Source organism: Embleya sp. NPDC055664, from assembly GCF_053618075.1.
Window position 1 is genome coordinate 181,640 of record NZ_JBSHGZ010000011.1, and the last position, 55,820, is coordinate 237,459.

General features: G+C 72.2%; 55 protein-coding genes and 1 pseudogene (2 of these 56 running past the window's edge). 23 read left to right on the plus strand and 33 right to left on the minus strand.

Translation table 11 applies throughout. The annotated features are described in order from the left end of the window. A protein-coding gene (locus tag ACWGR4_RS20780; RefSeq protein ID WP_452128700.1) for a serine/threonine-protein kinase crosses the window boundary here: on the plus strand, window positions 1-742 show its end. The gene continues 1,352 nt to the left of window position 1, outside the view; the window shows 742 of its 2,094 coding nt (coding positions 1,353-2,094); its start codon lies beyond the left edge, outside the window; it ends in the stop codon at window positions 740-742. Between the two features lie 6 nt (window positions 743-748). On the opposite strand, the gene ACWGR4_RS20785 is transcribed toward ACWGR4_RS20780, so the two are convergent. Beyond that, entirely contained in the window at window positions 749-1,465 is a 717-nt protein-coding gene (locus ACWGR4_RS20785) for an NAD(P)-dependent oxidoreductase (protein ID WP_452128663.1), read from the minus strand. A gap of 180 nt (window positions 1,466-1,645) precedes the next feature. On the opposite strand from ACWGR4_RS20785, the gene ACWGR4_RS20790 reads away from it, so the two are divergent. Then, window positions 1,646-2,269 carry a TetR/AcrR family transcriptional regulator C-terminal domain-containing protein gene (locus tag ACWGR4_RS20790; protein WP_452128701.1) on the plus strand — a complete coding sequence of 208 codons (624 nt, stop codon included), beginning with the start codon at window positions 1,646-1,648 and terminating at the stop codon, window positions 2,267-2,269. On the opposite strand, the gene ACWGR4_RS20795 is transcribed toward ACWGR4_RS20790, so the two are convergent. Further along, window positions 2,222-2,827, minus strand: coding sequence for a TetR/AcrR family transcriptional regulator (locus tag ACWGR4_RS20795; protein ID WP_452128664.1), 606 nt, complete (start codon window positions 2,825-2,827; stop codon window positions 2,222-2,224). The two genes, ACWGR4_RS20790 and ACWGR4_RS20795, sit on opposite strands and share 48 nt — an antisense overlap. A 101-nt stretch (window positions 2,828-2,928) precedes the next feature. Here ACWGR4_RS20795 and ACWGR4_RS20800 point away from each other — a divergent pair, with 101 nt between their 5' ends. Next, window positions 2,929-4,431: an MDR family MFS transporter gene (locus ACWGR4_RS20800; RefSeq protein WP_452128665.1), complete on the plus strand. Its 1,503-nt coding sequence runs from the start codon at window positions 2,929-2,931 to the stop codon at window positions 4,429-4,431. Between the two features lie 59 nt (window positions 4,432-4,490). Here the strand turns inward: ACWGR4_RS20800 and ACWGR4_RS20805 are convergent, their stop codons facing one another. Continuing rightward, window positions 4,491-6,077, minus strand: a complete 1,587-nt coding sequence (locus tag ACWGR4_RS20805; RefSeq protein ID WP_452128666.1) for an FAD-dependent oxidoreductase — start codon at window positions 6,075-6,077, stop codon at window positions 4,491-4,493. A gap of 126 nt (window positions 6,078-6,203) precedes the next feature. On the opposite strand from ACWGR4_RS20805, the gene ACWGR4_RS20810 reads away from it, so the two are divergent. Further along, a complete protein-coding gene (locus ACWGR4_RS20810; RefSeq protein ID WP_452128667.1) occupies window positions 6,204-6,815 on the plus strand; it encodes a TetR/AcrR family transcriptional regulator in 612 nt (203 codons plus the stop codon). Between the two features lie 39 nt (window positions 6,816-6,854). Here the strand turns inward: ACWGR4_RS20810 and ACWGR4_RS20815 are convergent, their stop codons facing one another. Then, window positions 6,855-7,499: a class I SAM-dependent methyltransferase gene (locus tag ACWGR4_RS20815; protein ID WP_452128668.1), complete on the minus strand. Its 645-nt coding sequence runs from the start codon at window positions 7,497-7,499 to the stop codon at window positions 6,855-6,857. 158 nt (window positions 7,500-7,657) lie between these two features. Here ACWGR4_RS20815 and ACWGR4_RS20820 point away from each other — a divergent pair, with 158 nt between their 5' ends. The 3 genes from ACWGR4_RS20820 (at window position 7,658) to ACWGR4_RS20830 (ending at window position 10,892) form a co-directional block, all read left to right on the plus strand. Continuing rightward, window positions 7,658-8,581: a phosphotransferase family protein gene (locus ACWGR4_RS20820; RefSeq protein ID WP_452128669.1), complete on the plus strand. Its 924-nt coding sequence runs from the start codon at window positions 7,658-7,660 to the stop codon at window positions 8,579-8,581. 435 nt (window positions 8,582-9,016) lie between these two features. Next, window positions 9,017-9,997 (plus strand): polyprenyl synthetase family protein, encoded by a 981-nt coding sequence (locus tag ACWGR4_RS20825; protein WP_380004075.1) that lies wholly within the window; start codon window positions 9,017-9,019, stop codon window positions 9,995-9,997. A 205-nt stretch (window positions 9,998-10,202) separates the two neighbouring features. After that, window positions 10,203-10,892, plus strand: a complete 690-nt coding sequence (locus ACWGR4_RS20830; protein ID WP_452128670.1) for a response regulator transcription factor — start codon at window positions 10,203-10,205, stop codon at window positions 10,890-10,892. A gap of 81 nt (window positions 10,893-10,973) precedes the next feature. On the opposite strand, the gene ACWGR4_RS20835 is transcribed toward ACWGR4_RS20830, so the two are convergent. After that, a complete protein-coding gene (locus ACWGR4_RS20835; RefSeq protein WP_380004073.1) occupies window positions 10,974-11,486 on the minus strand; it encodes a methylglyoxal synthase in 513 nt (170 codons plus the stop codon). A 427-nt stretch (window positions 11,487-11,913) separates the two neighbouring features. Between ACWGR4_RS20835 and ACWGR4_RS20840 the strand changes: the two genes are divergently transcribed. After that, window positions 11,914-13,317 carry a lipase family alpha/beta hydrolase gene (locus ACWGR4_RS20840; protein ID WP_452128671.1) on the plus strand — a complete coding sequence of 468 codons (1,404 nt, stop codon included), beginning with the start codon at window positions 11,914-11,916 and terminating at the stop codon, window positions 13,315-13,317. Window positions 13,318-13,524: 207 nt separating this feature from the next. Here the strand turns inward: ACWGR4_RS20840 and ACWGR4_RS20845 are convergent. Then, window positions 13,525-15,048: pseudogene (locus ACWGR4_RS20845) on the minus strand (MFS transporter); the annotation flags it as partial. Between ACWGR4_RS20845 and ACWGR4_RS20850 the strand changes: the two are divergent. Continuing rightward, window positions 14,979-15,401: an ArsR family transcriptional regulator gene (locus ACWGR4_RS20850; protein ID WP_452128672.1), complete on the plus strand. Its 423-nt coding sequence runs from the start codon at window positions 14,979-14,981 to the stop codon at window positions 15,399-15,401. The pseudogene ACWGR4_RS20845 and the gene ACWGR4_RS20850 overlap by 70 nt on opposite strands. Window positions 15,402-15,468: 67 nt before the next feature. Here the strand turns inward: ACWGR4_RS20850 and ACWGR4_RS20855 are convergent, their stop codons facing one another. Further along, the gene (locus ACWGR4_RS20855; protein WP_452128702.1) at window positions 15,469-16,353 is read right to left on the minus strand and encodes a helix-turn-helix transcriptional regulator; all 885 of its coding nucleotides are present in this window, start codon (window positions 16,351-16,353) and stop codon (window positions 15,469-15,471) included. 36 nt (window positions 16,354-16,389) lie between these two features. Continuing rightward, entirely contained in the window at window positions 16,390-17,196 is an 807-nt protein-coding gene (locus tag ACWGR4_RS20860) for an SDR family oxidoreductase (RefSeq protein WP_380004069.1), read from the minus strand. Between the two features lie 247 nt (window positions 17,197-17,443). Between ACWGR4_RS20860 and ACWGR4_RS20865 the strand changes: the two genes are divergently transcribed. Together ACWGR4_RS20865 and ACWGR4_RS20870 are read left to right on the plus strand one after the other, a co-directional pair. After that, entirely contained in the window at window positions 17,444-18,478 is a 1,035-nt protein-coding gene (locus ACWGR4_RS20865; RefSeq protein WP_380004068.1) for a WD40/YVTN/BNR-like repeat-containing protein, read from the plus strand. Window positions 18,479-18,753: 275 nt separating this feature from the next. Continuing rightward, the gene (locus tag ACWGR4_RS20870; protein WP_380004067.1) at window positions 18,754-19,986 is read left to right on the plus strand and encodes a hypothetical protein; all 1,233 of its coding nucleotides are present in this window, start codon (window positions 18,754-18,756) and stop codon (window positions 19,984-19,986) included. Window positions 19,987-20,074: 88 nt separating this feature from the next. On the opposite strand, the gene ACWGR4_RS20875 is transcribed toward ACWGR4_RS20870, so the two are convergent. Next, window positions 20,075-20,677: a TetR/AcrR family transcriptional regulator gene (locus ACWGR4_RS20875; protein ID WP_380004065.1), complete on the minus strand. Its 603-nt coding sequence runs from the start codon at window positions 20,675-20,677 to the stop codon at window positions 20,075-20,077. Between the two features lie 106 nt (window positions 20,678-20,783). Between ACWGR4_RS20875 and ACWGR4_RS20880 the strand changes: the two genes are divergently transcribed. Next, a complete protein-coding gene (locus ACWGR4_RS20880; RefSeq protein ID WP_380004064.1) occupies window positions 20,784-21,623 on the plus strand; it encodes an alpha/beta fold hydrolase in 840 nt (279 codons plus the stop codon). Between the two features lie 29 nt (window positions 21,624-21,652). Here the strand turns inward: ACWGR4_RS20880 and ACWGR4_RS20885 are convergent, their stop codons facing one another. Beyond that, window positions 21,653-22,204 (minus strand): carboxymuconolactone decarboxylase family protein, encoded by a 552-nt coding sequence (locus ACWGR4_RS20885; RefSeq protein ID WP_452128673.1) that lies wholly within the window; start codon window positions 22,202-22,204, stop codon window positions 21,653-21,655. 141 nt (window positions 22,205-22,345) lie between these two features. Between ACWGR4_RS20885 and ACWGR4_RS20890 the strand changes: the two genes are divergently transcribed. Then, window positions 22,346-22,723 carry a winged helix-turn-helix transcriptional regulator gene (locus ACWGR4_RS20890; protein WP_452128674.1) on the plus strand — a complete coding sequence of 126 codons (378 nt, stop codon included), beginning with the start codon at window positions 22,346-22,348 and terminating at the stop codon, window positions 22,721-22,723. 6 nt (window positions 22,724-22,729) lie between these two features. On the opposite strand, the gene ACWGR4_RS20895 is transcribed toward ACWGR4_RS20890, so the two are convergent. The 7 genes from ACWGR4_RS20895 to ACWGR4_RS20925 all read right to left on the minus strand — a co-directional run bounded on the left by ACWGR4_RS20895 (window position 22,730) and on the right by ACWGR4_RS20925 (window position 28,955). Continuing rightward, window positions 22,730-23,626, minus strand: a complete 897-nt coding sequence (locus ACWGR4_RS20895) for a hypothetical protein (RefSeq protein WP_452128675.1) — start codon at window positions 23,624-23,626, stop codon at window positions 22,730-22,732. Window positions 23,627-23,745: 119 nt separating this feature from the next. Continuing rightward, window positions 23,746-24,393, minus strand: a complete 648-nt coding sequence (locus ACWGR4_RS20900) for a LuxR C-terminal-related transcriptional regulator (protein WP_452128703.1) — start codon at window positions 24,391-24,393, stop codon at window positions 23,746-23,748. 62 nt (window positions 24,394-24,455) lie between these two features. Further along, window positions 24,456-25,790 carry a sensor domain-containing protein gene (locus ACWGR4_RS20905; protein WP_452128676.1) on the minus strand — a complete coding sequence of 445 codons (1,335 nt, stop codon included), beginning with the start codon at window positions 25,788-25,790 and terminating at the stop codon, window positions 24,456-24,458. A gap of 63 nt (window positions 25,791-25,853) precedes the next feature. Continuing rightward, window positions 25,854-26,453, minus strand: coding sequence for an ATP-binding protein (locus ACWGR4_RS20910; protein ID WP_452128677.1), 600 nt, complete (start codon window positions 26,451-26,453; stop codon window positions 25,854-25,856). Between the two features lie 123 nt (window positions 26,454-26,576). Then, window positions 26,577-27,815, minus strand: coding sequence for a helix-turn-helix domain-containing protein (locus tag ACWGR4_RS20915; RefSeq protein WP_452128678.1), 1,239 nt, complete (start codon window positions 27,813-27,815; stop codon window positions 26,577-26,579). 73 nt (window positions 27,816-27,888) lie between these two features. Continuing rightward, window positions 27,889-28,383 carry a metallophosphoesterase family protein gene (locus tag ACWGR4_RS20920; RefSeq protein WP_452128679.1) on the minus strand — a complete coding sequence of 165 codons (495 nt, stop codon included), beginning with the start codon at window positions 28,381-28,383 and terminating at the stop codon, window positions 27,889-27,891. 56 nt (window positions 28,384-28,439) lie between these two features. Further along, window positions 28,440-28,955, minus strand: coding sequence for a winged helix-turn-helix transcriptional regulator (locus ACWGR4_RS20925; RefSeq protein ID WP_452128680.1), 516 nt, complete (start codon window positions 28,953-28,955; stop codon window positions 28,440-28,442). A gap of 158 nt (window positions 28,956-29,113) precedes the next feature. On the opposite strand from ACWGR4_RS20925, the gene ACWGR4_RS20930 reads away from it, so the two are divergent. After that, window positions 29,114-30,526 carry an MFS transporter gene (locus ACWGR4_RS20930; RefSeq protein WP_452128681.1) on the plus strand — a complete coding sequence of 471 codons (1,413 nt, stop codon included), beginning with the start codon at window positions 29,114-29,116 and terminating at the stop codon, window positions 30,524-30,526. 14 nt (window positions 30,527-30,540) lie between these two features. Next, the gene (locus ACWGR4_RS20935; RefSeq protein ID WP_452128682.1) at window positions 30,541-31,158 is read left to right on the plus strand and encodes an N-acetyltransferase family protein; all 618 of its coding nucleotides are present in this window, start codon (window positions 30,541-30,543) and stop codon (window positions 31,156-31,158) included. On the opposite strand, the gene ACWGR4_RS20940 is transcribed toward ACWGR4_RS20935, so the two are convergent. From ACWGR4_RS20940 to ACWGR4_RS20985, 10 genes are all read right to left on the minus strand, one after another. Further along, a complete protein-coding gene (locus ACWGR4_RS20940) occupies window positions 31,128-31,412 on the minus strand; it encodes a hypothetical protein (RefSeq protein WP_452128683.1) in 285 nt (94 codons plus the stop codon). The genes ACWGR4_RS20935 and ACWGR4_RS20940 overlap by 31 nt on opposite strands. Window positions 31,413-31,628: 216 nt before the next feature. Beyond that, window positions 31,629-32,687 carry an SIS domain-containing protein gene (locus ACWGR4_RS20945; RefSeq protein WP_452128684.1) on the minus strand — a complete coding sequence of 353 codons (1,059 nt, stop codon included), beginning with the start codon at window positions 32,685-32,687 and terminating at the stop codon, window positions 31,629-31,631. 125 nt (window positions 32,688-32,812) lie between these two features. Continuing rightward, entirely contained in the window at window positions 32,813-33,766 is a 954-nt protein-coding gene (locus tag ACWGR4_RS20950; RefSeq protein WP_452128685.1) for an ROK family protein, read from the minus strand. Continuing rightward, window positions 33,763-34,971: an alanine racemase gene (locus ACWGR4_RS20955; protein WP_380004048.1), complete on the minus strand. Its 1,209-nt coding sequence runs from the start codon at window positions 34,969-34,971 to the stop codon at window positions 33,763-33,765. The genes ACWGR4_RS20950 and ACWGR4_RS20955 overlap by 4 nt, the downstream gene beginning before the upstream one ends. Window positions 34,972-35,030: 59 nt before the next feature. Beyond that, window positions 35,031-36,566, minus strand: coding sequence for an APC family permease (locus tag ACWGR4_RS20960; RefSeq protein WP_452128686.1), 1,536 nt, complete (start codon window positions 36,564-36,566; stop codon window positions 35,031-35,033). Between the two features lie 90 nt (window positions 36,567-36,656). Next, window positions 36,657-37,880 carry an ROK family transcriptional regulator gene (locus ACWGR4_RS20965; RefSeq protein ID WP_452128704.1) on the minus strand — a complete coding sequence of 408 codons (1,224 nt, stop codon included), beginning with the start codon at window positions 37,878-37,880 and terminating at the stop codon, window positions 36,657-36,659. 154 nt (window positions 37,881-38,034) lie between these two features. Next, complete coding sequence (locus ACWGR4_RS20970; RefSeq protein WP_452128687.1) at window positions 38,035-38,334, minus strand: hypothetical protein; 300 nt, start codon at window positions 38,332-38,334, stop codon at window positions 38,035-38,037. Between the two features lie 50 nt (window positions 38,335-38,384). Further along, window positions 38,385-39,434 (minus strand): hypothetical protein, encoded by a 1,050-nt coding sequence (locus tag ACWGR4_RS20975; RefSeq protein ID WP_452128688.1) that lies wholly within the window; start codon window positions 39,432-39,434, stop codon window positions 38,385-38,387. Window positions 39,435-40,264: 830 nt separating this feature from the next. Beyond that, entirely contained in the window at window positions 40,265-40,789 is a 525-nt protein-coding gene (locus ACWGR4_RS20980; protein WP_452128689.1) for an SRPBCC family protein, read from the minus strand. A 422-nt stretch (window positions 40,790-41,211) separates the two neighbouring features. Next, on the minus strand, window positions 41,212-41,709 hold the full coding sequence (locus tag ACWGR4_RS20985; RefSeq protein WP_380004043.1) for a MarR family winged helix-turn-helix transcriptional regulator: 498 nt from the start codon (window positions 41,707-41,709) through the stop codon (window positions 41,212-41,214). Between the two features lie 125 nt (window positions 41,710-41,834). On the opposite strand from ACWGR4_RS20985, the gene ACWGR4_RS20990 reads away from it, so the two are divergent. Next, window positions 41,835-42,476: an NAD(P)-dependent oxidoreductase gene (locus ACWGR4_RS20990; RefSeq protein ID WP_452128690.1), complete on the plus strand. Its 642-nt coding sequence runs from the start codon at window positions 41,835-41,837 to the stop codon at window positions 42,474-42,476. A 118-nt stretch (window positions 42,477-42,594) separates the two neighbouring features. Here ACWGR4_RS20990 and ACWGR4_RS20995 read toward each other — a convergent pair whose 3' ends face one another. The 3 genes from ACWGR4_RS20995 to ACWGR4_RS21005 form a co-directional block, all read right to left on the minus strand. Further along, window positions 42,595-43,188, minus strand: a complete 594-nt coding sequence (locus ACWGR4_RS20995) for a cysteine hydrolase family protein (protein ID WP_452128705.1) — start codon at window positions 43,186-43,188, stop codon at window positions 42,595-42,597. 2 nt (window positions 43,189-43,190) lie between these two features. After that, window positions 43,191-44,540, minus strand: coding sequence for an MFS transporter (locus ACWGR4_RS21000; RefSeq protein WP_452128706.1), 1,350 nt, complete (start codon window positions 44,538-44,540; stop codon window positions 43,191-43,193). A 201-nt stretch (window positions 44,541-44,741) separates the two neighbouring features. Further along, the gene (locus tag ACWGR4_RS21005; RefSeq protein WP_452128691.1) at window positions 44,742-44,978 is read right to left on the minus strand and encodes a zinc-binding dehydrogenase; all 237 of its coding nucleotides are present in this window, start codon (window positions 44,976-44,978) and stop codon (window positions 44,742-44,744) included. A 442-nt stretch (window positions 44,979-45,420) separates the two neighbouring features. On the opposite strand from ACWGR4_RS21005, the gene ACWGR4_RS21010 reads away from it, so the two are divergent. The 3 genes from ACWGR4_RS21010 to ACWGR4_RS21020 all read left to right on the plus strand — a co-directional run bounded on the left by ACWGR4_RS21010 (window position 45,421) and on the right by ACWGR4_RS21020 (window position 48,454). Further along, window positions 45,421-46,584, plus strand: coding sequence for an acyl-CoA dehydrogenase family protein (locus ACWGR4_RS21010; RefSeq protein WP_380004039.1), 1,164 nt, complete (start codon window positions 45,421-45,423; stop codon window positions 46,582-46,584). 117 nt (window positions 46,585-46,701) lie between these two features. Continuing rightward, on the plus strand, window positions 46,702-47,391 hold the full coding sequence (locus ACWGR4_RS21015) for a haloacid dehalogenase-like hydrolase (protein ID WP_452128692.1): 690 nt from the start codon (window positions 46,702-46,704) through the stop codon (window positions 47,389-47,391). A gap of 85 nt (window positions 47,392-47,476) precedes the next feature. After that, the gene (locus tag ACWGR4_RS21020; RefSeq protein WP_380004037.1) at window positions 47,477-48,454 is read left to right on the plus strand and encodes an ADP-ribosylglycohydrolase family protein; all 978 of its coding nucleotides are present in this window, start codon (window positions 47,477-47,479) and stop codon (window positions 48,452-48,454) included. 34 nt (window positions 48,455-48,488) lie between these two features. Here the strand turns inward: ACWGR4_RS21020 and ACWGR4_RS21025 are convergent, their stop codons facing one another. Further along, window positions 48,489-49,148 carry an ABATE domain-containing protein gene (locus ACWGR4_RS21025; protein WP_452128693.1) on the minus strand — a complete coding sequence of 220 codons (660 nt, stop codon included), beginning with the start codon at window positions 49,146-49,148 and terminating at the stop codon, window positions 48,489-48,491. Window positions 49,149-49,234: 86 nt separating this feature from the next. On the opposite strand from ACWGR4_RS21025, the gene ACWGR4_RS21030 reads away from it, so the two are divergent. Then, complete coding sequence (locus ACWGR4_RS21030; RefSeq protein ID WP_380004035.1) at window positions 49,235-50,002, plus strand: MBL fold metallo-hydrolase; 768 nt, start codon at window positions 49,235-49,237, stop codon at window positions 50,000-50,002. 149 nt (window positions 50,003-50,151) lie between these two features. Here the strand turns inward: ACWGR4_RS21030 and ACWGR4_RS21035 are convergent, their stop codons facing one another. Beyond that, complete coding sequence (locus ACWGR4_RS21035; RefSeq protein ID WP_452128694.1) at window positions 50,152-50,802, minus strand: hypothetical protein; 651 nt, start codon at window positions 50,800-50,802, stop codon at window positions 50,152-50,154. 236 nt (window positions 50,803-51,038) lie between these two features. On the opposite strand from ACWGR4_RS21035, the gene ACWGR4_RS21040 reads away from it, so the two are divergent. Then, window positions 51,039-52,109 (plus strand): DUF4328 domain-containing protein, encoded by a 1,071-nt coding sequence (locus ACWGR4_RS21040; protein WP_452128695.1) that lies wholly within the window; start codon window positions 51,039-51,041, stop codon window positions 52,107-52,109. An 86-nt stretch (window positions 52,110-52,195) separates the two neighbouring features. Here the strand turns inward: ACWGR4_RS21040 and ACWGR4_RS21045 are convergent, their stop codons facing one another. After that, a complete protein-coding gene (locus tag ACWGR4_RS21045; protein WP_380004032.1) occupies window positions 52,196-52,723 on the minus strand; it encodes a MarR family winged helix-turn-helix transcriptional regulator in 528 nt (175 codons plus the stop codon). 75 nt (window positions 52,724-52,798) lie between these two features. Between ACWGR4_RS21045 and ACWGR4_RS21050 the strand changes: the two genes are divergently transcribed. Together ACWGR4_RS21050 and dnaN are read left to right on the plus strand one after the other, a co-directional pair. Beyond that, a complete protein-coding gene (locus ACWGR4_RS21050; RefSeq protein WP_452128696.1) occupies window positions 52,799-54,133 on the plus strand; it encodes an amidohydrolase family protein in 1,335 nt (444 codons plus the stop codon). 522 nt (window positions 54,134-54,655) lie between these two features. Continuing rightward, window positions 54,656-55,820, plus strand: the 5' portion of a protein-coding gene (dnaN, locus tag ACWGR4_RS21055; protein ID WP_452128697.1) for a DNA polymerase III subunit beta. 44 nt of this gene lie beyond the right edge of the window; 1,165 of the gene's 1,209 nt are visible here — the first part of the coding sequence; it begins with the start codon at window positions 54,656-54,658; its stop codon lies off the right edge, out of view.

Below are 55,820 nucleotides of genomic sequence, written 5' to 3' on the forward strand. Positions count from 1 at the left end.
CAAGCAGTGGAGCCACGCCACCGGAGCCGAGGTCGACTCGTCGCCCGTGGTGGTCGACGGAGTGGTGTACATCGGCTGCCGCGACAAGAACCTGTACGCGCTGGACGCGGCCACGGGCGCCAGGAAGTGGGCCTATGCCACCGGGGCCGAGATCAGCTCGGTTCCGGCGGTAGTGGACGGGGTGGTCTACGTCGGCAGCGTCGACACGAAGGTCTACGCGCTCGACGCCGCCACCGGCACCAGGAAGTGGGCCTACGCGACAGGCGCCGAGGTCTTTTCGTCGCCTGTGGTGGCGGGCGGGGTGGTGTACGTCGGCAGCGCCGACACGAAGGTGTACGCGCTCGACGCCGCCACCGGTACGAAGAAGTGGGACTACGCCACCGGCGCCAAGGTCGCCTCCTCGCCGGTCGTCGCGGGCAGGATGGTGTTCATCGGCAGCGCCGACATGAACGTGTACGCGCTCGACGCCGCCACCGGTACGAAGAAGTGGACCTTCACCACGGAAGGCGGTGTCTGGCAGTCGCCGGCGGTGGTGGGTGGAGTCGTCTATGTCCCCAGCCACGACAAGAACGTGTACGCGCTCGACGCCGCCAACGGTGCCAGGAAGTGGGCCTACTCCATCGGGGGCTACAACAGCTCGAATCCGGTGGTGGCGGGCGGCGTGGTGTACATCGGCAGCGGTGACAAGAATGTGTACGCGCTCGACGCGGTTCCCGGTGCCGGTCCGGCTCGGAAGTCCTGACCGCGTTCACCCGCCCGACGCCCGGCCGTCCGCGTGGGCGAGGGCGCTGGGGGTGCGGCAGCCGACGATCGCCGGGGCCTCCCGGACGAGTTCGTCGTCGGTGAGCGCCGCCACCATGAACAGGGCGAAGTCGACCCGGCGGGTGCGGTCACTGGCCAGTACCGGATCGCCCACGTGCCGGCTCCACACGGGCAGGCCCTCGCTGTCCCCCTCCCTCAGGGTGCTGCCGCGCACCACTGTCCATCGGGTGTCGCTGTCGAACACCCGCCGGCACGCCTCGACCTGGTCGTCGATCTCCACCGCCCGCACGAGCCTGCCCAGCACGGCGGCGATCCGCACGCCCAGGGTGAACAGCCGCGAGTATCGGTCCTTGCCGTCGCGCGTGATGTGCCAACCGCAGGAGAAGACCAGCCGCGCGCCCGGTCGGGCGTGGTCGAGCACCGCCTGCGCCGTGCCGGACGCGTACTGCCGCACACCCCACGGCACCAGCACCGTCAACACCCCGTCGCACCCGTCGACCGCCCGCCGAATCACGTCCGGGTCGTTCGTGGGCCCGGGAACGACGGTGATCCGGCCCTCGAACGCGGCCAGTTTCGGCACGCTCTGCTCCCGGCACACGCCGACCACCTCGTAGCCGCGCTCCAGGCACTGCCGAACCATGTACTGCCCGAGCTTGCCCGAGGCCCCGATGACGCAGACCTTCCTCATGCCTTCCGCACTCATGGCGCAGCCCTTCTCCGGAATGGCAACCTTATCTTGTAAGGCACGTTAGCCTTATGTCATAAGGTGGTCAACGGCAACGAACAAGGAAACAAGGAGGGGCTCGTGAGCGAGGCAGCCAAACGTCGCCGCGACCGGTCGACCCGCACGCCGCTCAGTCGCGAGCGGGTGATCGCCACGGCGATGGCGGTGGCGGACGAGAAGGGCACGGCCGCCCTGACCATGCGGGCCATCGCCGAACCCCTGGGCGTGGAGGCGATGTCCCTCTACCACCACGTCGCCGGCCGGGAGGAGGTCCTGGACGGCATGGTGGACGCGGTTTTCGCCGAGATCGAGCTACCGCCGCCCGGCGCCGACTGGAAAACCGCGATGCACCACCGAGCCGCCTCGGCCCGCACGGCGCTGCGCCGCCACCCCTGGGCGGTGGCCCTCCTCGACTCGCGCGCCCACCCGGGCCCCGCGACGCTGCGCCATCACGACGCCGTCGTCGGCGCGCTGCGCACGGCGGGCTTTTCCGTCCCGATGACCGCGCACGCCGTGTCCTTGATCGACAGCTACGTCTACGGCTACGTCATCCAGGAACTGAGCCTGCCGTTCACGGGCACGGCGGACCTGACCGAGATCACCGACGAATTCCTGCACGACCTCCCCGCCGACACCTACCCGCACCTGACCGAACTGGCCACGGAACTGGCCCGAACCTCCGACTACGACCCGACCGCGGAATTCACTTTCGGCCTGACCCTGATCCTCGACGCCCTACACCCGACCGGCGCGTGCCCGGCCGTCGGCGTCGCCGATCAGTAGGGGGAGGAAGATCTCGTCGACGATCTCCTCCAGGGCCCGGTCGGGGGCGGCGGCGAAGGTGGTCAGGAATTCGTGGCGCAGCAGGTCGAACGGTAGGGACTTGATCCGCTCGGTGAGGCGGGCCGGGTCGATCTCGCCGCGTTCCACTGCCCGGTCGAAGAGCACGTCGACGGCCTCCTTGCGGCCGGTCACGAGCGGGTCGGTGATGTCGCCGGGGCGGATTCCGGTCGCCTGGAAGTGGGCGGCCAAGTGTGCGATCACGATGGTGGCCAACTCGGCCCGGGTCTCGTTGATCTCGCGCATCAGGGTCAGTACGTCCTCGCGCAGGCTTCCCGTGTCGGGGATGGCCAGGCGGGCCTGCTTCATGGTGTGCGCGATGGCGGCCCGGACCAGTTCGTCGCGGTCCGACCAGCGGCGATACAGCACCGGCGGACTGGTACCGGCCCGCTTGACGACGGCGTCCATGGTGAATTTGGCGTAGCCGTGGAGGGTGAGTTCCGTCCAGGCCGCGTCCAGGAGCGCCTTCTCCAGTGCCGCCCCGCGGCGCCGCTCGGTCATCCGCGACCTCCTGTTCTTCCTCATTGGATAGGTTGCCTATCTTATCGCGGCGCCCTACTCTGGCGGTCGTAAGATAGAGACCCTTTCTTAAGGAGTCGTCCATGACCGTCTCGGGCGCTCAGTCGCCACCCGCCGCCGCAGATCCCACCGGCCCCACCGGCCCCGCGGACCCCGACCGCATCGACCCCGCGCTGCGGCGCCTGACCTTCACCCTGATCATCGGCGCGCTCGCGGTCATGTTCGACGCCACGATCATGAGCGTCGCGATCGACGACCTCGCCGGGCGCATGCACGCCTCGGTGGCCACCGTCCAGTGGGTGAGCACCGCCTACCTGCTGGCCCTGGCCACCGTGATGCCGGCCGTCGGCTGGCTCCAGGCGGTCCTGGGCGGCAAACGCCTGTGGATCGCGGCGCTGGGCGTGTTCCTCGTCGGCTCGCTGCTGTGCGCCGCGGCCTGGAACGCGCCGAGCCTGATCGCCTTCCGGGTGGTCCAGGGCTTCGGCGGCGGCATCATGATGGTGCTGATGACCACGCTGATCATGCAGGCCGCCAAGGGCCGCAACATCGGCCGGGTCATGGCTCTGATCACCGTGCCCACCGCGCTCGGGCCGATACTGGGCCCGGTGCTCGGCGGCGTGATCCTGCATCTGGGCGACTGGCGGTGGATCTTCCTGTTCAACGTGCCCTTCTGCGTCGTCGGCGCCTACCTCGCCGCCCGCAACCTGCCGCGGGACCGGCCCGTTTCCCGTCCCCGGCTCGACGTCGTCGGCATGCTGCTGCTCTCGCCCGGCGTCGCCGCCGTCATCTACGGCCTGTCCCGGATCGGCGGCTCGCAGGGGCCGGGCGACCCCACGGTATGGCTGCCCCTCACCGCCGGCCTCGCCCTCCTGCTCGGCTACCTCGGCTGGGCGCTGGTGCGCGGATCGCGCGCCCTGGTCGACGTCGGACTGTTCCGCCACCGCGCCCTGGCCTCGTCGTCGGTACTGGTGTTCCTGTCCGGCGCATCCCTGTACGGCACGATGTTGCTGCTGCCGCTGTACTGGCAGCAGGTACGCGGCGCGGACGCGCTCGACGCCGCGCTGCTCCTGATCCCGCAGGGTGTGGGCACCCTCGTCTCGCGCACGCTCGCCGGGCGGTACATGGACCGCTTCGGCGCGCGCCCCGTCGCGGTCGTCGCGTGCGCCCTCGCCTGCGCGGCGACCGTGCCGTTCGCCTTCGTCACCGCTTCCACCAGCAATATCGTGCTGATGGCCGTACTGTTCGTGCGCGGCGTCGGCCTCGGTGGCGCGATGACCACGATCCTGGGCGCCGCCTACATCGGACTCGCGCCCGAGGAGATCCCCCAGGGCTCCGGCATCAGCCGCCTCGCCCAGCAGATCGGCGGCTCGGCCGGCACCGCGCTGCTCGCGATGATCCTGCAGCGCGCCTCCGCCGACGCCCACACGCCGGCCGCCCTGGCCTCGGGATTCGGCGAAGCCTTCTGGTGGGCCACCGCGTTCACCGCCGCCGCCATCCCCCTGTGCCTGCTCCTCCCCGGCCGCCCCACCGACCCGCCCTCGCCCGAGCGGGACACCGCGCCCGCCGGCAAGACCGCCCCGGTCTGAGCGATCCGTCCCCACCGACGAGCCCGTCCGGAGCCCGAGTTCGGGCTCGGAGAGGTCGGTCAGCGGGTACCGGCCCAGCGGAGTCCGGCCGTGGCGAATCGCCTTGCGGCGGCGGCCGGTTCGTCCGCCTCGTGCGCGGCCCAGATGACGATGCCGTCGGGACGTACCAGCAGGCTCGGTCGGTCCGGGTCCGCGGTCGGGTCGGCGACATGCACGATCCGGTCGTCGAGCAGTCGGACCGCGTCCGCGAAGCGGCCGTCGGCGGTGCGGTCGATCAGGACGAAGCGGCCGTCGTGCGCGTAGTCGGCCAGGCGGCGGCCGGACGCCAGGGGGACGTCGCCCACGATGGACCCGACGGGCGCATTCGCGTCGTCCGCCACGTCGTAGTGCTGCATGATGCCCGAGGACAGGGCGACCATCCGGTTCGTCGCGCCCGGTACGGCGAACAGTTCGTCTCCGACGACCCCGCGCAGTTGCCGGGTGCGCTCGTCGCCGCGCATCAGGGCGACCTGGGCCCGGGTCCAGTCGAGCACCCAGTCGGCGATCGGGGCACGCTCCGCGTGATAGGTGTCCAGCAGTCCGGCCGGTGCCCGGCCCTGGATCGTCGCGGCCAGCTTCCAGCCCAGGTTCACCGCGTCGCCGAAGCCGAGGTTCAGGCCCTGCGCGCTGAACGGCGAGTGCACGTGGGCGGCGTCGCCGGCGAAGAACACCCGGCCGTGGCGGTACCGTTCGACCCGGCGGGCGTTGTCCGACCAGCGCGTCGCGCGGCCCTGTATCCCGTTCAGGGTCACGTTCGTCCCGGTGACCTCGCGCACCACCTCCTGGAGTTCGGCCAGGGTCACGGGTGCGTCGCGGTCCTCGGGCTGCGGGCCGAAGCGGGCGACGAGGATGCGGCCGGCGATCGGGCCGTAGGCGTAGACGCCGGTGGGCGTCCAGTTCCATCCGTGCGCCAGACCGGTCGCGTCGAAGTCGGCGATGGCCTGGTAGCCCACCAACTCCGGTTCGGTGCCGATGAATTCGACGCCCAGCTGCTTGCGGATCGCGCTGCGTCCGCCGTCGGCCGCGACGACCCATGCGGCGGTCCACTCGCCCGCGTCCGTGTCGACGATGACGGCACCGTCGCGGTCGCCGTCGCCAAGTACGTCGCCGCGCACGCCCCGAACCGTGACGCCCCGGTGGACCACGACGCCAAGCCGGGCGCAGCGCTCGGCGAGCAACAACTCCAGGTCGTACTGCGGCACCGCGATCCCGCCCGCCACCGCCGTGTGCGAGGCCAGCACCGGGTCCGCCTGGTCGACCAGGTCGTTGCGGAACATGATGCCCGCGAAGTGGCCCATCACCGGAAAGCGCGGGGCGCTGTCCTCGAACGCGCCGACCAGCCCGCGGGTGACGGCGGTGCCGCCGCCGGCGGTGAAGCGCCCCGCGGCGGCCATCCGGCGGCGCTGGATCTCCTCGGCCGCCGGCAGCAGGCCGCGCCGGTCGAGGATCTCGGCGCTGGCCACGTTGATCGAGCCGGACTTGATGGTCGCGTCCGGCTCGGCGAGGCGTTCGAGCACGGTCACCCGTACGCCCTGGACGGCCAGCTCGGTGGCGAGCAGGAGTCCGGTGGGCCCGGCGCCGACGACGATCACATCGCTCCGCTGCATGGTGCACCCCTTAGACTGAGTCCGTTGACTGACTCGGTAGCCTTACCCAGAACACTTACTGGGTAGATTGACTCAGTAGCCTTACCGAGTAAGCCTTACCCGGTAAATGTAACACGAGAGGTGGGCATGCCGAACCGAGGAGACCGAGGCGGCGCGAAAACACGCGCCCGGATCGCGGACGTCGCGACGCGGATGTTCCTGGAGCGGGGCTTCGACGAGGTCACGGTCGCCCAGGTCGCGACCGCGGCCGGGGTCTCGAAGGTGACGGTGTTCTCGCACTTCGAGCGCAAGGAGGACCTCCTGCTCGACCGGCTTCCCGCCGCGATGGACATCCTGCGCACCGCGATCCGCGAGCGCACCGAGGGCGTCGGGCCGGTACAGGCGTTCCGCACCCTCGCCGTCACCCTTGCGGAGCAGCGACGCGCCCTGACCGGACTGGGCGACGGCGTCGAGCCGGTGCTGCGGACGGTCGCCGGCTCCCCCGCTCTGCTGGCCCGGCTCCGCGAGTTCGAGCACGAGGTCGAGGCGGCGCTGGCGGACGACCTGCGCGAGGATCCGCGCTTCACGGGCAATGCGGACCTGGTCGCGGCTCTGATGGTCGCCGCCTACCGCACGGTCGCCGTGGACACCGCCCGACGCCGGCTCGCCGGCGACGATCGCGCCGAGATCGTCGCCGCGCACCTCGAACGACTCGACCAGGCGTTCGACGCGATCGAACACGGGATCACGCCCGGCTGACCCCGGCCGACGTCGGGTACTACAGCAGCAGCGCGATCGCTACCCGGCCCGCCGCGCCAGCAGATACCCGCGCCGGGTCTCGGCCTCCTGCGGATAGTGCGAGCGCTCCAGCTGTGCCTCCAGGGTGAAGCCGGCCGCGCTCAACTGCTCGACCACCGCCTCGATTTCGAGGTAGTGGAAGTCCACGTCGACCTCCCTCCCCCACCACTCCGCCAGGTGCCGCACCTCGACGCCCAGGTGGAACGCCAGGAGCAGCTGCGCCCCGGGACGCAACACGCGGTGCAACTCGACGAAGGCGGGCCGCAGTTCACCGGCATCGAGGTGGATGATCGAATAGAACGCGATCGCGGCGCCGAACTCGCCGTCGGGCGCGGGCAGATGCAGGAAGTCGCCCTCGCGGAACTCCGCCTTCGGGTGCTCGCGCTCGGCGATGGCCACCATGGCCGGCGAGAGGTCGATCCCGACCGCCCGCACACCGCGCTCGGCGAGCCATCCGGTGATGTGCCCGGGACCGCAACCCACGTCCGCTATCGGCGCGTCGGAATCACTCTGCTCGATCAGCGCGCTCAACAGCGCGCGATCCAGCGGCTTGTGGGCGAGTTCGTCGCCGATCCGCTCTCGATACTCCTGCGCCACGACGTCGTAGCTCCGCCGTACCCGACCGTGATCATTCGTAGGGGACATGCCCGTCAGCATTCCACGCCGGCGGAACCCCACGAACCGGTTTACCGGCCCACCACGCGCTCGTCACCGCCGGTGGGACGCGATGTCCCGGTGGCCCGGCCGGCCCCGCACCGACGCGATAATTCGGGTGGCCGGGACACACGTACCAAGGGGGAATCGTGACCGACGACGAGCACGGCGGCCCGCCCGCCACCGACCGCATCCCGACCCGACACGCGGCGCTGTTGTCCCGCCTGTTGCCCACCGACCCCCCGGCCGCGTTGACGGTACGTCAGGGCCAGTTCCACGACGTGGTGATGGGCGCGTCGCGGGTGGTCTGCTTCGCCCGCACCGAGGCCGCCGAACGGCGGCTGCCCCGGCGCGCCGCGCTGATCCGACTACTGGGCGGGTTGTCGCTCGGCGTACGCACTCCGCGGCTGCTCGGCACAGGCGTCGATCCGGGATACCTGCTGCTGGACCGGCTCCCGGGCGTTCCGCTCGCCCCGAACGCGGCCGTGCCCTCCGGCGCCGCCGCGCAGTACGCGGCCCTGCTCACCGCCCTGACCCGAGCCGCCGCGAATCCCGAAGTACGCGCGGCATTTCCGACCGACAAGACCGAAGTGCCCGCGCTCATCGACGAGTCCGCTTCCGCCGAAGCGCCCGGGCCCACCGCGTGGACCGTCTTCGCCGGCGACGTCCGCGCCGAGCTGTACCCCCTCATGCCGCCGACCGGCCGCAGCCGCGCCGACGCCGAACTCGCCGCCGTGCAGACCCTGTCCCCCGTGGTCTCCGCCCTGGTCCACGGCGACCTCGGCGGCGACAACCTGCTGTGGACGACCGTCGACGGCACGCCGCGGCTGAGCGGGGTCCTGGACTGGGACGAGGTCTCGCTCGGCGATCCGGCCGAGGACCTGGCCGCGATCGCCGCCACCCACGGCGACGCGCTCGTCGCCGACATCCTCGACCGAATGGGCCGGCGCGACGCCGCCACCCTGGCCCGAATCGCCGCGATCCGGGGCACGTTCGCGTTGCAGCAGGCGCTGTCCGCACTCCGCGACGGCGATCGTGCCGAATTGGCCGACGGATTGAGCGCGTATCGCTGACGCCCCACCGAGCCGCAACCGCCGCGAAACCACGCGATGGTGGGGACTGGAAGCACACGATCGCCGTTCGGGGTGGACGCACGCCGCAGTGATGCTTCCGCACTCGACTGTCGGCGACCGGTCGAGGTCTGTTGGGTTGATCCGGGCGCCGTCGAGCGTCCGCATCATGCGTCGCCCCCACCGCGCCTCGGCGTCGCGAGGCGGCGTCCCGGGGGCGACACAGGGGGTTCGCAAGCCGTGACCGAGACGACACCGCAGGTTTCCTCGACAACGCAGGCAACGCAGACGACGCAGACGACGCACGCGACGCAGAAACCGCACCCGGCGCAGTCACAGTCACCGCAAGCGGCGCACAAACGTCGCCCGAGCCAACGGACGCGCACGGCAGGCGCATCCGCACCCGCACCCACCCCGTACGAGCTGTCCGATCGCCCGGTGGTGGACGTACCGACCGTGCTGGCCGCCGAGTTCGCCCGACGCTGGCCGAGCAACGCGGACGGGATGCACGCGGTGCACCGCTACGCGCTGCTGCCCACGGGGAAGTTGCTGCGGCCCGCGCTGGTGATGTACGCGGCGCTGGCGGTGGGCGGCGAGGTCGAGCACGCGTTGCCCGCCGCGGTCGGCATGGAGTGCGTACACACCGGGAGCCTGGTCCACGACGACATCATCGATGCCGACGAGGAACGGCGCGGGCGGCCGGCGGTACACCGGGCGTACGGCCCCGAGCGGGCCATCATCGCGGGCAGCAGCCTGTACTTCATCTGGTTCCGCACCCTCGCCGAGTGTGCCCGCAACGGGGTGTCGCCCGAGCGGATCGCACGGGCCATGGCGGCCCAGGCCGAGGGCGGATACGCGATGTGCCAGGGCGTGTTCGACGAGTTGGGCTTCGCCGGGGACCTGGACTGCCCGGTCGAGGACTATCTCACCATGGCCGGCGGCAAGACCGGGGCACTCCTGGCCACGTCGTGCCGGGTGGGGGCGATCCTGGGCGGCGGGGACGACGCGGCGGTGGAGGCGTTGAACGCGTTCGGGCGCCACGTCGGCCTTGCCTTCCAGATCCGCGACGACCTGCTCCCCTACGCCGACGCGTCGGCCGCGGCGATGGGCAAGCCCGCCGACAGCGACGTGTGCAACCACCGGCCGACCCTTCCGGTACTGCTCGCCCACGAGCGCGGCACCCTCGACCAGCGCGCCGCGATCCGACACGCGCTGCTGCACGAGCGCAACCCGGAGATCGCGCTGAGCCGCATGCGCACGCTGGTCGAGGCGACCGGCGCGGCGGCCGACGCGCGGGCACTCGCCGAAAGCTACGAACAAAGCGCCCGGGACGCGATCTCCTGGCTTCCGGTCAACCCGTACACGGAGGTATTGCGCCGCTGGTCCCGGCGCGACCCGACGCCGTCCACCGACGGCTGACCCCGTCCCGCGCACCGTGCGCGTCTGCTTCGCGTCGCTGCGTCACCGAAAGTCCGCCCCGGCATGGCGAAAGCGGAGTCGCGAACGCCCCTTCCCGGGTAGGTTGTACGGCGCCGGCCGGGGTACGGACCGGCCCGAACAGGGCAATCGGGCGCACATCGCCCGAACTACCGTGATCGGCGCGGGAGTCGAAAGGTTGACCTACGTGACGAACCGGCCCGAGCCGACAGCGCACCCGATCGCCGGCGCGCCGAGGCGACCACCGGTCGCGGATCCGGGCGGCGGTCCGGACCCGAGCCGACTGCGGTCGCGGACCCGGGTCCTGATCCGGGTCGCCGACGACCGGCCGTCCGTGCGCGAGCGCCTGGCCGCGCTGATCGGCGCGTGCGGCGACATGGAGGTGATGGTCGACGGCGACGGGCGCGCACCGCACGTGGTGTTGGCGGACGGGCGCGCACTCGACCCGGACGGCGGCCCCGAGGGCCCCGCCGACGTGCTCGCCCGGCATCCGGGCGCCGCGCTGCTCGTGGTGTCCGCCGCCGTCTCCGATCCGGCCGCGCCCACCGGCGGGTTCGGCCGCCTGGCCGAGGACGCGAGCGGCGAGCAGATCGCGACCGCGATCCGGGACGCCGCACGCGGGCGGGCCGCGATCGACCCGGCGACCGTGGGACGCCCACGCCGGCGCACCGGGCACCCGGATCGGCTCACCGATCGGGAGGTGGAGGTGTTGTGCCTGATCGCGTCCGGCCTGAACAACGCGGAGATCGCCGCAACCCTGCGGATCGGCGCGGCGACGGTCAAGACGCACATCAACAACACGTTCGCCAAGATCAACGCCCGCAACCGCGTCGACGCGGTGCACTACGTCGACCGCCAGGGCCTGTCGCGCGGCTGAGCCGGGCCGAAGGGCCGGCGGCGCGGCGGGGCAGCGGGCGACGACGGCGGGCCGACGGCGGCGCCTGCCGGAGTCCGGCGCCTATGCGGCCAGCGGCGCGAACACCGGCGACTCCGGCCGATCCGGGTCGTCGGCCACCGCGAGCAGGGGCGAGGTGATCACGAAGTCGGCGGTAGCCCGGTTGCAGGCCACCGGGATGTCCGCGAGCACCGCGAGGCGCAGCAGCGCCCGTACGTCGGGCTCGTGCGGCTGGGGGCTGAGCGGGTCCCAGAAGAACACCAGCAGGTCCACGTCGCCCTCCGCGATCCGCGAGCCGATCTGCTGGTCGCCGCCCAGGGGGCCGCTGCGGAACCGGATGATCTCCAGGTCGAGTTCGTCCGCGAGGATGCCGCCGGTGGTTCCGGTCGCGTACAGGCGGTGCCGGGTCAGCGTCTCGCGGTGGGTCCGGGCCCAGGCGAGCATTTCCGGCTTGCAGCGGTCGTGCGCCACCAGGGCGATGCCGCGCTCGCGGGGCTCCTGGGGGTCGTGGGGCTTCGGGTCGAGCAGGTCGTTCGGTCGGGTCACAGGCATCTCCGAGTTGTCGGTGTTTCGCATGCCCTCAGTGTGACCGGCCCGTGTTGCGGCGGTATGGCCGCGACATGACGACCACGAGAAGTCGCATGGATCATGCGTCGAGGGCGTCGACGCACTCCCGACGCGACCAAAACGGACCCAAGCCTCACAGAGCGACTGAACGTCGCATATGCCTCACTCGTCTGACGCACTTCCGTTGCTCGCACCGCCGCAACGACTTCGGAAATCGCCTGCGCGCCTGCCGTTTCGCCGGCCAGGATGGATGGGCGGCGCCGGGGCGGGTGGGGCGCGTACCGGCCGCCGGGGGAAGGCGGCCGCGTGCGTCGCGGCGGCGGGGGCGGGGCCCGCGGTCGGTGGGAGCGCGGGATCGCGAGGTGCGCGACGAAGGGGCCCGACGGCCCGTTCCGTACGCGCACGGGACGGCTTCGGCCGGGGGTTGGGGGCGACGATGAACGACGCGGTGATCGTGCTGCCGGGGATGATGGGCAGCGAACTGGTGGAGGTGTCCACCGGGCGAACCCTGTGGGGGCCCACCGACGCGAGTTGGTACGCCGGGGCCTGGACCACCGGCGGCGCACTGGACACACTGGCCGTCACCGACGCGGAACGCTCCGGGCGCGTGGGGCGGATCCGCGCCACCCGGCTGCTGCACACCCCCGCGTGGGCTCCGCTGCTGTGCGGCTTCGAGCCGTACACCGAACTGGTCCTGGCGCTGCGCCGAGCCGCCGCCGATCCGGCCGCGGTGCACGAATTCCCGTACGACTGGCGCCTGCCCGTCGACTACAACGCCGGTCTGTTGGCGATCGCCGCGTACGAACACCTGCGCCGCTGGCGCCGCCACCCGCTGGGCGGCAGGGACGCGCGCCTGGTGCTCGTGGCCCACTCGACGGGCGGTCTGGTCGCCCGCTACTTCACCGAAGTACTGGGCGACGCCGCCGAGTTGCGCGCGCTGGTCACGCTGGGTACCCCGTTCCTGGGCGCGGCGAAGGCGCTGCACGTGCTCGGCGGCGCGCCCGCCGACCCCGGGAGCCGGTCCGCCTCACGGCCGTCCGCGGCGCAGTTGCCCGAGGCTCGGCTGCGCCGATTCGCGGCGACCGCGCCCGGGCTGTACGACCTGCTGCCGTCGTACCGCTGCCTGGACGAGGGGTCCGCGGTCCGGCGGCCGACCGCCGCCGACGTCGCGGCGGTCGGCGGCGACGAGCGCCTGGCCGAGGACGCCTTCGCCCGGCGCGAACGCCTGCTCGGTACCGGGTCCTGGGACACGCTGTGGCCGGTGGTCGGCGTCGAGCAGCCGACCGTACAGTCCCTGGTGATCCGCGACGGGGTGGTCCGGCCGCGCTTCGTGACCTGCGCGAGCGACGGAGACGGCGGGATCGTGCGGGCCGACCGGCGCGGGGACGACACGGTGTGCCGCCGAGTGGCGGCGCCGGCCGCGCTCAAACCGTTCGCCGTGGTCCAGACGCATGGCGCGCTGGCCCGCTCCCGCGAGGCGATCGGGTACGTGTGCGCGGTCCTGCGCCAGGAGGACCCGGCGCCCGAACGCGTCGGGGACGTCGTCCCGTTGACCCTGGACGTCGCGGACTCGGTGGCGGCCGGCCGCACCCTCGACATCGTCCTGGACGGGGTCGCCGACCCGACGGCGATCGGCGTGCGCGTGGTCGACGTGGCCACCGGCGTCGCGCTGCCCCGGGCCCTGCCGGTGGCCCGCGACGGCCGGGTGACGATCCGCCAGATCCTGCCCGTCGAGGGCCTGTTCCGGGTCCTGGCCAGGACGGGCGAGCAGGCCCCGGTCAGCCGACTCGTCCTGGCCACCGACCCCGGCGCCGCCTTCGACCCGACCGACCCGGAGTAGGCACGAGGGCGCCTCGACGGCGCGACCCCTCAGTCCCGCGAGGGCGGCGCGATCTGCGAAGTCTGCGCGGCCCGCCCGGCCCGCACCGGAGCCTCGGCGGGGTCGCGCGGAAGCGGCGACTCCCCGGCGGCGACCACGACCACCGCCGACCCACATCGCCGCGTGCGCCCCCGCGAACTCGCCGATCAGCGCCGCCGCCACCGCCCCGATCGCCACCGCTCCGGTGAGCAGGCAGCGGAAGGTGGCATTCATCCGGCCGAGCAGCGCGTCGGGGGTCAGCCGCTGCCGCAGACTCACCCCGAGCACGTTGTCCACGCCCATCCGAGCCGTGCACAGGAACCACCCGACGCCCGCGACCACCAGCCACGGCCCACGATCGAGCAGGGGGAGCACCAGCGCGGCCGGCGCCAGGCACAGGCCGGCCATACCCATCGTGCGGCCGTAGCCGAACCGGTGCGAGATCGGCCGGGCGGACCGCGCGCCGATCAGGACGCCCACCCCGCCGATCGCCAGGAACAACCCCAACGCACCGGAGGGGAGGTCGAGTTCGCGGACGAAGACCACCGGGAGCAGCACGGTGACCAGTTGGGAGCCGAAGTTGGTCAACGCCGCCGTGCACATCAGCGCGCGCAGTTCCCGACCGCGCCACACGTGCCGCAGCCCCTCGCCGATCTCGTCGCGCAACCGGCGGGCGGGGCCGGCGCCGGCGGCCGGGGCGCAGTCGGTCCGGATCCGGGCCGGCCCCAGGCCGGACGCGAGGTAGCCGACGACGGTGGACACCACCGCGAACGGCGCCGCGACCGCCTGGACCAGGAAGCCGCCCGCGCCGCGCCCTGCGATATTGGCAGTGGCCATCAGGCTGACGATGGCGGCGTTGGCCGGCACCAGCGCCTCGCGGCCGACCAGGTGCGGGACGAAGCTCTGCGAGCCGACGTCGAAGAAGACCGTCGCGCACCCGTTGAGCAGGACCACCGCGTACAGCTGGGGCAGGGTCAGTACGTCCAGCCACCAGGCGAGTGGGATCGAGCCGATCAGAGCGGCGCGGACCAGGTCGGCGACCATCATCACCCGGCGCCGCCGCATGCGGTCCACCCAGGCGCCGGCGGGCAGGCCGATCAGCAGGAAGGCCACCGTGCCGAGCGCGGCCAAGGCGCCGACCTGGCCGGGGCTCGCGTCCAGGGCCTCGACGGCGATCAGCGGGATGGCGACGTAGCCGATGTTGGTGCCCAGTTCGCTGAGCGCCGCCGCGGTGAACAGCGTGCGGAAGCCGGCGATCCGCCAGGGGGAGTGTGCATGGCTCATGCCGGGAGCCTGCCTGGCGCTCGCGTGTTTCCTGGCCCCGCCGCCGACCACCCCGCTGACCTCGCTGGAAGTCGAACTGGCGGCGCTGCGCGCGACGCCCCCGGAACTGCTGCGCACGCCCTCGGCGATCACGCCGGAACGCGTGGCCGAGATCCGCGCCGACCCGGATCGTGAGCCGGCCCGGCTGGCGGAGACCATCCAGGCGTACTGGGATGTGGCGCTCGCGCCGTACTGGCCGCGCATCCTCGCCTTCCTGGAGGGCGACATCCTCTTCCGGGCCGGCCGACTCGTCGAGGGCGGCGCGCGCGGCCTGTTCAACGACCTGGACCCGCAGGTCGCCTGGGACGGGCACGCTGCAGGTGCAGACCCGGTTTTGTCGCGATCGACGCACGCTCGGCGGCCGGGGGCTGCTGCTCGTGCCGTCGGCATTCGTCTGGCCGCGCGTATTCTCCGTGTTGGACGGGCACTGGCAGCCCACGCTGCGCTATCCGCCGCGCGGCATCGGCACCCTGTGGTCGGCCGCGCCGGCGCCCACGGCCGTGCCCGACGCGCTCGCCGGCGTCCTGGGCCGCTCCCGCGCCACGCTGGTGGCCGAACTCACCACACCGGCCTCGACCACGGACCTGGCCCGGCGTACCGGGCTGACCCCGGGCGGCGTCTCACAACACCTGTCCGCACTGCGTGCGGCGGGCCTGGTCGGCGCCCATCGAGCCGGCCGCGTGGTGCTGTACGCCCGCACCCGGGCGGCGGAGACACTGCCGGCGGCGGCGGGTTGGGGGTAGGGCCGGTCCGATGAAGCGATCCTCGTCGTCCACGAGGGCGGCGTGGTGCATGTCCTGCCGATGTGGACTATCCGTCGTGTGCTTCGAGTGCGGTCGCCGGCGTCTGCCGGGTGGCCGCCCACGACGCCAGGAGCGCCAGATTGTCGGCGGTCGGTGTGCCCGCGGGTGCGGTGTAGACGTTGAGGTGCAGGCCGGGTTCGGCGGGTAGTTCCAGGGACTCGACGTCCAGGTCGAGCCGGCCCACGATCGGATGGCGCACCCGCTTGCGTCCGGACCGGTGCAGCCGCACGTCCTGGGATGCCCACCGCTGCCGGAACAGCTCGCTGCGCGTCGACAGTTCACCGACCAGGGCGATCAGTTTCCCGTCGTGCGGATTGCGGCCGGCTTCCATGCGCAGCTTCGCGGCCACGACACCGGCGATGTGGTCGTAGTCGACGAAGAAATCCTTGGCCGCCTCGGGGTGCAGATACACGAACCGCGCCGTGTTGGCGGGCCGTCGCGGGTCGGCCGGCATCGGTGAATACAGTGCGCGAGCGAGTGGATTCATGGCGAGTACGTCGAAATTTCCGTTGCCGATCCAGGCCGGCGCGGCGGAGATCGCGTCGAGCACCTGGTGCAGTGTCGAGCGCACCGTCGCGGCAGGCCCGCGCCGGCGTGGGCCGCCGGGTGCCCCGGATCGGCGCGCGAGGTGGAACAGGTGGTCGCGCTCGGCCTCGTCGAGTTGCAGGGCGGAGGCCAACGCGTCGAGCACACCATCGGAGACACCGGCGAGGCCGCCGCGCTCCATGCGCACGTAGTAGTCGACCGATACCCCCGCCAGCAGCGCCACCTCCTCGCGACGCAGACCCTTGACCCGACGATTGCCGCCGTAGGCGGGCAGGCCCGCCTGCTCGGGCGCGATGCGCGCGCGACGCGAGCTGAGAAACTCCCGGATATCGGTGCGTGGATCCATCGTGGCCATCCCCTCACCGTAAGCCCGTCCCGCCGCCTAAGGGGTACCGGACGCGGTCGTCGCGACGCCGCCGTCCACCGGGATGACGGCGCCCGTGAGGTAGGACCCGGCCCGGCCGGCGAGAAACACGGCGATACCCGCCATGTCGTCGTCGCGACCGATCCGGCGCAGAGGGGTCGCCGCCGCGATCGTGTCGCCGATGGCATCGAGCGTGGACGCCATCATTCGCGACGGGAACACTCCCGGTGCCACCGCGTTCACCGTGACGTGCTGTGGGCCCAATTCCCTGGCGAGCACTCTGGTGAGTTGATGGAGTGCCGCTTTGCTGCCGGCGTACGAGTAGTTGGGCGCCTGGGCGACGTGGATGGCGGCGATACTGCCGATGTTGATGATCCGCGCGGGATCATCGGCGGTGGCCGCCCTGCGAAGAGCGGGGAGCAGCGCCTGCACCAGCCGGAACGGCGCCTTGAGGTTGAGGTCGATCACCGCGTCCCAGCCCTCGTCCGGGAATGTCGCCAGTGGCTCGCGCCACATCGCTCCCGCGTTGTTGACAAGAATGTCCAGGCATTCCGAGTCGGCCATGACAAGGTCGGCAAGGCGCTGACACTCGTCGCGCCTGGACAGGTCGGCGGGAATTGCTCGAACGTCGCCGAATTCGGACAGGAGATGTTGTGCCTCCGCGCACGCGTCCGCCTTGCGTGAGCTGATGACGACGCGGGCGCCCGCCTGGAGAAGGCCGCGCGCGATCATCATCCCGATGCCCTTGGTACCGCCCGTGACAAGAGCGTACTTCCCACTCAGATCGAAAAGTTCTCGATGAGTGGTGAATCGGTTGTCCGCCATTGGTCTCCGTCCATTCCGTCGTGGAAAAATGCGCCGACGCGATCGCGCATCGGGGGCACCCGAATCGAACTGTCGGGGGCAAACCCGCAGTGCGTACCCATGGAGTGTTGTCGGCGCTTTCGACTCGACCAGGCTGACAGGCGTTCGGGACGTCTGGGAGATCCTGATGACACAGGTACCGTGAGAGCCCCCCTTGCCGGTGGTTCGCGGAGCCACGGGTCGAGACCGAGTCGGAGGAAGCGCTGCGATGCACGAGCCGGGGGACGCCGCCGTGGTGGTGGAAGGCGGAAGTTCGGGCGAGGGGTCGCACCGGCCCTCGGAGGAGGCGTCGCGCGAGTTCGTCGAGGACATCGTCGTCGTCCACGAGGGCGGCGGCGTGGTGCACTTCCTGTTGATCACGTACGCCCCCGGCGATTCGGGCAATGCCGCGGGGTACGTCTTCCGGCGCCCCGTCGGCAGCGACGAGCCGGCCGCGAACATCCTGGCGACCAACGACACGCTCCGCGAACTGTGGTGCTCACCGCAGGGGCATGTGTGGGCGACGAGCAGCACCGGTCTGGTCTGGACGAGCGCACCCGTTGCCTGGACGGACACCATGCCGCCGGACCTGGAGTTCGATGCGCCCGAAGGCGGGGTGACCTGGCGCCACACCGCGCTGCCCGCGCAGGCGCACAACGACGGTCGGCCGAACCCCGCGGCCGTGTGGGGGACTTCGGACGACGACGTCCACATCGCCACCTTCGGCGGCGTGCTCTACCACTGGAACGGCGCCGACTGGTCGCAGTTCCACTCCGGGATCGGCGCACCGATCGGCGCCGTCCGCGGTCGCGCGGCGAACGACGTCTACGCCGCCGGCCACAACGGCACCCTGCTGCACTTCGACGGCACCGCTTGGACACGGATCGCCGATCCGGACGGCCCCGACACGACCGACCTGCTTACGGGCATCGCCTTCGACGCCGGCGGCGACGTGTACGTCACCGGCAGATCGCGCGGCGGCCGCATACTCCGCGGATCCGCGCGACGCGGCTTCACGGTGGCCGCACGCGACCGGGTCGCCGCCCTCGGCGCGGCGTTCGTCGAGGGACGGTTGTTCTGTGCCGCGGGGAAGGGCGGCGTGGTGGAACTGACCGCCCAGGGCCCGAAGACGCTGCGCGACGACATCGCCGCCTGGTCGATCGCCGAGGGCGAGGGCCGCGTCTACGTGACGGAGACACCGGGAGAGGCCGCGTACTCCGAACTCGACCTCGCCACCGGGCAATGGCACCGCCGCTACTACTGACCACCGTCCCGTGCGGCACGACCATGTCGTGACCGCCGGGCAGGTGGGACGCACCGGCGTTCGACGCCGTGCCCGCCGGGGTCGGCGTACCACGCCCGGTCCGGGTCGGGCGTACTCCTCCTCGGTGGTTCGCTCGCAACATTGGCCGGCGGTTCACTCAGTGGATCCGACGCTGTCCGGACCTTCCCCGGCGTGTCACGCTCGGAACTGCTCGCGGTGCGTGCCGAACCACATACGCACCGCGAGCAAGGCATCCGAAAGCGAAAGGAACTCCCGTGAGATTTCCATCGTTTCGCCGTGACGCGACCGCCTCGCGGCGTAGCGCGTGCACGTTACCCCGCCTGGCGGGCCTGGCGGTCGCCGTCGGGTTGATCGCCGGGTTCCAGCCGGCCGTGGCGGCGTCGGCCGCGACCTCGGCCGATCCCGTCACCGTCGCGGTTCCCGCCGGCCCGAACTCGGCGGCGACCACCAAGGCCGCCGCGGCCCTGGGTGTACCGGGCGGCGGGGTCGCCCTCGCGAAGCAGGCGGACAACGTCCTCACCGCCGTGTTCATCGACACCGACGGCGCCCTCAACGTCGCGTGGGAGGTGAACAACGGCGCCTGGAACGCACCCGTCAGGATCAGCGACACGGTGGGCGTACCAGGTGGCGGGGTCGCCCTGTCGAGGCAAAACGCCGGCAAGTTCACCGCCGCGTTCATCGACAAGTGGGGCAGGCTGAACGTGGCCTGGCTCGAGAACGGCAAACCCTGGAGCGCACCCCAGCCCATCAGCGACCCGATCGCCAAGCCGGGCGGATCCGTCGCCCTGGCCCAGCACTTCGACCGCGAACTGACCGCCGCCTTCGTCGACACCCAAGGCGCGCTCCGCATCTCCACGGCCGTGGGCAACGACTGGTGGACCTACCCGACCGCGATCAGCGGCTCGGTCGGCGTCTCGGGTTCCCCGGTCGCGCTGGCCCGCTTCGGCAACTCGATGTACGCCGGAATCATCGACACCTCCGGAAGGCTCGACATCGCCTTCCAGTCGTACTTCGGGGCGGCGTGGACCTCGCCGTTCGGGGTCGGCAACCCGGTGACCGTCCCGGGCGGGGGCGTGGCCCTCGCGCAGCAGAACGACAACACGTTGACGGCCTCGATCCCCGGGTACGGATCGACCTGGGTGGCGTGGATCAACAACGGTGGCCGCTGGAACGGGCCCGTCGACATCGGCGGGTGGGGCGCCGCGCCCGGCGCCGGAGTCGCGATGTCCAAGCAGACCGGTGACATCCTGGTCTCGGTCGCCGTCGACCGATGGGGTGTCTTCACCGTCGCCTGGGTCGTGGACGGGGCCGCCTGGCACTCGCCCGTCCAGGTCGGTGGCGTCCTGGCCCCGAACGGCGCCCGCGTCGCGGTGGCCAAACAGGACAACACCATCCTCACCGCGGCGTTCCTCGGCAACGACGGCAAGCTGAACGTCTCCTGGGTCGAGGACACCGGCGGTTGGCGAGGACCCGTACCGATCAACTGACCATCGACCTCGCACCGTGACGCGAACCGTCATACGACAGCCGAGCCCCCGACGACGCAACGCCTGTCGTCGGGGGCTCGGTGCCTGCCTACCCCCTGTCGGGCCAGCTTCGCATCGCCAGTTCCGCGACCCGTTCCAGTCTTTCGCGGGGGACGCCGTCGACGGCCTGGGTGGACATGCCCTGGACGACGGCCGCGTAGTAGGTGGCGAGGTCGTCCGGGTCGGTGTCGGCGGGCAGTCGGCCGGCCGCCACGTCGGCGGCGATCCTGCGGCGGAACGCCGCCTTGGACGCCTCGCGCAGCGCGCGTAGTTCGGCCTTGACCTCCTCGGCCGCCGCGGTGCAGTTGACCGCCGCCGTGATCACCATGCAGCCGGGCGGGTGGCCGGGCTCGGTGTAGGCCTCGGCCAGCGCGTACAACATGCGCTCCATCCCCCGGCGGGCGTCCGGCTCGGCGTCGAGCACCCGGCCGGCGACCGCGCCGTAGGTGACGCCGTAGCGCTGGATCGCCTCGCTGAACAGGGTGCGTTTGTCGCCGAAGGCCGCGTACAGGCTGGGCGGCTTGATGCCCATCGCGGTGGTCAGCCCGGACACCGAGGTCGCCTCGTAGCCGTGCTGCCAGAACTCGATGACCGCGCGATCCAGCGCGGCTTCGCGGTCGAAGCCACGCGGGCGGCCTTGGGTACCGGACATGCGAACCATTCTATAGCGCTCGCTATGGAAGGGGGAATCTCTGCTACGGTGGAATCTGTAGCGATCGCTACGAAACTCGTTCGCGGATCTTCTCCGGGGAGCTTTCATGTCCATCGCCACCGCCGGCACCACCACCACGGCTCGCGCCGCCGCCCTGCCCGTGCCGACCTACGCCCGTACCGTGCGCGGCTCGGGCCCCGGCCTGCTGCTCGCACACGGCGCCGGTGGCGGTGTGGCCGCCAACTACGGGCCGATCCTGGACGGGCTCGCGGCCGAACACCGCGTGGTCGGCGTCGACTTCCCCGGCTCGGGCGAGACGCCGCGCTCGACCGGGCCGCTCGACCTGGACGAACTCGCCGACCAACTGGTCGCCGCCGGTGTCGCCGAGGGCCTGGAGACCTTCGCGGTGTCCGGCTACTCGCTCGGCGGCGCGGTCGCCGTCCGGGCCGCGACCCGGCACCCCGAGCGGGTCACCTCGCTGATCCTGACCTCGGCCTTCGCGCACGCCGACGCCCGCCTCCGGTTGGCCGCGCGGGTCTGGCGCGGGCTGTACGAGTCGGGCGACCGGGCCACGTTCGCCGCCTTCCTGACCCCGTTCGCGCTCGGCCCGGCCGCCCTCGACACGCTCTCCCCCGAGGACTTGGCGGGCGTACTGCGGATGACGGCGGACACCCCACCGCTCGGGACGCCCGAGCACACCGAACTGGTCGAGCGTGTCGACGTGCGCGCCGACCTGGCCACCATCGAGGTCCCGACGCTGGTGGTGTCCACCACCGGCGACCGCCTCGTCGAGCCGAACCATCACCGCGCCGTCGCGGCCGGCCTGCGCAACGTCCGCGTGGTCGAACTCGACTCGGGTCACCTGCCGTTCGCGGAGCGTCCGGCGCAGTGGCTGGCGGCGATCGTCGGCTTCCTGGGCAACGTCGAGGGCGACGAGGCTCGATAGCGGGCGGCGGCTTCGGGTTCCGGACGCTTTCACGCCTCCGGGAACGGCGCGGCCCACTCCTCGTCCGGCAGCCGCAGCGCGTTGGCCACATAGGCGATCGTGCGGTACCAGCCGGCCAGGACCAGCACCTCCACGATCTGCCGATCCTCGAACCGGGCCCGGAGTTCGGCCCAGGTGCCGTCGGTGAGGTCGGCACCGTCGTGCAACTCGTCGACCACACGCACCAGGATCGCCTGGCGCGGTGTCCAGGCCGCCTCGTCGTCGACGACGGTGGCCCGGAGCTGACGCGGAGTCAGGCCGACCCGCTCCGCGAACACCTCGGCGTGCACGCCCCATTCGTACGAACAGCCGGCCCGGGCGCACACCCGCTGCACCACGGTCTCCCGCTCGACGGCGGGCAACGTACCGTGCCCGAGCAGCCCCGAACCGAGCACCCGCATCCGCGAGGCCAGGTCGGGGTGATGCTCCAGAACCCGGAACAGGGCGAGGGGTTCACGGTCTCCGGCGGCGCCCATCCAGCGAGCCAGGGACGCTTCGGTGTCGGGGGCGTAGGGCGGGGACAACGGCGTGATCCGCGACATGGGCGTGCTCCTTTATCGGCCGGGACGGCCGCTCGGGCGCGTGGGCGACGGCCGCTCGTGCGCCTCGGTGGCCGGCCACTCGGGTGCTTCGCTTTCAAAAGCACTATGCTGCTTTTGAAAGCGAAGCACAAGGAGGTGGCCGTGGACCGACACGACGAGGCGGGCATCCCGCGTCCCGGAAGCCCGGTACGCGGGTCGACCACGGGCCGGGCCCCGATGGCCGCGCTCGACCTGCTCGGCCGGCGCTGGATCCTGCGCCTGATCTGGGAGTTGAGCCGGGAACCCGCCGGTTTCCGCGCCCTGCAACGCCGGTGCGACGACATGTCCTCCAGCGTGCTCAACAACCGCCTGCGGGATTTGGTGGAGGCCCGGATCGCCGCCCAGGACCCGACCGGCCGCTACACCCTCACCCCCACCGGCACCCGACTCGTCACCGCCCTGGACCCGCTGCGGGAGTGGTCGGCGGAGTGGGCGAGCGAACTGGACAAGGACAAGGACAAAAACAGGGACAAGGGCTGACGCGCGTCACCACCCGCCCTCGAAGAAGGCCGCGAGCGCCGGCTTGGGGTCGGCCGTGGTGCCCACGTTCGCCATCACCACCACGAGCACGACCAGCACCGACGCCACCGCGAGCACCCCGAACCACCCCAGCAGGCGCCGGGTGCGCCGATCGGCGGCCTCGGTCGCGGCGAACCGCCGCCACACCACCACGGCGAGCCCGATCAGCACGACCGCCACGAGCCCGGCCACCACGGCCAGCGCCGCGTGGTAGCGGGCGAAGTCGTCGATCATCAGGTCGAGGGCGGGTGGGGTGCGCTCGCCCTTGCCCGAGGGGGCGTCCAGCGCTTCTCGCACCTGACGGAGTGTGTCGCCCGTTTCGCCCTCGGCCGCGCCGCTCGGCAGCAGCGTCAACAGCGACGAGAACGGCGCCACCGCACCCTGGATGTTGGCCATCACCGTCGCCAACGCGCCCGCCCCGAGCATCGTGACGAACACGCCCGCCGACACGAGGCCGGCCCGGCGTCCCGTACCGAGATCGCGTGCCCGCAGGAACGCCCGCCACACGAGCATGCCGAGCGCGACGACCACGACCAGCAGGATCGCGGCGATCACCGCCTTGACGACGTGGAATCGGAACCAGTAGTCGACCGCTCGGTCCATGCCCGGGGTGAAGTCCCGCCGACCGGCGCGCCAGTATTCGACGAACGCCGTGCGAAAGGATGCGGCGAGGTTGTCCTGATCGACGGAGCCCTCGCCGGCGATGTGCTCGGCCAGGATGGGCGGGACGACGAACAGGGCGGCGATCAGGGCCACTACGGCGCCGACGAGGAGGGCGAGCGGGCGCGCGGGGATGCCCGCGAATCGCGACGGGACCGCGGGACGCTGCCGCCGCCGGCCCGGGAGGTGAGGCGTTGCTGTCATGCCGACCACGCTTCCGCAGCGGCGCCGCGCGGTCACCGGAGCAGGCCGGACACCCGGGGGTAGGGCAGGCCACACCCCCGGGACGAATCGGGCGCGGCGGTCGAGGCGTCGCCCCGGGCTCAGCCCTTGAGATACGTGAGTACGGCGAGCACCCGGCGATGGCGGGCGTCGTCGTCGGCCGGCAGGCCGAGTTTGGCGAAGATGTTGCCGATGTGCTTCTCCACCGCGCTGGCGGAGATCACCAGCCGCCGGGCGAGCGCCGTGTTCGAGCAGCCTTCGGCCATCAGCGCCAGGATCTCGCGTTCGCGGGCGGTCAGCGCGCTCACGCCGCCGTCCCGCCGACGCGCGGCCAGCAGTTGGGCGACGACCTGCGGATCGAGCACCGTGGCGCCGTGCGCGACCCGCTCCAGCGCGTCGAGGAATTCCTCGACCCTGGCCACCCGGTCCTTGAGGAGGTAGCCGACCGAACCCGAGCCGTCCGCGAGCAGGTCGCCCGCGTAGGACGCCTCCACGTACTGACTGAGCATCAGCATCGGTGCGCCGGGCACGTACGAGCGGGCGCTGATCGCCGCGCGCAGGCCCTCGTCGGTGTGCGTCGGCGGCATCCGTACGTCGACGATCGACACGTCCGGCCGGTGTTCGAGCACCGCCGCGACCAGGGCGGGCCCGTCGCCGACCGCGGCCACCACCCGGTGACCGTCCTCGACGAGCAGGCGGACCAGGCCCTCGCGCAGCAGTACCGAGTCGTCGGCCACCACGATCCGCAGCGGGCGGCGCTCGGCACGGTCCGGCGCCTGGTCCGACGCCTGGCCCGGCGCCGTGTCCGGGGTCAGTCGCATGGCACTACGGCGGTGATCGTCGTCGGGCCGCCGGCCGGGCTGTCCACCCGCAACCGCCCGCCGACGGCGAGCAACCGCTCCGCCAGGCCGCGCAGTCCGTGTCCCTTGGCCAGGGCCGCGCCGCCGATGCCGTCGTCGGTCACCCACACGGTCAAGTCGCCCCCGTCGTGCCGTAGTCCGAGTACGCACCGGTGTGCGTGGCTGTGTTTGGCCACGTTGGTCAGGGCCTCGGCCACGACGAAGTACGCGGCCGTCTCGACACCGGCGTCGAGTCGCCGGTGCGGCGCCACGATGTCCAGGTCGGCCGGGACCGTGGACAGCGCGGCCAAGGCGGCGAGCGCGTCGGGCAGGCCGCGGTCGACCAGGATCGGCGGGGCGATGCCGCGCGAGAGGGCGCGCAGCTCGTCCAGCGCCTCCTGGGCGTGGGCCATCGCGTCGGCGAGGGCCGCGCGGGCGGTCTCCGGCCTGCGGTGGAGATGGTGCTCGGCCCGGCCCAGTTCCATGGCCAGGCGGACCAAGCGCTGCTGCGGGCCGTCGTGGATGTCCCGTTCGAGCCGGCGCAGCGCGCTCGCCTCGGCCGTGACGGCGGCGACGGTCTGTGCGCAGGCGGTGTCGCGTTCCTGTTCGAGGCCGCGGATGCGGCGGTGCAGTGCGGAGGCGTCGGAGAGCAGCGCCTGACCCAGGCCGGTCTGGGCGGTGGTGAAGGCGCGGGTGACCAGCGGCAGGGTGCACAGAAGCAGCAGGCCGACCGTGGTCCCGAAGGCGACCCGATCGACCGGCGAGAGCAAACCGAGGCTCACGGTGACGTGCGATTGCTCGCCGCCGGCGTTCAGGGACAACGGCCGCAGCGGCTCGGACGCCGCGTACTCGTAGCGCAGCGCACAGGTGACACAGGCCACCCCGACGAACCACCACAGCGCGGTCACCAGCGCCGTGACCAGGGTGATGGGGAACAACACCACGGCGTGGGCGGCATCCAGCCACGGCCCGGGCCCGGATCCGGCGCCGGACGCGGTCGCCGCCGGCTCGGCACGCGCGGCCCCGGGACCGGCGGCACGCACCTTGGCGATCCGCCACCGCTCCAGATCGGCACACCACCTCGCGGGCGCGAGCGCACGAGCCACGAGCGGCGCGCCACCGGGCAGGACGAGCCCGAGCGCCGCGAAGAACACCCCGCCCAGCGCGGCGAACAGCCCGGCCACGGCCGGCAGCGGCGCGGTCAACAGGTAGACCGACTGCACGAGCGTGCGCCGCCCCACCCGCACCGGCACCCCGACCCCCGGCCACGATCGTCCCCGGACGGCGGCGGAGAGCGATTTGGTCATGCCCCAAAGCTAATGCAGCGCCGCGCTGATCCTTGGGGGTTCATGCGCCGCCCTGATTCGGGTTCAGCGCGGCACCGCACCGGTGCCGCGCCGCGCCCAAGCCCCACAAGCCGCCCGTTCCAGGTAGACCAGCGCCGTCACCGTCGTATGGGCCGGCCCGAATCCGTGCTCCGCGCAGTCGCGGTCCATCCAGTCGCCACACCGAAACCGGGCCCGCTTCTCCAGCGAACAAAACGCCACCTCCCACGCGGACGACAGCCGATCCACCAGCAACAACCCCCGCTCGGCGCCGGCATCGGTCCCGGGCGAGCGAGGGCACAGCGCGGTCCGCGCGCCGGCGGGGTGGTTGATGTAGTCGTACTCCCGCCCGATCCGCCCCAGATCCGACACCCGCACGACCACCACACTCGGCCGCGCGTGATCCCCGACGCTCTCCACGAGGAACACCTCCACCGCGAACTCGGCCGACCCCGAATGCCGCACGGCGTTGGTGGCCAGTTCGGTGACGATGAGCCGGATGTCGTACGAGATCGCCTCCGGCACCTCGGCCTTCGCCAACGCCCGCCCGACGACGCGGCGAGCCTCGCCGACGCTGCGCTCGGTGGCGGGGTAGGCCCAGCGCGACTGGGCGGTGAGCAGGCGTGTGGGGACAACGGTCGTCATGGTCCGGCTCCCGAGCTTTGGCGATCAGTGCTCATGACGGTAGAAAACCGACATGCCCGGAACCAGACATGCTGCGTGCCGGTTTCGGTGGGGCCGGCGCCGAGCCACCGCGTTACGCGGTAGTCATCCGGTTACACCGAGGTGATCGGCCAATTCGCGCATGTCGGTGGTCAGGGTGCGCTTGTGCTTTTTCAGGATCAGTCGGACCACATCTCGAGCCAGGCTCTGGTGACGAACCCATTCCGGCGCGGCCTGCAGGACGGTCCGCATCTCGGTCATCGCCTCGCCGAATTCGCCGACGTGCGCCTGCGCCAGGGCAATATCCAGGCGGTGTCGGTTCTGCGTGTTCGGGCTCGGAGGCGGACCGGTGATCGGCTTCGGGGTGTGCTCGACGCCCCGGAGCAGTCCGCGGTGGTCGCCGACGACCGCGAAGTCCTCAAGGGTTTTCAGGTGGGCCGTGACCGGGCCGAACGATCCCCAGTGCACGCTGCGGTCGGTGTGCTCGACGCCGACGGCGGTCGCCGCAGTGCCGGCCATGCGGCGGGCCTCCCGGGCGACATCGCGGTTGTTGTTGCGCACGGCCGCCGCGGCGACTCGCTGGAGCAGTTCGCCCCACACCGCGATCGCGCCCGCAGTGGCCCTCGACAGGCGCGGCTCGATGCCGTCGGCCGTCTCCGCCGCCAGGTGTTCGCACTCGTCGAAGCGACCCTGGCGCAGCAGCAGCCAGCACAGACCCCCCACACCGGTGGCCGCGAGGTGTGCCCGACCCATGGCCCGGGCATCGCGGATGCTCTCCGAGAACGCGTGGTAGGCGAGGTCGTATTGGCGAACCTGGGTGAGGTACTTCCCGGCCGCGTGCAGCGCCGCCACCCGCACCTCGCCGACGCCCTCGGGGCCCTCGGCGGAGGGCACCGCCCGCAGGATCGCGGGGAGTTCGTCCGCCATCGACTCGTACCGGTCGGCCTGATACATCTCGTGGGCCCGATCGATCCGGGCCCGGGTGGCGGCAAGGCGCTGCGGGGTGAGTTCGGCGGAGTCGGCGCGGTCGACCAGGCCGACCGGTGGCGTGAGTGCCTGGCGCAGCGCGATCAGCTGGATGCGGGAGCCCACTTCGTCGCGCACGGGTTTGGGCACCGACGGCGCGAAGAGCGCCGACGTGGGCAGATCCAGCGCTCGCGCGAGCACGTGCAGCCTGGCGATCCGAACGTCGCCGCCCTGTTCGACCTTGGCGACCGTCGACACGCCCAGGCCCGCCGCCTCCGCCAGTTGCTCCTGGCTGAGCCCGGCCACCCGTCGATACCGCCGGACGTTGTCCCCGAGTCCGCTCACCGCGTACCTCTCACCCTGGGAGGTGGCACTCACCCATGCCGATCCCAAGCTAGCGCGGCAATGGCCCGTTCGGGATCGGGAAAGCGCGGCGGCCACCCGGTGGGTGTCAGTCGAGGTTGTGCAGCACGACGTCGCTGATCCGGCCCGCCTCGGCCGTCAGCGTCATGTACGTGTGATGCGGTTGGCGGCGGCGGTCGGTCGGGGAGCCCGGATTGAGCAGCCGCAGCCCCGTGTCCGTGACCGTGTCCCACGGGATGTGGCTGTGTCCGAACACGAGGACGTCCGTGTCGGGATACCGCGCCGCGCACCGGCGTTCGCGGCCCTCGGCCGGGCCCGTCTCGTGGACGACGGCAAAGCGGACGCCGGCGAGTTCGACCCGGGCCACCTCCGGCAGCCGCGCCCGCAGGTCCGCGCCGTCGTTGTTGCCGTAGACCCCGACCACCCGATGCGAGGACGCCTCGAACAGGTCGAGCACATCGGCGTCGACCCAATCCCCCGCGTGGATCACCACATCGGCGACCGCCGCCTCGATCAGCACCTGCTCCGGAACGGCCTTGGCACGACGGGCGACATGGGTGTCGGACACCAGCAGAACGCGCATGCCCACCACGGTACGACTCCGACGCCGCGTCCGGGACGAACCCGACCCTCGTCCGGTCAGGGAGCCGCTTCCGGTCGAGGGGCCGGCTTCGGGGCCCGCCAGGCGGGATTCCTGCGGATGCCGACCTGTTCCAGTTCGAGCGTGTCGCCGGTTTCGGTGCGGAGTTCGACGTGGACCGGCACGCCCGTTTCGTGGTCGACGTAGTGCAGCGGCGCCGTGCCGTCCTGGAGGTGCCGGTCGCCCCACTGCATCAGGGCCACGATCACCGGGAACAGTTCGCGGCCCATGTCGGTGAGCACGTATTCGTCGCGCGTACGACCGCCGTCCTCCCGATACGGGCGCTTGGCGAGCAGGCCGGCCTCGGTCAGGCGCCGCAACTGCTGGGCAGCGGCGCGGTCGGTGATCCCGATGCGGTCGGCGAAGCCGCTGAACCGGGTCGTGCCGTAGCAGGCCTCGCGCAGGATCAGCAGCGCGGAGCGGGTTCCGACCACCTCCAGCGCCTTGACCAGCGAGCAGTGATCGGTCTTCCACGCGCCTAGATCGGCGAGCGCACCCTCCATGACAACCGGCATGAGCCCATCGTACCCACCCCGACTATCACCTTGTATAGCCAGACTCGGGCTACCTATACTCCAGGAAAGTCAGCCCTCGCCGCGCACTCCCGAGCGGACGGCGCAGCGCTGCGCTGCCCTCGACCGGACCATCCGACCCGCATCACAGGGGGATCCCCATGGCCTCCCAGGCCACGCAAGCCGCGCCGGACGCCGACGAACGGCGGCAAGTCCCCGGTGGACCAACGGCCATCACGTTCGTCGTGTGTTCCGCGGCGTTCATGGCGATGCTCGACGTGTTCGTGGTCAACGTCGCCTTCGCCGACATCGGCGCCGAATTCGGTGCACCTCTCGCGGACCTGAGCTGGGTCCTCAACGCCTACGCCATCGTCTACGCGGCGCTGCTGATCCCGGCCGGCCGGCTCGCCGACCGGTACGGCCGCAAACCGGCGTTCCTCGCCGGACTGGCCCTGTTCACCGTGGCGAGCGCCGCCTGTTCCGCCGCCCCCCAGTTGTGGTGGCTGGTGTTCTTCCGCGGGCTCCAGGCGGTCGGCGCGGCGGTACTGACCCCGGCGAGCCTCGGGCTCCTGCTCACCGCGCTGCCGCCGGACCGCCGGGCCAAGGCGGTCGGAATCTGGGCCACCACCAGCTCGTTCGCGGCGGCGGTCGGTCCCGTCGTCGGCGGCGGCCTGGTGGAGCTGTCCTGGCGGTGGGTGTTCCTGATCAACATCCCGGTCGGAGTGGCGGCGTTCGTGGCAGCCCGCCGGGTGCTCCCCGACCTGCGCGAGACCTCGGCCGTACGCATGCCGGACCCGCTCGGCACGGCCGCGCTGATCGTCGCCTTCGGCGCGCTGTCCCTGGGCCTGGTCAAGGGCCAGGGCTGGGCGTGGACCGGCACGGCGACCATCGGTACCTTCACCGTCGCGGCCGTCGGTATCGCGATCTTCGTCGGGCGGATCCTCACCCACCCGGAACCGGCCGTGGATCCGGCCCTGTTCCGCACCTCGACGTTCGTGTGGGCCAACATCACGGTGTTGACGTTCTGTACGGCCTTCGGCGCGGTCTTCCCGTCCGTGGTGTTGTGGCTGGAGGGTCCCGGCGGCTACTCGACCCTGGTCACCGGCCTGGCCATCGCGCCGGGCCCGCTGATGGTGCCGCTGTTCGCGGTCGTCGGCCGACGGCTGGCCGCGCGGGTGCCGATCGGCGTGCTGGTGGCGGCGGGCAACGTGCTGTTCGCCGGCGGCGCCCTGTTGTTGGCCGCCGGCGCGTCCGCCGATCCCCGGTACGTGACGCAGATCCTGCCGGGATGGCTGGTCATCGGCGTCGGTATCGGCCTGGCCATGCCCCTCATGCTCTCCCGCGCCACCGCCCGGCTGCCCGGCGACCAGGCCGCCACCGGCAGTGCCGTGGTCAACGCCGGCCGCCAACTCGGGTACGTGCTCGGCGTCGCCATCCTGGTCGCCGTCCTCGGCACGACCGGCACCGCACCCGATCCGACCGACGCCTTCCGACACGCCTGGTGGTTCATCGCCGCCACCGCCGCCGGCTCCGCCGCCACCGCCCTCGGCATCACCGGCCGCACCCGGAGCTGATCACCGTGACCGTCATGACCCCCGTAGTCCCGGTAGCCCCCGTAGTCCCCGTAACCCTCGCCGACACCGTGCACCTGCGCCCGTGGCGCTCGAACGATGTCGACGAACTCGGGCGAGCCGGCGCGCACTTCTCGCCGAACGCACTCGCCGCGCGATTCGGCGCCGCGAGTACCACGATCCCCGACTGGTATCGGGCCCACATCATCCAGGCCCGGGCACACGGCAGGTGGAATGCGTGTGTGGCCCACAGCGGGGGCCGCATCGTGGGCTGGGCGGAGTACGGACTCGACGACGAGCCCGGTCACGCCGACATCGCCGCCCTGGTCGGCGACCGGTACCAGGGGCACGGCCTCGGCACCCGGTTGGTCGGGCAGGTCGCGTCCCTGGCCGGGGCGGCCGGGGTACGCGTCCTGCACGCCCAGATCCGGGTCGACAACCGGGGCGCGCGCAAGGCGCTGTACGCGGCGTTTCCGAACCTGCGCTACACGGAACTGCAGGACGGCCAGTGGCACTTCGCCGTGGACCTGGCGCACGCCGTGGATCTGGCGCACGCCGTCGACCTGCCGCACGCCTCGAACCGGCCGGGCCCGATCAGCCCCGCTCAGCGACCGCCCTCCTCGCCCCGCACCTGATGCGGGCCGACCGCCCCCGCGACGGCCGACCCGGTCGGTGGCTTGATCCCGTTGGTGGTGCCGGTCGTCGGCCGTCCCGTGCCGGGTGGCTTGACGCCGTTGGTGCGCCCGGTGGGTGTACTGCCGTGCGCCGACCGGGTGTTGCCCTCGGGCCGGTCGCCGTGGCGTCGGGGCGGCTCCGTCGATTCCTTGGGCTCCCCCGAATCCCGGAAGTCCGTGGCCGATCGCCCCAGTTCCCCGTTGTCCCCGTTCATGTTCGTTCGCTCTCCTCGATTCCCGCGAACCGTGCGATCGCTCGGGCCCTGTCTTCCGAGCGACCGCCCCCCGATCCGGTTGATTCCTGGCCTCGCGGGTGTTGTCGGAAATAGCCGAGTGACAACACACCACATAGTCAGATACGTACCGGGGCCTCGAACGGTTCGGCGTTCGCGGGACGAGATTTGCGCGGACGGGATGTGCGATCCGACGCGTCAGGTCGTCGGCGTCACCTTCGCCAGACCCGCCGGAGCATCCGGGTTCGCCCCTCGGCGCAGGGCGAACGTGCGGGCCAGATTCTGCAGATGCACGGTGGTGGCGATGGCCCGGGCGGCTTCCGTACGCAGGCCGCCGAGTTCGGGGGCCACCGTCGCGTGCGGGATGCCGTCGGCGACCAGGCGCTCGCGCAGTTGGGCGATGTCGGACGCGGTGGGGCCGCCCAGATCGATCAGCAGGACCGGAACGCGGGCGCCCAGTGCGGCGATCGGGCCGTGCAGCAGGTCGGCGACCGAGATGCCCTCGGCGAATACGCCGGAGGTCTCGCGGATCTTGAGCGCCCCCTCCAACGCCACCGCGCCGCCGAGGCCCCGGCCGGCCACGACCAGGCGGTCGTGGTGCGCCCAGTCGGCGGCGAGCCTCTCGCACGCGTCGGCGTCGGCCAGCACCCGGCGTACCGCGTCGGGGAGTTCGGCCAGGTCGGCAAGATCGGCGACGGTCGGCGGCAGCGGGCCGAGGGCGAGCGCGATGCCGACCACGGCCAGGAGTTGGGCGGTGACGGTCTTGGTCGCCGGGACCGCGATCTCGGTGCCGGCGTCGGTGGCGACCAGGACGTCGGCCTCGGCGGCGAGCAGGCTGTCCGCCTCGTTGGTGATCGCCACGACCCTGGCGCCCTGTTCGCGCGCGGCCCGGACCGCCGTGACGATCTCGGGGGTGCGGCCCGACTGGCTCAGCGCGGTGACCAGGTAGCCGGAGTAGTCGGTGCGCGCGCCGTAGCGGGTCACCAGGCTGGGCGCGGCCAGGCCCGCCGGGCGACCGGACGCCGGCTCGTACAGGTAGCGGCCGAACACGGCGGCGTTGTCCGAGGATCCGCGCGCGATCAGCGTCGACCCGAGCAGCGGTGTGGGCAGCGCGGCCCGAACGGCCTCGCCGAGTTCGGGCAGGCGGGCGACCAACCGGCCCAGCACGTCGGGCTGTTCGGCCATCTCGGCGGCCATCACGGCCCCGGGGACGGTGGGGTGGTCGGTGGTCGGCGTGCCGGGGGTTGCGGGGGTCATGGCGTTGGTCCCTTCGGTCGGCTTCGCTTCGGTCGGCTGTGCTTGGGTCGGCCTTGCTTCGGTCGGCTTTGCTGGGGTCCGCGCTGGGTCGATCGGTTCGGGAAGGGCGGTTCGGGGGGTCGGGCTCATCGCGTGACCAGCGCCCACTTCGGGCGTTCGCCGCGGGCGATGTCCCAGGCCAGGGCGGCGGCGCCACGCAGCGCGCCGTCGTGGATGTGCCGCGCCGCGACGATCACCTCGTCCGGGGCGGCGGCGCCGGGCGCGTACTTGGCGACGAAGCCGCGCAGTACGTCGAGGACCCGGTCGGCCGCGGCCATCAACCCGCCGCCGAGGGCGATCCGGGTCGGGTCCAGGGCCAGGTACAGGTTGAGCACATGGCCCGCGAGCACGTCGAGCGCCTGGTCGGCGACCGCGCGCAGCCGGGGATCGGCGGAGGTCAGGATCGCCGCCGCGTCGGGGGCCGGGCCGGTGCCGCCGAGCGCGTACAGGGCCTGCGTGCGGGCCAGCAACGGACCGCCGCCGATCAGCGATTCCAGGTCCGGCTCGTCCGGGCGGCCGGGCGCCAACGCGTAGCCGATCTCGCCGGCCACGCCCCGCGCGCCGCCCACGACCCGGCCGCCGACGGTGAGCGCGGCGGCCACGCCCGTACCCAGATTGACGAACAACCCCGGATCGGCGTCGACGAGCGCACCGGAGCGCACCTCGGCCAGCCCCGCCGCCTTGACGTCGTTGGCCACCACCACCGGCAGCGCCCCGAACGCCTCCCGGGCCCGGCCCAGGACGTCCACCCGCTCGATGCCGGGCAGGTTCGGCGACAGCTCCACCCCGGCCGCGGTCACCGTCCCCGGACACACCAGGCCCACGGCCACCACCTCGTGCCGCCCGCCCCGGGTCGCCGCCGCGACCTGATCCCGGGCCGCCCCGAGCAGCCGATCGAACGCGCGCCCCATGTCCTCACCGGGAACGCGCGTGGGCACCCGCCGTCCGGCCGACATCACCCCGGCGGCATCGATCGTGGCCATCGCGGTCTTGGTGCCGCCGATGTCCAGCGCGACTATCGCACGCGCACCACGTGTCACGACGCGTCCTCCACGACCCGCGCCTCCGCGTCGTACCTGCTCCCCCACACCGGCGCCCCCCCGGCCGTGTGCAGCCCGGCGACCGCCTGGGTGCGCCCTCGCGTGACGAACGCCTGCGGCCGGAAGCACATCACCACCGTGTCGCCCGGATGGATGTCCAGACGCCGGGCGTCGCGCAGCACCGTGTAGTAGTGGATCGCCCCATCGGGGGCGGTATCCACGCGCGCCACCCGTTCGGTCGCGGTCGCCGCGTCCCGGCCGACCAGGGCGGTGAGTCGGAAGTCGCCGAGGACCTTGTCGATGTAGTGCCCGGCGGCGAACGCGTACGCGTCGTCCCCGTCCACGTGCGAGACCTCGGTCACGTACACGATCGCCGGCTGCTCGGGGGCGTCCTCGGAGAACACGTGCAGCGGCGTGGTCCCGTGGATCGCGTTGCCCGGCTCGACGTGCGTGGCCCCGGCGTCGGCGGCGATGGCCAGCGAGCGGGCCGAGGTGGTGCCGGGTGCGTTGACCTGGCGGATGTCGAACCCGGCCGCGCGCAGGCGGTCGGCGGCCGTGACCAGCGTGGTCAGGTTCGGGGTGGCGGCGATCCGCCGGTTGTCCGGGTCGGCGAGCAGGGCCGGGAACGTGGTGACGCCGTGTACCGCAACGCCCTCGATGGCATGCACCGCCCGTGCGGCGGCCTCCACGTCGGCGGCCGGGAAGCCGCCGCCGTGGCCGAAGTAGAACCGGTCCCCCTCGCCGTGCACCCGCAGCAGCACCGACACGGGCGGGCCGCCCCGACGCAGCGCCGCCGCGCCGATGCGGCGCGCGGCGTCGAGCGAGAACACGGTGACCACCTCGGGGTCGGCGCCGACCACGAAGTCCTCGCTGCCCCGGTGCGGTTGCACGAGGTGCCCGATGTGGCCGACCGGGAGTCCGTGACGCACCGCCGCCGAGACGCAGGCGGTGTCCACCGCGACGACGGGACCGAGGCCGGCCTCGATCGCGGTGCGGGTCACGTCGGGGTTGCGCCCGTACTGCTTGGCCATCACGTAGGTGGACAACCCGCGCGCCCGGGCCGCGTCGGCGATGGCGGCGGCGTTGCGGGCCACCGTGTCCAGGTCCACCACGTAGGTGTTGGCGAGCAGTTCGCCGGCCTGATGGGCCGTCACGACGGCGTCGATCAGGGGGCGGTTGTGGGCGAGCAGTCGGTCCAGGAACATCGGGTCTCCTTGGCGCGGGCGGGCGCGGGCGGGATGCGGGCAGCTGAGCGGTGTACGGATCAGGTCCGGCCGGTCGACACCGGCACCACCCCCGTCGACGCGGTCCGGGACGACCCGGTCGAGGCGTCGGTCGCGCCCGACGTGTCGTCACCCGGTTCGTCCTCGAACACCCGTCCCATCGCGGCCAATACCTCCGGTCGCGAGCGGTGTGCCCACACCAGATACGCGGCGCCGAGCACCATCCAGCCGACGATCACGTACGGCACGAGGTTGTTCGGATGATCCGGCACCGGCCACAGCTGGCCGTAGATCGGCAACAGCATCAGCAGCACCGTCGCGCCCGGCAGGATCCCGTGCCGCAACAGGGCGAACTCGCCCCGGTGTTCGCGCAGGTAGAACCGGATCACCGCGATGCTCATCAGGATGTAGATGATCACCATGCCGAGTCCGAGAATGGTGCCGGCGAACCCGTACACGCCCAGCGGACCGAGGTCGCCGCCGAAGCCGCTGCCCAGGGCCAGCGCGAACACGAGGGAGAAGCCCAAGTACGCGGTGATCGCCGACTGCGGCACGTGGCGCTCGTTGGTGCGGCCGAGGAAGCGCGGCAACACCCCCTCGCGGCCCATCGAGAACAACACCCGCACGGCCGCGTTCGAGCCGGAGACGACGTTGGCGAACTGGCTGACGATCACGGTCAGCGCGAGGATCCAGGTGACGCCCCAGTAGCGGTCGACCAGCGTGGTCAGCGGCGCGGCGTCGCCGGCCAGGTCCGAGCCGTGCGCGGAGCCGAAGCCGATCGAGGTCGAGTAGGCCATCAGTACGTAGAAGGTGCCGATCACCGCGACGGCCGTGAACAGCGCGAGCGGGATGCTGCGCTTGGCGCCGCGCGCCTCCTCGCCGAGGGTGGCCACCGACTCGAAGCCGATGAACATCAGGATGCCCCAGAGCATGCCGGTACCCAGGCCGCTGAACCCGTCGATGGAGTCGGCCGGGTTGAACGGCGCCACCGACAGGCCCGAGTCGCCGCCGTCGCCGAGGATCACCCCGGCCAGGCCGAGCAGTACGCCGACCTCCAGGACCAGGAAGATCAGCGCGGTCTTGGCCGAACTGGACACCCCGAGCGAGTTGACGCCCCACACCACGGCGGCGAACGCCAACGACATCACCTGCCACGGCACGCGGATGTCGAACTGGCTGTCCAGGAAGTCGTGGCTGTACCCGCCGAGCGCGGCGAACAACATCGGCCCGACCATGCCGTAGGTGAGCAGCAGCAGCCACCCGGACAGGAAGCCGCCGGACTTGCCGAACCCGTGGCTGTTGTAGGTGTAGGCGAACCCGGCCGCCGGGAGCTTGCGGGCGAACGCGGCGATGGTGTTGGCCACCAGGAGGCTGGCGACCATGGCCAGCACGATGGCGAGCGGCAGCGCGTACCCGGCGCCGGCCGCGGCGGGCGGCGTGTTGAACGCGACGCTGGTGGCGGGGCCCATGAAGGCCATACACATGGCGACGGCGCCGAACACCGACAGCGTGTTGCGGCGGAGCGACCCGCCTTTCGGGTTCGGACTCGCGGGCGGCGAGGGCAGTGCGGTGGACATGGGTGGTACTCCAGGCGGTTCGGTGGGGCGGGACGGGCCCCGGAGGTGCGGGGAGGGTGGGGACGCGCGCCTGTGGGGTGGGGGTCGGGCTCAGTGCGCCCGTGGCGTCAGCAATGCCGCGAGGTCGAGGTCGGCTCGGACCGCCGCCGCCGCGTCGGGCGCGACATCGAAGCGCACGCGCAATGCGGTAAGGCCGCGCGACACCGCGCCCAACGCGCCTGCCAGGTCGGCCAGTTCGGAGTGCACCAGCTCGGGGCAGGCGGGCAATCGTCGGCGTACCCGCTCGCGTAGCCGGGTGGTCATCGCGGCGTCGATGGAGGCGGAGACCCGGCCGCCGAGGACGACCAGTTCGGGCTCGTATGCGATGGTGACCGCGGTCAGCGCGATGCCGAGGGCGCACTCGAAGCGTTCGACCACGGCGCGGGCGGCCGGCGCGGTATCGGTGAAGACGTCGGCGGCGGTGGCCACGTCGAGGCCGGCCTCGCGGGCGGCACGCATCAGGCCCTCGGCGCCGACCAGTTCCTCCACGGTGTGGTCGTCGGAGTCGACGGGTAGGAAGCCGAACTCGCCGACCAGGCCGGTCGGTCCGCCCCGGATGTGCCGATCCACGGCCACACCCGCGCCGAAGCCTGCACCGACCGTGAACATCACGGCAGTGTCGGCGGTGCGCGCGGCGCCGTGCCGGAGTTCGCCCTCCAGGGCGAGGTCGGCGTCGTTGCCGAACGCGACGGTGCCCTCCAGGGCGCGGCGCAGCCGGCGGGTGAACAGGTCGCCCTCGATCTGCGGGAGGTTGGTCGCGCCGCGTACCTCCAGCCCATCGGCCGCGACCGCTCCGGGCAGACCTATCACGCCCGCGCGCAGCACATCGGGCGCGGCGCCGGGCCGGGTGGTGTCGGACCCGGCGGCGGGCCCGGCGGTGGCGTACAGCGCGCGGACCCGCTCGGCGAGCCAGTCCGCGAGGTGATCGGCGGCGAGGTGTCGGGGCGTGGGCTCCTCGTGGTAGCGCGGCGAGCGGCCGAGCAGGTCGGTGGCCAGGAACCGGCAGGTGGTTCCGCCGAGGTCGACGCCGACCGCGACACCGCGTTCCGCGGCGACCTCGATCACCACACCCTGGCGACCCCGCCGGCCGGTCTGGAGCACGGCGCCCTCACGGACGAGGCCCTCGTCCAGCAGCCCTTCGACCACCCGGGACACGGTGGCGGCGCTGAGCCCGGTCTGCTGGGTGAGGCCCGCGCGACTGTGCTGCCCACCGGCCAGCAGCACCGCGAGCAGGCTGGAACGGTTGGCCCATCGGGCATCCGCCGTCTCCGCCATGTTCACCTCTCAGAGTGAAAATATTTCAGAGTGAGAGAAAATTAAGCCCGGAGAAGGGAGGTGTCAAGGGTCCATCAAGACGGCCCCAAATCAGGACAACAGTGAGCATGCATCCGACAACTCCCCGCACCCCCGCGGACCGCGGGGGCACGCGTCAGCCGGGTCCGTCCGCGGATGCGGTGAGTCGGCTCGGGCGCCGGGCCTCCGCCGTGATCCCCGCATCGATCTCCGCCGCGGTCCGGGCGCCGGCACCGCCGAACGCGTAAAAGGCGAGACCGAGTTCTCCGAGCGCCACGGGGAGCAGTTCGTGCACGTCACGAACCGCCTCGGCGCGCGTACAGACAGCCGGGATCCGCAGGCCGGGGCTGTCGAGCCCCGCGACGAGCGCGACACAGGCCGCGTCGACGACGTCGATCCCGAGATCTCGCCGCGCTCCGGAGCGCCACGCGCCCATGCTTCGCTCGACGGGGCGCCCCCGTCGAGCCGATTTCGTCGACGCGGAACCTACGGCTGGAAGGTGTACCCCCGGCCCTGGCCCCACCGCACCGCCGCGGCGGCGATGGCGTGGCTGAAGCGGTAGTCGTCGGTCAGGGTCTTCAGGGTCTCGGTCACGCCGTCGGTCAGGACGTCGCCGGCCTGCCACCTGGCCAGTAATTCACAGGCGGCGGTCAGGGTGCGGGCGTCCCAGGATCCGGAGCACGAGTGCACCATCAGCGACTCGCCGACCAGGTGCGGATCCTCGAAGGTCGAGAGCAGGAACGGGGACGCGGCCGGCACCGCCCCGCGCCGGAAGACGGCGGGCAGCGGGGTCCCCTGCGGGAGCCAGTACACGGTGCCGATGATCTCCCAGCGGCCGTGCCGACCCCGGCAGGCCGGGAGGTCGCCGGCCACCCACGAATCGTGTGCGCCGGTATCGAGCACGGTCGTCCCGTCCGCGCCCCGGACCGTGCCGTCGACCACGGGCCATGCCTCCCAGTACCGCGCCACCGAACTGCGCGTGTCGTCGATCGCCCCGTCGTCGCGGTTCACCCGCTCGGTGCGGTCGATGCGCTGGACGATGTACCCGGTCGCGCCCACGGGCGGCACCCAGCGGAAGCTGCGATCGAAGGCGCCGAACTCGTTCGAGGTGTCCACGGAGTTCACCGTCCCGAGAGCGAAGGCCGGCTCGTCCTCATCGTCATCGTCGTCGGCGGGCAGGAGCTTCGTGTGGGCCTCGGCTTCGAGTCGTTCGCGCTCGGCGGCAGTCATCGACAGAGCACCGGCGCCGACGCCGGTGGTCGTGGGTGCAGGTGCCGGGGGCGTCCCGGGCTTGGCCGACTCCTTGCCCTTCTTCTCCTTCTCCTCACGCGTCGTGCTCTCGCGCAGGGCGACCACGCGGCCGGATACGTCCCGCAGTTCGGCGTTCCCGCACGCCAGGCAGTAGCTGCTGCACCTCTCGTGCACGAAGACGTCCCGACAGGTCGGGCATTCGAACACCGAGCGATACTCCTCGTCGGAGTCCTCGACGAAGCGGCGCTCGCAGGAGTAACAGGTGCTGGAAGCGGTGAGTGGCATCGCCGATCCTTCCGCGCGTCCCCGAGCAGCCGAACGGATGCCCCTGGCCGGAACCTACTCGCGTCGACCCTCCCGGAGGGTCGGATCTGCCCGATTGCCCCAAGAAGTTTCGGGGACGTGGCGAATAGCCGGGTGGTTGGGTAACCCGCTTACGCAGCAGGGGAGTTGCCCCACCCCCGAGGCACCGAGCGGGCAGCCGAAGCATGTCTTCGGTCGGCCTTGCCGAGCGCACCTCGGGTCGAGCCGCCACTGCGGCCCTTGGGCCGGCCTTCGCGAACGGGACGCCGATCGCACGGCGCGGGCGGGCCTTCGGGCGGATCACCGGAGGGGCCTGCGGTCGGTTGCGCGCGTCCTCGCCGGCGGGCGGACTGCGGGAGCGGGTCTTTGGTTGCGTTCTGCGCGTTGGACTCTCGCCGCGTTGCGGGCTCGGGCCTGGGGCGGGCTGCGCGTGTGGGGCTTCGGTCGGGCCACGTGGGCAGAGATTTGGTTGGACTTCGCGGGTGGGGCGCCGGTCGGATGCGGGCCTGCGGGGGGCTGCGGGAGTGGGTTTTTGGATGCGTTTTGCGGGTGGGTCTTCCGGTGTGTTGCGGGGCTGGGCTTCGGGTGGGGTGCGTGTGTGGGATTCGGTGGGCTTTCGTGATGGGGCTTCGGGCGGCCTCTGGGGGCACGCGCTCGATTGGGTTCGGCGGGTGGGGTCGGTTGCGCTTTGTGCGCGGGGCGGCCGGGCACCGGCCGGTCGGCCGGGCACGAGCGCGCCCCGAGCGGCGGGTGGTGGGCCGGGGTTCGCTCGGGGCGGGTGGTGGCGGGCGCGGGGTCGGGCGGCTGCGGCGTCAGCCTTGCCGCCGGCCGCTCTCGAGGTAGATCCGCAGGTGGTCGAGGCCGCGTTCGAGGATGTCGCCGACGGCGAGGTCGGTGTCCGCGCCGGCTGCCCGGTGTCGGGTCAGGGCGTCCACCGACAACGCCTCGCCGCCTTTCTTGCCGCCGAACTGGGCCGAGTCGTGGACGCGCTCGCCCTCGACCGCGCCCGGGTCGAGCGGATCCCGGCCGTCCTCGACCATGACGGTGACGATGCTGTCGATGTCGCTGGGGCCGTCCTGGACGATGACGATGCCGGTGTACGGCGTACCGCGCACGGCCCACTCGATGCGGGTGCCGGGGCCGTCCCGGTCCAGGTCGACCTCGGCCGCGACGGATTGCGCGGCCTCACCGGCGGTCACCACGACCGCGTGGGCCGAGGTGGTCCGGACGGCGGTCACCGGCGGGAAGTATTCGGGGAGCCTGTCGGTATCCGACAAGACCATGTACGCCTGGTCGGTGGAGGCTGCGACCTGCACGGAACGCGTGTGAAGAACCATGCGCGTACTGCTATCCGTTCGACGGGCGTTCCATTCGCGATCACGGCGGCGCGGGCGCCGGAAGGCAGGGGCTCGGGCGGCGACACAACCGGACGCGACCGCCGCGATCCGGCTCGGCATCCGGGGTTGGGCAGACGTCCCGCCGAGACGCGTCGTCCGGGCGTTCGACCTCGGGCCATCGCCGGGCCTTCCGCGCACCCCACGCCTCCCGCGTCTTCGCCAGGCTTTCCTGACTTCCGCCTCTGCGCCGCGCCTGCCTCGCTTCGCCGGGCGTTCGGCCCGACGTTCGGCCCGGTTTCAGGCCCCACTCTCAGACCGGTTCAGGCGTGACTCGGGCCCGGTTCAGGCTCCGCCTTCGGACCGGCGCTCAACCGCGCCTTCACCCCGGCGCGCCCGCGCCGCCCACGCCGCCCAGGCCGCCCTCACCCCCTCGCGTCGCCGAGGGATTCCAGCAGCGCCCGTAGGCCGTCCGCGACGGCGGAGCGTTGTTTGGGGGTGAGCGCGGCGAGCAGGCGTTGTTCGGTTTCGATGTGTGCCGGCAGCACCTCGTCGATCAGTTCCCGGCCCGCGTCCGTGAGGGCGACCAATACGCTGCGGCCGTCCGACTCGTCGGCGCTGCGGGACACCAGGCCGCGCGCCTCCAGGCGGTCCAGCCGCTGGGTGATGGCGCCCGAGGTGACCATGGATGAGCGCATCAGCTCGGTGGGGCTCAGTCGATGCGGCGGCGGGTTGCGGCGCAGGGTCGCCAGTACGTCGAACGACGAGGCGTCGAGCCCGTGTTCGGCAAAGGTCCGGGTCAGCTCGATGCCGACCAGACGCGCGGCGCGGGACAGTCGGGCGAGCACCGCCATCGGTGACGCGTCCAGATCGGGGCGCTGCGTACCCCATTGCTCCAGCACAAGGTCGACGTGATCTGCCACGGCGTCAGGCTAGCCGAATCCGCCCGCCGAAGCGGCTCGCGACGCCCTCGCATTTACCTTAGCGCTGAGGTACATTTCCCTTAGCGTTAAGGAATCGATCGCACCCCGGAAAGGCACACCCCACCATGCGCATCACCGTATTCGGAGCAGCCGGCAGCGTAGGCAGCCGCGTCGTCTCCGAAGCCCTGTTCCGGGGCCACGAGGTCACCGCCGTGGTCCGCGACCGGGCCCGCTTCCCCGACCTGGATCCCCGCGCCGAAGCCCGGATCGGGGACGCCGCCCGCGCCGACGACGTCGCCGCCCTCGGCGCCGACCAGGACCTGGTGATCAGCGCCACCCGCCCACCCCACGGCAGCGAACGGGAGCTGGCCGCCACCGCCGAGGCGCTGCTGTCCGGCCTGGCCGGCACCGACGTACGGCTGTTGACCGTCGGCGGCGCGGGCAGCCTGCGCGTCCCGGGCGCAAGCGACACCATGGCGGTCGACGACCCGCGATTCGTCCCCACCGCGTGGCGCGGCATCGCCCTGGCCTGCAACGCCCAGTTCGACGTCTTCCGCGCCGACTCCGCGGTGAACTGGACCTACCTCAGCCCGCCGGCCCACCTGCAACCGGGCACCCGTACCGGAATCTTCCGCGTCGGCGGCGACGAACTCCTGGTCGACGACGACGGCGTCTCCGCGATCTCGATGGAGGACCTGGCCGTGGCCCTGGTCGACGAGGCGGAGAACCCGCGCCACCACCGCGCACGTTTCACGGTGGCGTACTGACATGGGCGGCGGAACGGTACGCCGGCGCCGGCGCAGCGACACGGGAACCGCGCCCGCCACGGTCGGGAGGATCGCCGCGGCGCGACCCTCCCGACCGCGGATCGGGTCGACCGCAGGCTCAGCCGGCCCGCAGCAGGGCACGCAACTCGGCGGTGTCGATGACGTCGGCCCGGGTCGGGAACACATGGTCGAGCAGGGCGCGATGGACCTCGGGATCCGGGTCGGCGACGCCGTCGGAGAGCACGTACAGCCGATAGTCGCGGTCGGCCGCGTCGACGACGGTGGACAACACGGCGCCGCCGGTACTGACACCGGCCACGACCAGGGTGTCGATACCGCGCTCGCGTAGGCGCCGATCCAGGTCGGTGGTGGACATCGCGCCGTAGCGCACCTTGCGGACCTCGATGTCGCCGTCGCGCGGAGCCAACCGGTGGTGGATGGCGACGGCGGGGTCCTCGTGGTGCATGAGCCGGTATCGGGCCACCGGCGCGAAGGACTTGTTCGCGGCGGGAATCGTGTCCCAGTCGGCCGCGGTGAAGCCGACCCGGACATGGGCGACGGTACCGCCGGCGGCCCGCACGTCGGAGATGATCCCTTCCATACGAGCGAGGAGCGCGGCGCGATGCCCGTACTCCTCTCCGTCGGGCAACGCGGCGAGGATGGCGGGCTGGTAGTCCAGCACGAGCAGGGCGGTCTGTACGGGGTCGAGCATGGTCACGCGGGGGTCTTCCCTTCCGACGATGCGTGGTCGCTGTGCGCCCGATCGGGCGCCGAGCCTGTCGGCGCCTGGTCGGCGGCTTCGTGGGGTGCCGGATCGCCGGCTTCAGGGCGCGCCGGTTCGATCGCTTCGCCGCCCGGCGGCTCCCCGCGCCCCGGGAGCAGCAGCGGGGTCGCCAGAAGCAATATCCCGGCGACGGCGATCGCGGTGCGGGTACCTGCGGCGGCGGCCAGTACGCCCGCCGACGCGGTCAGCACGGCGATGGAGGCGGTACTGCTGACCGACCACGCGGTCAGCGTGCGGGCGACCCGGTCGGGATCGGTGTGGTCCAGCCGATAGGTGGCCTGTACGGGATTGAACACACCGCAACAAGCCACCAATCCGAACTGCAGAACGATCACGAGCACCATCCCGGAAACCCCGGGCCGCACGAACGCCAGCCCCACCGGCCAGCACGCGCGCAACACCCCGGACACGAGCAACACCTCACGCCGCCCGAACCGCGCCACGAGTCGCCGCGCCAACCGGGCACCGACCAGCCCACCCACACACGGAGCGGCGAACATCAGCCCGTACTGCCACGGTTCGAACCCGAGGGGACCCAACAGGAGTACGGCGAGCAGCGGCTCACCGGCCATGATCAACCCGTTGACCACGACCGTATTGAAGAACAGCGGCCGCAATACCGGATGACCGAGGATGTAGCGCCACCCGTCGAGCAGATCACCGGCCCGCAACCGGGGCGCACCGCTCCGCTCGGGAGGCGTCTCCGTACCGCCGATGGCACGAATCCCCAGCGCCGACAACAGATAGCTGACCGCGTCGGCCAGCACGGTCGTCACGGGACCGAAGTACCCGATCGCGGCCCCACCGAGCGGCGGCCCGACCGTGATCGCGGTCCAACTCGTGGACTCGAACCGGCTGTTCGCAACGAGCAGGTCTGCCGGCGGCAGCAGCGACTTCAGATACGCCCCGCTCGCCGCCTTGAACGCGATATCGGCGGCGGCCACGACCACCGAAACCACGAGAAGTTGTACAAAACTCAGCCGCCCGAACGCGAACGCAGCCGGAATGCTCGTCAGCGCCGCGAACCGAACCAGGTCCATCGCCACCATGACCGACCGCTTGCGGCGAAACTCCACCCAGGGCCCGAGCGGCACCGCGATCACCGCCCCCACCACCCGCCCGGCAGCCGCCAACACCGCCACCTGAGCCGGCCCCGAGTGCAACACGAGCACCGCAATCAGCGGAAACGCCCCGAATCCGAACGCCGTCCCATACGCACTTACGGCATAGGCCCCCCAGAGCCACCCGAACCCGCGCCCCAAATCCCGCCCACCCACCACCCGCACCCACCCCTCACCACCCGAACTCCCGAGCACCAACTCCAGACATCAAAGCGACCAACGATCCCCGACTTCAAACAACAACCCAGCACCCACCCCACAACCAAAGGTTGTACACCGAGCCCCACCTACCCACCCACCACACCCACCACCGACCGGCCCACACGCGGAGCAACGTCCGGCATCCGACCAGGGGCGGCGTCAAAAGACCACGGTGACCTTGCCTTCCAGGCCACCCCGGAGGAACCGCTCATGGGCGGCCCGGACTTCTTGGAGCCCGAAGCAGGAGGAGTGGACACGCACACGCAACGATCCGCTGTCGACGAGCTCGGCCAACTCGTTCAGTCCTTCGCCGTCCTCGCGCACCTGGTTGACCGTGGTCCGGACACCGCGCGGACAGGTCCGGGACCGGGCCCGCTTGGGTGGCGATCGACGCATACCGGCCGCCGTCCCCGGCTGGGGCTCGGGAGCCTCGACGATGCCGAGGACATCAGGGGGACCGAAACGATCGATCTGTATGGCGCGCACGAAAGGGCCTTGCACACCGGGGATGCCGACAGCAGGGCCCAACACCCTTGTCAATCCAGGGATTCCCGTCGTCGAAGCGCCCCGCCCGACGGCCACGCACGTGCCGGCCGCGACTCGGGTTCCGACCGCGGCTCGGGTTCCGGGTGCGACCGGGTCCATCCGCCGCGGCCCCACCACGACCCGCCGGACAGGCCATAGCATGCGCCGGGGACGGCGCGGCCGACCCCGGCGGCTTGCGCGTTGGGCGGGGCGTGCTCGGCTCTCGGTGGGTATCACCCGGGCGGCGAGGGAGTGTCGGTGGCTGTGTGGCTCCTTCGGCCGGCCGACACGTCGAGCAACCGGGAGCGCCGTCATGGATTTTGAATTCGACGAGGATCAGCGGCTTTTTCGGGAGACCTTGCGGGAGTTCGTGGAGCGGGAGATCATGCCCGTCGCGATCGAGTGGGAGCATTCCGGGCGGTATCCGGGCGAGATCGTGGCCGGGATGCGTCGGCTCGGGTTGTTCGGGATCACTGTGCCCGAGGAGTTCGGCGGACTCGATCTGGACAAGGTTTCCTACGCGCTCGTCTTCGAGGAGATCTCGCGGGGCTGGATGGGCGTCGCCGGGATCCTCGGCACACACTCGCTCGCCTGTGCGATGATCGCCCGCGACGGAACGGCCGGGCAACGGGCCCACTTTCTCCCCCGGATGGCCGACGGCGAGTGGCGCAGCGGGATCGCGCTCACCGAACCGGACGCCGGCTCCGATCTCCAGGGCATCCGGACCACCGCCCGCCGCAACGGCGACGCCTATGTGGTCACCGGCGCCAAGACCTGGATCACCAACGCCCGGCACGCCGCCGTACTCCCCGTCCTGGTGAAGACCGACCCCGCCGCCGTGCCGCCGCACGAGGGCATGAGCGTGCTGCTCGTCGAGACCGACCGGCCCGGCTTCGAGGTGGTCCGGGATCTGCCCAAGCTCGGCTATCGGGGTACCGAGACCTGCGAGTTGCGGTTGGACGGGGTCCGCGTACCCGCCGACAACCTCCTCGGCGGCGTCGAGGGCCGAGGACTCCGGCAGGCCCTGCGCGCGCTGGAGATCGGGCGGATCAACATCGCCGCACGGTCGGTCGGCATCGCGCAGGCGGCCTACGATGCCGCGCTGGCGTACAGCCGACAGCGGCATGCATTCGGGCAGGCGATCTCGGACTTCCAGGCGATCCGGCTCAAGCTCGCCGACATGGCCACCGACCTCCAAGCCGCGCGCCTGCTCGTCTACTGGGCGGCCGTCCGCGCCGACTCCGGCAATCGGGTGGATCTGGAGACCGGCATGGCCAAGACGTTCGCCTCCGAGGTCGCGATCAAGAACTCCCTGGAGGCCATGCGCGTACACGGCGGCTACGGCTACTCCACCGAGTTCGTGGTCGAACGTCTGTACCGAGACGCCGTCCTGATGAGCATCGGCGAGGGCACGAACGACATCCTGCGCACGCTCGTGGCCGGCCGACTCGTCGACGGCAAGGGCCGCATCGGCTGACCATCGGCCGCCGCCCGCCGCCCGCCGTACGCTCCACGCCACCGGCCACGCCCGGCCGCCCCGCCCCGCCACGCCCGCCACGCCGCCACGGCCACCCCCGCCCAAGGAGCGCACCCCTTGCCCCACCCCCCGCCAACCCCCCGCCCCATCGCCGTCTTCGATCTCGACGGCACCCTCGTCCGAGGCGACTCCTTCACCCACTTCACCCGCGCCCTGCTGCGCCGCTCCCTCTGGCGCGCCGTCGCCGCGACCCTGTGCGTACCGATACTCGCCCCCCTGTACGCCCTCCACCCCACCCGCCGCCGCGCCTTCGCCCTGCTCCTGCGACTCGCCACCATCGGCCTGCCCCCGCACCGATTCGCCGCCCTTGCAACGGAGTTCGCCACCGAGCGCACATCCGACGGCAACCGAATCCCGCACACCCTCGACCGCGCCCGAGCCCACCTCGTCGCCGGCGACCGCGTCGTGATCGCGACGTCCTGCGCCGAACCCCTCGCCGCCGCCATCTGCCGCGAACTCGGCCTGGCCCCGGTGGACGTGGTCGCCTCCCGGCTCACCGCGAGCCGAACCGGCATGCGACCGCTGCCGGCGTGCCGGGGCGTCCGCAAGGTCGAGCGGATCCGCGCGGCCGGCATCACCGGCCCGATCACCCACGCCTACACGGACAGTTCCGTCGACCTCCCCCTGCTGACCGCCGCCGCCCACCGCTATCTGATCGACCCCTCCCCCACCCACCTCAGCCGGATCCACACCCATCTCGGCGCCACCTACGTGGTGTTGCGCTCCACCGAACCGTCCGCGCCGTAGCGCGAATCGCAACGCCCCCCGACCGCCCGGCGCCATCGCACACACCCTCGAATCCGGCCCCCGCGTCGACCCCTACGCTGCCCGTATGGACATCACGCAGCGCGCCGCAGGGGCCGTCGTCGGCTCGGCGGTCGGGGACGCGCTGGGAGCGCCCTTCGAGTTCGGCCGTCCGGGCGACTTCGGCACCCGATTTCCCGAGGCGCCGCCCGGGAGTTCCCGGGCCGAGGCGCGCTACGCGAACGAGATGTGCGGTGGTGGCGGCTGGGATGCGGGCGAGGCCACGGACGACACCCAGATGGCCGTGCACGTGGCGTACTCCCTCCTGGAGCGCGGCGAATCGGACCTTCCCGACATCTTCGACCGCTTCCGCCGCTGGGCCCGCGCCGAACCGAAGGACATCGGTCTGCAGACCGAGGACGTACTCACCAACGGCCTGCCCTGGGACCTCGCCGCCGGCGTGCACTTCCAGACCACCGGACGCGCGGCCGGCAACGGCTCGCTGATGCGCGCCACCACCTCCGCCGTCTGGTTCGCGGCCGACGGCCGTACCGCCACCATGGCCGCCGCCCGCCGCATCGCCGCGCTGACCCACGGCGACCGCGCCGCGTGGGAGGGCACCGCGATCTTCCACGAGTTGTTGCGGGTGGCCCTGAACGGCGACGACCCGGTGGCCGCGCTGCCCGCGACCCTCGACGAGGTACATCCCGACCATCGCGACCGCTACGCCGTCGTGCTGTCCCCGACCTGGCACCCCGCCGATGCCACCGAGTTCAACGGCGCGGTCTGGCCCTGTCTCGGCTCGGCGGTCTGGGCGCTGCGGAGGACGACGTCGTACGAATACGCCCTGCGCGCCGCCATCGACCTCGGCGGCGACACCGACACGGTCGGCGCGGTCACCGGCGCGCTCGCCGGAGCCGTATACGGCCTCGCGGCCATCCCGACCCGCTGGACCGACCGGCTGCACGTACCGATCCCGGGCTCGGCCGGTGAAGTCCTGCGCCGGGCCGACCTGTTACGCCTGTCCCACGACCTGCTGAACCGTACGCCGCGCGCGGCTCGCTGACGCGGCCCACGACCACCCCCGGTCCCACCCGCCGTCAGTCCGCCTTCCCCTGGGTCCGGCGCGCATAGGCCCGCGCCGCCCGGACCCGATCGCCGCATCGTGTCGAGCACCACTGCCGGGACGCGTGCGTACGAACCAGGAAGCGGCGACATGGCGTGGCGCGGCACGGGGTGAGCCGCGCCGCGTCGGGCGCGGTCAGCAGGTCGGCGGCGTCGGCGGCCAGCACGGCGATCGCGTGGTTGACGATCTGGTCGATCGGGTGCGCCTGGGCGCGATACGGGCCGTGTACGTCGTCCCAGTGCAGCAGCGCGGCCGACGGCGCGCTGGTGAGCGCGTCGTTGACCGCGCGTACCGCGTCGGCCGGCGCCACCACCTCCTCGACCCGAGCCGACAGCAGCGCCCGCACCGCGTCGCGCAGCGCCCGCAGGCGTCCCGCGCACACGTCGTAGAGCACGGCCTCCGCCGGCGCCAGCTCGCGCGTGACCAGCCACTCCCTCGCCGACTCGGGCGTGCCGAGCAGATCCACGTCCCGGCCGCCGGGGAAGGCGAGATCGCTGTTCGCCAGGTCCAGGGACAGGTACCGCTCGGCACCCGGCGCGAGTGGGGGCCCCGAGGGCACGGGGCGGGCGGCGGCGAGGTCCGCGACAGGATCGGCGGCAGGCTCGGCGGACGCGGCCGGCGAGATCTCCTTCATGAGTCTCATGTTAAGCCTTGCCGTTCCCCGTGAGAATCGGCTAGCTTTTCTCACGGCAAACACAACCATTATCCGTGAGGTGTGCAGTGACCGGTTTCGACGCGACCAACGAGCAGATCGCCATTCGGGTCTTCGGCGGCCCCTCCGCCCTGATCGAGTACGGCGGCCTCACGTTCCTCACCGACCCCGCCTTCGACGCCCCCGGCGAGTACCCCGTCGGCGACCGCGTCCTCACCAAGACCGCCCCGGCCTCGGTCGACCCGGCGGACCTGGGCCCGATCGACGTGGTCCTGCTCTCCCACGACCAACACCCGGACAACCTCGACCACTCCGGCCGCGCGCTCCTCGCCGACGTCCCGCTCGTGCTGACCACCCCGAGCGGCGCGGACCGCCTCGGCGGCACCGCCCGCCCGCTGGCCCCGTGGACGACGATCGACGTCCCCCGCCCCGGCGGCGGCACCGTGACCGTCACGGCCACCCCCGCCCAGCACGGCCCGGACGGCTGCGAGCCGATCACCGGCGAGGTCGTCGGCTTCGTCCTGACCGCCGCCGACCTCCCGACCATCTACGTCAGCGGCGACAACGCGTCCCTGCCCGTGGTCGAGAAGATCGCGGCCCGGGTCGGCCCGGTCGACACGGCCGTACTCTTCGCCGGCGCCGCCCGCACCCCGCTGTTCGACGGCGCCCTGCTCACCCTGGACAGCGCCCAGGCCGCCGAGGCCGCCGCGATCCTCGGCGCGCGCCGCGTCGTCCCGGTCCACTTCGACAGCTGGGGCCACTTCACGGAGGGCCGCACCGCCCTCGTCGAGGCGTTCACCGCGGCCGGCCTGATCGACCGCCTGCAACTCGCCTGAGCACCGGGCAAACCGGCCGGCACGGCAGCGCTGCCCGGTCCGGGTCCAGTACACCAAGTGGTCGGCCCCGAGGCCCGGTTCGCCATCCGGGTCTCGGCAGCCCGAGCGGCCAAGCAACTCTCGGGCACCCCGACCCCCGCCGCCCCTCCCTACCTCACCCCACCGCCCAAACGCCCGACCCGCCCCGCGTTGCCCACCGCCGCGCGGGCCACGGCGTGCCCGATCCGCTCGGTCAAGGTGCTCCACGGCCGGCATTCGACGACGGGCAGCCCGTACCGCGCCGCCTCCTCCGCCAGCCACCGCGAGTATCGAACGCCCACCTCCGCCCGCTCCGCCTGGACCCCGCCCTCCGGCTCCCGCTCGGCGTAGTTGGCGACGATCCGGGCGCCGTCGTCCTCGTGCAGGAACACCCCCCGCACGCTGCGCCCGGCCTCGACGCCCTCCCGCATGGCCTGGGCCACGGCGGCCGGCGTGAGGTAGTCGCCCTCGACCACCGCCGGTACATCGACGGTGAGCCGATTGCGCACCACGCCGACGACGGCGGGTTCCAGCGCTCGGGCGGTGGCGACCTGGAGTTCCAGTACCCGATCGGCACCGAGCCCGTCGACATCGGCGATCGCGTCGAAGAGATGCAGCCCGGGATGCCCCTCGGCCGTCGTGATGTGCTGCACCGCACTCACCACGTCGTCGAACTCGACCACGAACGCCCCCGCCGACAACGCCAGTTCCGCCGCCGCCCGACTCTTGCCGACCCCGGAAGCCCCACCGACGAGCAGCACATCCCACCACGTCCCGATCACCCCCCGACCGTACCCCCAACCACCCATGTCGTTACGCACGCCCCACCCCGCCCCGCCGCGCGGCACCGCGCCGTGTGCTGTGCCGGTGTTGTCGCCACGCCCATCACCTCGCGTATTCGCGGGTCTCCCGATCGTGACATGGGAAGGTACTCACGGCATGATGCCCGTTACGCGGCGCCGTCGGCGCGGTCGGCGCGGTCGGCCGTGATGCCGTCGCCCGCCGGCTCGTCCGGTCGGTGCCGAGGACCGTCGACGGGGGATTCGAACTCGTGTTGTGCTCAGCCTGCGGTGCCCAATCGACGTTGCCGGATCGCTGTACCAACTGTGGCCATCGCGAGTACGCCCCGGCCGGCGCCCCCACCGACGCCGCCCTGGACGCGCGTTTCGCCCACTTCGGGCCCGCCGGGACGCCGATGCGGGATCCGCGGTTTCGGCCCGCTCCGATCTTCCGGTCGCTGCGCGGGCCGGCCATCGCGCTCTACGTCCTGTTGGGCGTCACGGCCGTCGCCTGTCTGCTCGCCGCCATCGCGTTCTTCCACCGCGCGAGCCTGGTCGACCAGGTGTTGCGCAGCAGGTGGTCCGCGCCCGATTCGGACGGGGCGAACCACTCCATCGCCGTGTGGTGGGGACTCGCGACCCTGGCCATGGTCGCGAGCGCGGTGGTCTTCGTGGTCTGGTTCCATCGCGCGCGGCGCAATGTCGACCTGTTCCCGCCGTCCGTGCAGCGCCTGTCCGGCGGCTGGGCAATCGGCGGCTGGTTCTGCCCGGTGGTCAACCTGTGGTTCCCGCCGCTGATCGCACACGACATCTGGAAGGCCAGCGATCCCCGCGCGCCGATGCGCGGCGGCGCCACTCCGGGGCGGCATGCGCTGCTCTGGGCCTGGTGGTTGACCTATCTCGCCGCGAACGTCCTCCTCGCCGTCGGCCTGACCGGCCGCGAGAGCGACGGCGGCGACGCGATGACCGGCAGCGACGCGTGGGTCGCCTACCACGAGTCCTACCGCACCGCGGACACCGCGGCAGGCTGGGCCTTCCTCTTGATGATCATCGCCGCCGGTACGGCCATCGCGGTCGTGGCTCGGATCACCGGGTTCCAGATCGAGCGCGAATACGCCTTCCTCGTGCCGCCGACGATGCACCCGGCGCACCCCATGCATCCGATGCACCCCCTGTACGCGGTCCAGCCGACCCACCCCGAAGTCGCCACATCCGGCCCGGTTCCCGGCTCGACGCAGCCCGTGGCGCCGCCGATCCCGCGCCAGCCGCCGCCCCCGCCGCGTCCGAAGGACCCACCGGCTCCGTTCTGAACGGGCAGACGCCGACTGCCTTGCGAGCGGCGCGTCGCCTTGCGGGCAGCGCCCACCCGCGGTTTTTGTGCGCGATGTTCGATTGGTCAGGCCCCGCGCCGCCGCCCCGCGGTCCGCGGTGCCTCGGTGGCCGCGGCGATCTCGCGCAGCGCGAGCGTCGCCGCCTCGATCGCCGCCGCCGGGGCGCCGCGCCAGACCTCGGCGTGCGCGGCGGCGTTCGCCCGGACCGCCTCCTCGGCGACCCGTACCCCGCGCGGCGTCAGGCTGATCAGCGTGCCCCGACCGTCGCCCTGATCCGGAAGGCGCTCGGCCAACCCCTCCGCGACCAGGTGATTCGTCACGTTGCTGGTGCCGCCGGAGGACAGCAGCAGCGCACGACTCAGCTCGGTCGGCTTGAGCCGATACGGCGCACCCGCGCGCCGCAGCGCGACCAGTACGCCGAACTGGGCCGGGGTCAGGCCGAATTCCGGTAGCTCACGGCGCGTGGCCTCGTCCAGGTCGGCCGCGAGCAGCATGATCCGCTTGCTCAACTCCGTCGTCGCATCCAGCACGTCGGGCAGTTCGGCCTGCCATGCGCTGATCAGCGCGCTCGCGCGGTCCTCGGATGCGGTCATCTTGACAGCGTATTACACACAGCTGATAGCTTTCTAAAAAGCTTTCCAGTGAACATGACTCGATGCGAGGCTCCCATGTCCGGCGCTCCCACCTCCCCCGCAACCGACCTCTCCCACACCTCCCCCACCCCCGCCCGACTCCTCCTCCGCGGCGGCACCGTCGTCGACACCGACCCGCGCGTCACCGCCCGCCCCGACACCGACGTCCTGATCGAGCACGGGGTGATCGCCGCCGTCGGCCCCGACCTGTCCGCCGATGGGGCCGAAGTCCTCGACGCGCGCGAGCGGATCGTGCTGCCGGGCTTCGTCGACACCCATCGCCACGTCTGGCAGTCCGTGCTGCGCGCGGTGGCCGTCGACAGCGACCTCGGCGACTACCTCGGCCTGGTCCTCGGCCGGCTCTCCCCCGCGATGCGCCCCGAGGACGTGTACGCCGGCAACCTGGTCGGCGCGCTCGAATGCCTGGACGGCGGCATCACCACCGTCCAGGACTTCTCCCACGTCCAGCACCGGGCCGAACACGGCGACGCGGCGGTGCGCGGACTGCGCGCGGCGGGCATCCGGGCGGTATTCGGGTACGGCTACCCGCCGTTCGACCCGGCCGCCCGCGACCCGCGGCAGGTCCGCGACCTGCGCGAACGCCTGTTCGCCGGAGACGGCCCCGACGACCTGGTCACCCTCGCGCTCGCCCCCGGCGGCCCCTCGTACACCCCGATCGAACTCGTCGAGGAGGACTGGCGGCTGGCCGCCGACCTCGACATCCCACTGGCCGTACACGTCGGCAGCGGCCCCGTCGCCCGCCGGCCCATCGAGGCGCTGCGCGAGCGCGGCCTGCTCAACGCGCGCACGCTGTACGTCCACGGCAACTCGCTGCCGGACGACGAACTCGCGATGATCGCCGACTCCGGCGGCGCGCTCTCGATCGCGCCGGCCATCGAGGCCCAGATGGGACACGGCGCGCCGATGATCAACCGGGCCCGCGCCCTGGGCCTGGTCACCGGGCTTGGCGTGGACGTGGTCACCAGCACCCCGGGCGACATGTTCTCGCTGCTTCGGGCGGCCCTGCTGACCAGCCAACTCGCCGACGGGGAGCGGCTGTTCGCGGCCGACGTAGTGCGCATGGCGACCATCGGCGGCGCCGCCGCGCTGGGTCTGGCCGACCGGATCGGATCACTGGCCGTCGGCAAGCAGGCGGACCTGATCCTGCTGCGCACGGACACCGTCAACATGGTCGGCGCCGCACACGACCCGGCGGGCGCGGTGGTGGCGTCGGCGCATCCGGGCAACGTCGACACGGTCCTGGTCGCGGGCCGCACGGTCAAGCGGGCGGGCCGGCTCACCCACCCCGCGCACATCGAGGCCGTCACCGCCGCACAGGCGGCCGCCGAACACGTGGCGGCCGCGATCTGACGACGCGGCGCAGCCTCGGCGCGCGGTCGCCACGCGCCGGGGAGCCCGTCGTCCCCGTCCGCCCATCGATACGACCCCGATTCCTTTCGGATGCCCCGCAGGTCTGCACCTCGTGGCGATCGGCCCGTCGCAGCCCAGGGCGCTTCCCCCGCACGGAACCTCCGGAGCGAAGCGCATCCGGGCATCACCCGAATCTGCGCGTTCCGCGAGCCGGGCCTGTTCGAACTGTTCGACCTGCCCCACACCTTGACCATCCCGCACCCGGCGGTCCGGGAGGCCGCCGCCACCTGAGCAGCAACCCGAGGGGCGCACGCTCCGCAGGCCACCCGCCGACAGGCCCCATCCGAGTCCGCAAGAACCGGAAGGGCCTCCCCTACCTCAAATCACCGCGATCCGCCGACATTCGCCGAGATCCGGGCGCGCTGTCCGAGCGCCCCGGTAGTGTCGCCCTTCCTGGAATCGAACAGATATTCGATCACCACGCGACCATCCTCCTCGTCGAGTTCTCGGAAAGGGCCCGTTGTGAAGGTTCGAATAACACGCGACCGCCTCGTCGAGGGCATCGCCTGGGCCGTTCGCGCCCTGCCCGCCCGGCCGGTCGTCCCCGCCCTCGCCGCGTTCCGACTCGAGGCGGACGGCGGCACACTCACGATCTCCGCGTACAACTACGAGGTCTCGACCGGGATCGAGGTCCCGGCCGAGGTCACCCACCCCGGGAGGATCCTCGTCCCGGGGCGACTGCTCGCCGAGATCGCCCGATCCCTGCCTCGCGAGCACTCGGTGGACCTCACCGTCGACGCGAGAAGGGTAACCAGGTCGTCGTCGCCGTCCCCGGCGAGTCGGGCCCGACTGACCTGCGCCGGCGCCTACTTCGCGCTGCCGCTGACGGCCCCGACCGACTATCCGGCCACCCCGCTGCTCCCGGAGACCGTCGGAATGGTGGGCGCGTCCGCCTTCGCCGAGGCCGTCGCGCAGGTGACGATCGCGGCGTCCCGGGACGAGAGCGTGCCCGTACTCACCGCCGTCCGACTCCACCTGACCCACGACTCGCTCGTCCTGGCCGCCACCGATCGATATCGCCTCGCGGTCCGCCGCATGCCCTGGCAGCCCATCACCGAGGACCCCGCCCGCACCGCCCTGGTCCCGGCCCGAGTCCTCGCCGAACTCGCCCGCAACCCGGACATCGGCGCGGACCTGCGCCTGGCCCTCGGCCCGGAGGCCGGCCGCCGCGGCCTGCTCGGGCTGATCACCGCCGGACGGCAGGCCACCACGCGGCTGCTCGACTACGAGTTCCCGCGCTACGACTGGCTGTTCGACAACGAGACCACCGCCGTGGCGACCATCGACACGGCGGCGCTGATCGAGGCGGTACGGCGGGTATCCCTCGTGGTCACCCGCAACGCGCCCATCCGCCTGACGTTCGAGCACGACGCCCTGCGGGTCGAAGCCGGCACCACCGACGAGGCCGAGGCAGGCGCAACGGTCCCGGTGCACCTGACGGGCGACCCCACCAGGTCCGCCTTCAACCCGTCCCACCTCTTGGACGGCCTGACCGCCCTCCGCACTCCAACCGCACAAATGCTCTTCAGTACACCGACCAAGCCCACCGTACTCACGAAGGCCCCACCACCGGCAAACACCCAAGGCCCCAAGGAAGCATCGGCTCAAACCACCACAACCCAAGACG

Coding starts and splice junctions, on each gene's coding strand:
- ACWGR4_RS21050 (WP_452128696.1), top strand. CDS start 52,799: ATGTCCGGCGCTCCCACCTCCCCCGCAACCGACCTCTCCCACACCTCC.
- ACWGR4_RS20995 (WP_452128705.1), bottom strand. CDS start 43,188: ATGCTCGACCCCGTACAGACCGCCCTGCTCGTGCTGGACTACCAGCCC.
- ACWGR4_RS20960 (WP_452128686.1), bottom strand. CDS start 36,566: ATGTCCACCGCACTGCCCTCGCCGCCCGCGAGTCCGAACCCGAAAGGC.
- ACWGR4_RS20935 (WP_452128682.1), top strand. CDS start 30,541: ATGACCCCCGTAGTCCCGGTAGCCCCCGTAGTCCCCGTAACCCTCGCC.
- ACWGR4_RS20885 (WP_452128673.1), bottom strand. CDS start 22,204: ATGTCGCGGATCACGCCGTTGTCCCCGCCCTACGCCCCCGACACCGAA.
- ACWGR4_RS20795 (WP_452128664.1), bottom strand. CDS start 2,827: ATGACCGAGCGGCGCCGCGGGGCGGCACTGGAGAAGGCGCTCCTGGAC.
- ACWGR4_RS20815 (WP_452128668.1), bottom strand. CDS start 7,499: ATGTCCCCTACGAATGATCACGGTCGGGTACGGCGGAGCTACGACGTC.
- ACWGR4_RS20940 (WP_452128683.1), bottom strand. CDS start 31,412: ATGAACGGGGACAACGGGGAACTGGGGCGATCGGCCACGGACTTCCGG.
- ACWGR4_RS20930 (WP_452128681.1), top strand. CDS start 29,114: ATGGCCTCCCAGGCCACGCAAGCCGCGCCGGACGCCGACGAACGGCGG.
- ACWGR4_RS20925 (WP_452128680.1), bottom strand. CDS start 28,955: ATGCCGGTTGTCATGGAGGGTGCGCTCGCCGATCTAGGCGCGTGGAAG.
- ACWGR4_RS20955 (WP_380004048.1), bottom strand. CDS start 34,971: ATGTTCCTGGACCGACTGCTCGCCCACAACCGCCCCCTGATCGACGCC.
- ACWGR4_RS20945 (WP_452128684.1), bottom strand. CDS start 32,687: ATGACCCCCGCAACCCCCGGCACGCCGACCACCGACCACCCCACCGTC.
- ACWGR4_RS20860 (WP_380004069.1), bottom strand. CDS start 17,196: ATGGCGGACAACCGATTCACCACTCATCGAGAACTTTTCGATCTGAGT.
- ACWGR4_RS20975 (WP_452128688.1), bottom strand. CDS start 39,434: ATGCCACTCACCGCTTCCAGCACCTGTTACTCCTGCGAGCGCCGCTTC.
- ACWGR4_RS21025 (WP_452128693.1), bottom strand. CDS start 49,148: ATGAAGGAGATCTCGCCGGCCGCGTCCGCCGAGCCTGCCGCCGATCCT.
- ACWGR4_RS21005 (WP_452128691.1), bottom strand. CDS start 44,978: ATGCGTCGATCGCCACCCAAGCGGGCCCGGTCCCGGACCTGTCCGCGC.
- ACWGR4_RS20980 (WP_452128689.1), bottom strand. CDS start 40,789: ATGGTTCTTCACACGCGTTCCGTGCAGGTCGCAGCCTCCACCGACCAG.
- ACWGR4_RS20910 (WP_452128677.1), bottom strand. CDS start 26,453: ATGACGACCGTTGTCCCCACACGCCTGCTCACCGCCCAGTCGCGCTGG.
- ACWGR4_RS20800 (WP_452128665.1), top strand. CDS start 2,929: ATGACCGTCTCGGGCGCTCAGTCGCCACCCGCCGCCGCAGATCCCACC.
- ACWGR4_RS20865 (WP_380004068.1), top strand. CDS start 17,444: ATGCACGAGCCGGGGGACGCCGCCGTGGTGGTGGAAGGCGGAAGTTCG.
- ACWGR4_RS20895 (WP_452128675.1), bottom strand. CDS start 23,626: ATGACAGCAACGCCTCACCTCCCGGGCCGGCGGCGGCAGCGTCCCGCG.
- ACWGR4_RS21020 (WP_380004037.1), top strand. CDS start 47,477: ATGGACATCACGCAGCGCGCCGCAGGGGCCGTCGTCGGCTCGGCGGTC.
- ACWGR4_RS21010 (WP_380004039.1), top strand. CDS start 45,421: ATGGATTTTGAATTCGACGAGGATCAGCGGCTTTTTCGGGAGACCTTG.
- ACWGR4_RS20840 (WP_452128671.1), top strand. CDS start 11,914: ATGAACGACGCGGTGATCGTGCTGCCGGGGATGATGGGCAGCGAACTG.
- ACWGR4_RS20880 (WP_380004064.1), top strand. CDS start 20,784: ATGTCCATCGCCACCGCCGGCACCACCACCACGGCTCGCGCCGCCGCC.
- ACWGR4_RS20810 (WP_452128667.1), top strand. CDS start 6,204: ATGCCGAACCGAGGAGACCGAGGCGGCGCGAAAACACGCGCCCGGATC.
- ACWGR4_RS21045 (WP_380004032.1), bottom strand. CDS start 52,723: ATGACCGCATCCGAGGACCGCGCGAGCGCGCTGATCAGCGCATGGCAG.
- ACWGR4_RS20785 (WP_452128663.1), bottom strand. CDS start 1,465: ATGAGTGCGGAAGGCATGAGGAAGGTCTGCGTCATCGGGGCCTCGGGC.
- ACWGR4_RS20905 (WP_452128676.1), bottom strand. CDS start 25,790: ATGACCAAATCGCTCTCCGCCGCCGTCCGGGGACGATCGTGGCCGGGG.
- ACWGR4_RS20965 (WP_452128704.1), bottom strand. CDS start 37,880: ATGGCGGAGACGGCGGATGCCCGATGGGCCAACCGTTCCAGCCTGCTC.
- ACWGR4_RS20790 (WP_452128701.1), top strand. CDS start 1,646: ATGGCGGTGGCGGACGAGAAGGGCACGGCCGCCCTGACCATGCGGGCC.
- ACWGR4_RS20920 (WP_452128679.1), bottom strand. CDS start 28,383: ATGCGCGTTCTGCTGGTGTCCGACACCCATGTCGCCCGTCGTGCCAAG.
- ACWGR4_RS20990 (WP_452128690.1), top strand. CDS start 41,835: ATGCGCATCACCGTATTCGGAGCAGCCGGCAGCGTAGGCAGCCGCGTC.
- ACWGR4_RS20970 (WP_452128687.1), bottom strand. CDS start 38,334: ATGGGCGCGTGGCGCTCCGGAGCGCGGCGAGATCTCGGGATCGACGTC.
- ACWGR4_RS20875 (WP_380004065.1), bottom strand. CDS start 20,677: ATGTCCGGTACCCAAGGCCGCCCGCGTGGCTTCGACCGCGAAGCCGCG.
- ACWGR4_RS20835 (WP_380004073.1), bottom strand. CDS start 11,486: ATGCGAAACACCGACAACTCGGAGATGCCTGTGACCCGACCGAACGAC.
- ACWGR4_RS20805 (WP_452128666.1), bottom strand. CDS start 6,077: ATGCAGCGGAGCGATGTGATCGTCGTCGGCGCCGGGCCCACCGGACTC.
- ACWGR4_RS20855 (WP_452128702.1), bottom strand. CDS start 16,353: ATGGATCCACGCACCGATATCCGGGAGTTTCTCAGCTCGCGTCGCGCG.